The following is a 55,626-nucleotide window of genomic DNA, read 5'->3' as shown; positions in this document are numbered from 1 at the left end:
CTCCATGATCGGCCTGGCCGTGGGCATCGACTACGCCCTGTTCATCGTGTCGCGGTTCAGGAATGAACTCGTCGCCTTCGCCGGCGGCAACAACATGACACCGAAGGAACTGGCCCAGGCGATCAAGAAGACCACGCACCGGCAGCGGGCCCACCTCGCCGGGCTCGCCGTGGGCAAGGCAGGCTCCGCGGTGTGCTTCGCCGGCCTGACCGTGATCATCGCGCTGACCGCGCTGTCGATCATCAACATCCCGTTCCTCACCGCCATGGCCCTCGCCGCGGCCCTGACGGTGTTCATCGCCGTCATCGTGGCCGTCACCCTGCTGCCCGCGATCCTCGGTGCCTTCGGCACGAAGTCCTTCGCCGGACGCGCCCCGGTGGTCAAGGCCCCGGACCCCGAGGACGAGAAGCCCACCATGGGCCTGAAGTGGGTCCGCCAGATCCGCAAGCGCCCGCTGGTCTTCGCCCTCAGCTCCGTGCTGCTGCTCGTCGTCCTGGCGATCCCGGCCCTGGGACTGCAGCTGGCCATGCCCACCGACGACTCCGCCAAGCTGGGCAGCCCGCAGCGCACCGCGTCCGAGTGGGTCAACGAGGACTTCGGGCCGGGCCGCAACGCCCCCATGGTCGCCCTGGTGAAGACCGACGACCCGGCGCAGGGCCCCACCACCTTCGGCACCGCGGTCGAGGAGATCAGCCAGGTCGAGGGGGTCGCCAACGCCCAGGTCGCGCAGGTCTCCGAGGACGGCACCGCCGCACAGGTGCTGATCACCCCGACCACCGGCGCCACCGACGAAGCCACCAACGACACCCTCCAGTCGCTCCGCGACGCCAAGGACGCCTTCCACCAGCACACCGGCGGGGAGTACTCGGTCACCGGTGTCACCCCGATCTTCGAGGACATCTCCGACCGACTCTCCGACGTGCTCATCCCGTACGTGGCGATCGTCGTGGTCCTCGCCTTCGTCCTGCTGGTCGTGGTGTTCCGCTCCCTGTGGGTGCCGCTGATCGCCGCGCTGGGCTTCGCGCTCTCCGTCGCCGCCACCTTCGGCCTGACCGTGGGCATCTGGCAGTGGGGCTGGCTGGGCATCACCGATGACCCGCAGCCGATCATCTCCTTCCTGCCGATCATGCTCATCGGCATCGTCTTCGGCCTCGCCATGGACTACCAGGTGTTCCTGGTGACCCGCATGCGCGAGGGGTACGTGCACGGCAAGACCGCCGGCAACGCCGTCTCCAACGGCTTCAAGCACGGTGCGCGCGTGGTCACCGCCGCAGCGCTGATCATGATCTCGGTGTTCGCCGCCTTCGTGCTGATGGACGAGCCGTTCATCGCCGTGATGGGTTCTGCCCTGGCGATGGCCGTGCTGATCGACGCCTTCGTGGTGCGCATGACCATCGTCCCGGCGGTCCTGTTCCTGCTCGGCGACCGTGCGTGGAAGCTCCCGGCGTGGCTCGACAAGATCATCCCCACCGTCGACGTCGAGGGCGAGGGCCTCGTGGGTCTCGAGGCCCCCGAAGCTCCGGAGGTTCCGGAGGCTCCCGCCACCGCAGGCGCATCCACCGAGGGCACGACGACAGATGGCCGCTAACGACGCACTCTCCCTCCGGGAGCAGAAGAAGGAGGAGACCCGCCGGGCACTCGCACGTGCCTCCGCGGAGCTCCTGCTCAGCGAGGGCAGCGACGGGATGACCGTCGCGGCCGTCGCCGAACGGGCGGGAGTGTCCACCAGGACGTTCCACAACTACTTCCCCCGGCGCGAGGACGCACTGCTGTTCTTCATCGAGGAGACCATCGACGAACTGCGGCAGGAAGTCGAGGACGCCCCTGCGGACGAACACCCCCTGGACATCATGCAGCGGCTCGTCACCGACCGCGTCGACGACGACGGCACGGTCTCCGACGACCCCGGCACCCTGCTGAACCTGCGCTCGATCGCCGACCACCTGAGCTACATCACCGGTCCGGACGAGAAGGAGCGGGTGATGCACATCGCCGACGGCCTGATGGACGCCATCCACGAGCGCACCAAGGGGTCGATGAGCCGCCAGGCGAGCGCACTGATGACCGTGTCCTGCCTGACCGCCGGGGCCATCGCCGTGGAGTCACGTGCGAAGGAGAGGGGACGCGACTGCATGGTCATGTTCCCCAGCTGGGCATCGACCGAGCACTCGCCTGCCGAGGTCCTCGAGGAGGGGTTCACGCTGTTGCGTGACGGCTTCGGCGGCTGAGTCCACCACGGGAGTATTCGACGGGCACGGTGACCATCTGGCTGCGTCGGTTGTCCACCATCGCCACCGTGCTCGTCACCGTGCTGGTCCTGGTCCGCTACCGAGCACTTCCCGACACGATTCCCGTGCATTTCGACTTCAGCGGAGAAGCCGACGACTGGGGGCCGCGAACGACGGTCCTCTTTCTGTCGCTCCTGATGGTGGCATGTATCGGCGGTTCCCTGTGGGCGTCCCGGCATCCTGACTCTTCCTGGTTCAACTACCCGAAAGAAGTCACCGAAGAAAACGCCCAGCAGCTCTACCGGGCCGGTGAGCAGCTCATGGTCTGGTTGAGTGTCGCACTGGTGTGGATCTACGCCGGCATGTCGTTGACCCTGTTCACCGGGTTCAATGCCACGGCTACCGTCGGCCCGGGACTCATTGTGCTTCTGGTTTCCACAGTGGCAGGCATAGTGAAGACTGTCCGGGCCTGACGCCGGTCACCAGTCCTTCGTCAGTTCACGAGCCACCGGAACCAGGTCAACCTGCATTGTCCCGTCAATCGCGGAGACCGCGGCACCGCGGGCTGAGGCCGGGTCGAGAACGATCGCGGAGCTGAAACCGCCTGCGTACCCGTTGTGCCAGACCGTGGAGCCGGACTGACGCATCTCCGGGTCCTGCTCGATGAACCACCCGGCACCGATTCTGTTCCCGGGACCGACAGAACTCGTAGGATCGACGCCGATCAACGGGGTGAAGGCATCGTTCCATCCTGGCAGACTGCCGTTGACCATGAAGGTCAGAAGTACTGCGAGGTCGTCTGCGGAGGCCCGTATTCCTCCGGCCGGGGCGTAGCCTTCTCCCGTCCACGGCACCTGTCGTCGATTGAAGACGCTCAACCCCGGCGCGTCACCCGGGCTTTCGCCGCTCCCGGGTTCCGGGACGTGGATCGTCGGGCGACGCAGGGGTACGGCCAACCGCTCAGCCACCAGCTGCGGGTAGCTCAGTCCGGTCGCCGACGCCAGAGCGTGTCCCAACGCGGCACCTCCGAGATTCGAATAGCTGAAGGTCCCCGGAGTGGTCCGGCACCGACGTAGCTGGGCGAAGAGTTGCTCGATGCCCTCGGGTTGCGGATCACGGCCACGAAGGATTCGGACGTTCATCCGGAGAAGATCACGGCGTGTACCGCCAACGGCGGGGAGGCCGGAGGTGTGGGTGAGCAGCGACTCCAGGGTGGCCGCACCGGCGGCGGTGCCCTGAAGCGGAAGGAAACGGTCGAGGGTGTCATCCGGTCGGACGGTTCCTTCAGAGACAAGGCCGGAGTAGATGAGTCCGTTCAGTGCTTTTCCGACGGAGCCGAGCAGGAAAGTTCGGTCAGTCGGGAAGCCGACACCAGCTGCTGCGGCTCCACCGGGGAGATGGGGCCCGGCGGCTGCTACCGCAGCACCGAACAGAGCAGGCTTTTCCGGGATTCTGCGGAGGAACTCCTCAGCCAGGACGCGGTCGCCGAACAACGGAGATGACCGTGTGATCGGCTGACGGCTCATTACGCTCCCCTCCCCGGCGCTCTCCAGGTCATGGCCTGGCCGTTCTCCGGGAGCCCGCCCGCCGGCGCCCCGTCCGCGCCCTCGACCGTGATCCCGGAGAACGCGACAGGTACACCCTCCGCTATCCAGAAGGACCTGCGGTCCGACAGTTGGGCGTGGACATGTGGTTCGCTGCTGTTCCCGGAGTTCCCGCATCGTCCCACCTGCTGACCGGCGTGGACCTCCTCCCCCACCGTCACTGCCGCGGATCCTCGTTGCAGATGTGCCACGGTGGCGAACACTCCGTCGGTGGTTCGGACCGTGACGTGGTTCCCGACGACGAACCGTGGTCCGCCGAGACTTCGGACTGCCCCCTCAAGGATCAAGTAGACCATCCCCGGCATGTTCGACCGTGACGCGTGGTCCCGCTGCGAATCGGCGACGCTGACCACCGTGCCGGCGACCATGGCGAGCACGGGTTTCCCGAAAGCCGGATACTCCTCCACAGCGCGGAACGCCCGGCCGCCGAAGGTCGGCCGCGACTCCGGTCCGTCCGGCTCATGGACTACGTCGATGGCGTAAGCCTGCCCGTACGCACGGGTTCCGTGGCTGGGGACCGCGGAGGCGGGGCTGTTCAGTCCTACCCAGCGCCCCTCGACCGGAGGCTGAACCGTCCGGACCGGGACGTCGGGCAGCATCCTGGCACCGGCGACGGAAAGCATGCCGACAGCCACGAGGACGATGGCCGCGGACGCCGAGATGCTCAGGCGGACACTCACCGGGACGTCGACTCCGCGCAGCAGCGTCAGGTCGACGACGATCCAGATGAGCATCGCCGCGACAGCCACCGCGAGCAGCAGCGTGCGGCCGCGGTAGGCGGCGATGACCCAGGCCCTCATGAGCCGGATCCGGCCATACAGGCCAGCAGGGGCACGACGCGCGCGACTGGAACCTCGTACGCCCCACGCCCGCTCTGCCGCACCCACCCCGCTGCGACGAGCTGGCGCAGGTGGTGGTGGAGTTGTCCGGTGGTGCCGAGGTGCTCCAGCGCCGCCAGGTCCGCGGTCCTGTGGGTGCCGTTGAGGATGTGCCGGAGGATCTCCAGTCTCGCGGAATGCCCCAATGCGGCGAACGACGCGGCGAGGTCAGACCAGTCGGAGTCCAGGAGCGCGTCGGTGTCGCGGCTTTCCTGCCACTCCACCGGGCCCTCGGGAAGCTGGAGGGCTCCGACGATCATCACCTCTCCTGTGCCCGTCGTCCTGTCCTTCACGCCGTCGAGCGCCCAGAACGCCCCGCCGGCATCGGACGGTTCCGACGGACAGCCGCCGTCACCCGGCCCATTTCGCTCCAGCGCCTCGACCCGGAGGGTGAGCCGTTCGACCGCAGCCGTGAGTGATGTCAGGTCTTCTGCCATATCGACAAGAGTACGCACATACGTAGTTACGTACAAGAAGCACCAACGACGACACCGTCAGCGCTCACGGTTCAGAACAGCGCCTGCGCCGCCATGGCCAGGAGCATCAGGGCGGTGGCCGCAAGCACCAGCAGCAAGACCGCCGCGCCGACCCTCCCACCCCGGGTGGCGACATTGAACGTGAAGTTCGTGCCCGAACCCGTCGCCACCATCACGCTGTCGTTGCCCGGGATCTCCACGAAGATGAGCCACCGTCGACGGCGCCCGTCAGCGAAGGGGAACTTCCGGGCGACGGCGTCGCCGTACCGTCCCATCACCACCAGCAGCCAGACCGTGCTGGCCACGAAACCGAACAAGGCCAGCGCCTCGAGCCACCCCGCCATCCCCCGGACCCACTCCCACGGCCCGTTGAGGCCGAGCGTCAGCACCGTCATCGAGGTCGACAGCATCACGCAGTACCAGCCCAGCAGGGGCTGCATCACCTTGAACTCATGCCAGCTGCGCTGCGCGTCCAGCGGCGAGTCCGCGCCCCCGCGCTCGAACAGCGACGCCGAGTGCAACCGGATGAAAAGTCCGGCGAACACCATGGTCAGCACACAGATCACCGGACCGAGCAGCACGCCGAACAGCAGCGTCCCCATCGACTTCGGTTCCCAGGCGTCCGGCTCCCCGGAGAACCCCCAGTGGGTCGGCATCGGGTCCGGCAGCGCGTCGTAGGACGCGACCAGTGCCAACGTCACCGCGACCGGTGGCAGCAGCGCCAGCAGGTACAGGTAGCCGGGCATCGTCACCGGCGGGTGATCCTCTTTCCGGGGTTCCGCATGTGCCTCTTCCGTCATGCCCTCAGAGAATAACAGTCCCGGCGAGTCAATCGGCCGCATCGCCCCGGGCAGCCGGTGTACCCTGTCCACCTGTACGCATTCTCAGGGCGGGGTGGAAGTCCCCACCGGCGGTCAAAGCCCGCGAGCGCCACCTCCACCAGGTGGGTCAAGCAGATCCGGTGTGATTCCGGAGCCGACGGTCACAGTCCGGACGGGAGAGAAAGGCTGGACACCTCATGTCCGGAATTCTGGCGTCGGTCGGCGACGCCCTCACGACGTTCCTCAACGCGCAGTGGTCGATCGGCGACTCGGCGATCCTCTGGCGGGAGGTCATCGGCAACGGTTTCGGCATCGCCTCGGCCATCGGCGGCATGCGTCGCGTGGTCTGGGCCTGGCCCGTGGGCATCGCCGGCAACATCCTGCTGTTCACCGTGTTCCTCGGCGGTGTATTCCACACCCCGCAGGACCTGGACCTCTACGGCCAGGCGGCACGCCAGGTCATGTTCTTCGTCGTCAGCCTCTACGGCTGGTGGCAGTGGCACCGGGCGACCACGGCCGGGTTGCGGGAGCCCGGCGACACCGACCCGTCGCGGTCCATCCTCTCCGAACCCGCGGAGACCTACGAGGCGGTGCAGCCCCGCTGGGCCACCCCGCGCGAACGGCTGTTCATGCTGGCGGTCGCGGTGATCGGGACCTGCGGTTTCGCGTGGGTCTTCAGTGCCCTGGGCTCATGGGGGCCGTGGGCGGACGCCTGGATCTTCACCGGGTCCCTGCTCGCCACCTTCGGCATGGCCAGGGGGTGGACGGAGTTCTGGCTGATCTGGATCGCCGTGGACATTGTGGGGGTCCCGTTGCTCTTCAGCGCCGGCTACTACCCCAGCGCCGTGCTGTACCTCGTCTACGGTGTCTTCGTCACCTGGGGTTTCCTGGTGTGGCTCCGGGTCCAGCGACGGTCCGCCTGATCTCCTCGCGCTGCTCCGCGGTCACCTCTGCCACCGTCGCCGGGGAGAAGCGCGCCTGCCGGTCCTTGTCCACCAGCACCGCGCGGACCCCCTCAGGGAAGTTCGGCTGCCGGCGCAGAAGACGCCCCAGTGCAAACTCGGCGTCCAGGGCCTGACGCAGCGAGGAGTGCGCGGAGTAGTTCAGCAGTTCCGTCGCCGCCACCAGGGACAACGGGTTGGCCGGGGCGAGCATCGTCCGGACGTCGTCGGCGAAGGCACCGTCCGCCTCGTCGACCCGCCGCTGGATCGCCGACCAGTCGTCGCCGTCGAAGGTCCGGGTGATCCAGTCCAGGTTCCGCGCCAGGGTCGACTCCCCGGCGGTGTCCCGCCCGGCGGTGCGTTCCAGCGCCGCGTCCAGCCCGTCGGTGACGAAGGCCTCGCGGAAGGCCGCGGCGTCTCCGTCCCGCAGGATGTGCGTCGCCAACCCGCTCCACAGCAGGTCGTCTGCGGTGAGCCGGTAGGCCGTCGTCGCCAGGAACACGCCGAGCGCCACACGCGACTCCTCAGGGACGTGCGGAAGATGGGTGAAGGCGTGGGAGATGCCGACGTCGGTGACGAAGCCGATCGCCATCTCGGGCATGGACTGCCACGTCCGCTCCGTGATCACCCGGACACCCGCGTGGGCGGAGACCCCGAGACCACCGCCCATGGCGATGCCGTCGACCAGGGCGACCGTCGGCTTCGGGAAGGTGGCCAGGGCGTGGTTCATGTCGTACTCGTCGCGGAAGAGCTCGTCGCCTGCGGTGTAGTCCCCGGCGAGGTCGGAGTCGCGCACCGACCGCACGTCACCGCCGGCGCAGTAGGCCTTCTCCCCCGAGGAGCACAACAGCACCCTGTCGACGTCGTCGTCACCACGGAAGGTGTCGAGCGCTGCGGCGACGGTGGTGATCATCGGGTGGTTCAGGGCGTTGAGCGCCGACGGGCGGTCGAGGGTGATCACTCCGGCACCGCGGAGGGTCTCGACACGGACACCGGCTGTCTGGGAGGTGGGTGTGGTGGTCATGTCAGCCATGGTGGCACGAAATCGCGGCGGGCCGCACGGGGGTGGCTCAGGTACGGAGGTGAACATCGTAAAACTGTGAGCTGGAACACGGTTGCTTTGCTATTGTGACAGAAAGAACGGTCGCCACGGCGATCCACATTCCCGTCCGGATGGAGAAGACATGACAACCGCGTCCACAGGCAGCTCGTCCACCACCGTGCCGATCGATCCCGCGATCCAGTCCGTGGGCCACATGCTCCGTAGACGCATCGCGGAGACCCCGGACCGGCGCGCCTACAGCTTCCCGGTGTCCGACGGCGCGGGCGGCGAAACCTGGACGGCCGTGACCTGGGCGGAGCTGGGCACACAGGCCTCGGAGGTCGCCGGCGGGCTGATGTCCCTGGGGATCGCCCCCGAGGAGCGCGTCGCCATCGCCAGCGCCACCCGCTACGAGTGGGCGCTGGCGAACTACGGCATCATGTACGCCTCCGCCGCCACGGTGACCGTGTACCCCACCACCGTCCCCGATGACGTCTCCTTCATCCTCGACGACTCGGGCTCCCGCCTCGTCTTCGCCGAGGACCGGGAGCAGGTGGACAAGCTCCTGGGTCTCCGCGAGGAGATCCCCGGTGTGCAGACCGTGGTCCTCATCGACGGCACGGTCCCCGACGGCGCCGGGGACTGGGTGATCACCCTGGACGAGCTTCGCGAGCGCGGACGCGTCTACCTGTCGGAGAACCCCTCCGCCGTCGACGACCGGATCGACGCCACCCGTCTCGAGCACCTCTCGACGCTGATCTACACCTCCGGGACCACCGGCCGGCCCAAGGGCGTCCGGCTCCCCCACCGGGTGTGGGTCTTCGAGGCCCACGCCTCCGAGGTCACCTCGAACTCCGGGCCGGAGAATCTCCTCACCATCGACGACAAGCAGTTCCTCTGGTTGCCGTTGGCCCACGTGATGGGCAAGCTGCTCCTCGTCCTCCCCCTCCACATCGGGTACGAGACCGCGATCGACGGGCGCATCGACAAGATCATCGACAACCTCGCGATCGTCAGGCCCACCTTCATGGGCTCCGCCCCACGGATCTTCGAGAAGGCCTACAACGGCATCGCCACGATGATGGCCACCGAGGGCGGCGCGAAGGAGAAGCTCTTCCACTGGGCCAGCCGCGTGTGTGTCCAGGTCTTCGACGCCGACCACGGCGTCGGTTCCGCCAGCGCCTGGGTCCGCCTGCAGGCGAAGATCGGCGACCGGCTGGTGATGTCGAAGATCCGCGAACGCTTCGGCGGCAACGTCAACTACTTCATCTCCGGTTCCGCGGCGCTGAACACCGAGATCGCCCGCTGGTTCGGCGCCGCCGGCATGCCCATCCTGGAGGGCTACGGGCTCACCGAGACCAGTGCGGCGACCTGCCTCACCCGGCCCCACATCTACCGCGCCGGCTACGTCGGCCCACCGCTGGAAGGCATTGAGGCCCGCATCGCCGAGGATGGCGAGGTGCTGATCAAGGGGCCCGGCGTGATGGACGGCTACCACAACAACCCCGAGGCCACCGCCGAGGTCCTGGACGCCGACGGCTGGTTCCACACCGGGGACATCGGCGAGATGGACAGCGAGGGCCGGGTGAGGATCACCGACCGGAAGAAGGAGCTGTTCAAGACCTCCAACGGCAAGTACGTCGCACCCGCGCAGATCGAGGCCAAGTTCAAGGGCCTGTGCCCGGTCGCCAGCCAGCTGGTGGTCATCGGCAGCGACCGGCCGTTCGTCTCAGCCCTGGTCACCCTGGACGAGGACGCCGTCACCGCCTGGGCGGCGAAAAACGGCGTCTCCGGCAACTACCGGGAGATCCTCCGGGCCCCCGAGACCAGGGAGATGGTGCAGGGCTACGTCGACGAGCTCAACAGCCACCTGAACCGGTGGGAGCAGGTCAAGAAGTTCACCATCCTGCACCGTGACCTCGACGTGGACTACCAGGAGGTCACCCCGTCACTGAAGCTGCGCCGCAAGGTGATCCACGAGCACTTCGACAAGGAGATCGCCGCCCACTACGAGTGACCGGGCTACTTCTTCCCGTCCTTCTTTTTCTTCCGCCGCTTCCCCTTCTCCAGCTCAGAGGCCAGGTCGGGGACGTAGCGGAACTCCGTGCGGGGAGGCCGCTCGTAGTCCGAGGCGACCTCCGGACGCTCCGGGATCCGCGGGGGCGTGTGCTCGACCTTCTCCCACGGCACCGAAGCCAGGATGTGGTTGATCACGTTGATCCTGGAGCGCTTCTTGTCCTCGCTCTCCACCGTGTACCACGGGGCCGCGGGCGTGTCGGTGTGGGCGAACATCTCGTCCTTCGCCCGGGAGTAGTCCTCCCACCGGGTGATCGACTGCAGGTCCATCGGCGAGAGCTTCCACTGGCGCAGCGGATCGTCGCGGCGCGAGGTGAACCGGGCGACCTGCTCCTCGTCGGAGACGGAGAACCAGTACTTGCGCAGCATGATCCCGTCCTCGACGAGGAGACGTTCGAAGATCGGCGCCTGGTGCAGGAACCGGCGGTACTCGGAGGCCGAGCAGAACCCCATCACCCTCTCCACGCCGGCGCGGTTGTACCAGGAACGGTCGAAGATCACGATCTCCCCGGCGGTGGGGAGCTTCTCGACGTACCGCTGGAAGTACCACTGCCCCTGTTCGCGTGAGGTCGGCGCGGGAAGTGCCTCCACCCGGCAGAACCGCGGGTTGAGGTACTGGGTGATCCGCTTGATCGCCGACCCCTTGCCCGCGGCGTCCCGCCCCTCCATGATGATCACCACGCGGGCCCCGGTTTCCCGGACCCACTGCTGCATGTCCACCAGGTCGGCCTGGAGCTTCTTCAGCTCCTTCTCGTAGGCCTTCTTGTCCAGTTTCGGAGGACGGGTCCCTGTCGGGTTCTCCGCGGGGGCTTTCGGTCCCGGAGCGTGCTGTGACGTCATGGGGACCGAGTTTACCTTCTACTCCACGGAGAATTCCGCCATGCGGTCCCACTCGCTTTTACCCGGGATGGAGGTGTTAATGATCTGCGGGGTCTCGGCGAGGACCGTGGGGAAGAGCTCGCAGGCGGCGGCGAAGTGGTCGCTGTTGACGTGGGGACCGTCAGCGCCGTCGGCGAAGGCCTCGACGAGGAAGTACTCGGAGGGGTCGTCGGTGCCGCGGAACCAGTCGAACCACAGGTTGCCCTCCTCGGCGCGGGTGGCCTCGGTGAAGTCCGCGACGACCTCACGGAAGTTCTCGACGTACTCGGGCAGCGGACGGAATCGGACGTTGATCAAAATCATGCCGACCAGGGTACGCGACATGCTGATTCCATGTTGATGCAGGTCAGGGGACCAAATGCAAGAAACCCCCGCACCGAGGTGCGGGGGTCTACATCGCCAGCGCGAACTAGTCGACGATGGAGCCGGTGATGAGGTCCAGGGCGTCGCCCAGGAAGGTGGAGATGGCGGTGACGATCTCAGAGATGATGGGCAGCATGATTGCCTTTCGGTAGAAAAAAAACTTGGATGGGTGGATGCTCGGGGGTTGCCCTCGCTGTTCCACGACCACTACCGACGGAAAGTCTAAGGCCGTTACGTAGGCGAATCTACCTACCCCCATAATGGGGGCTTGCCTGGCATGAACTCCACTTATGACCAGGGAAGATCGCGCAGGCCGGAGAACAGAGAAGCGCGCACCCCGGAGACCGTAAAACCCGGAGTGCGCGCAACCGCCGAAAGGGCAATGCATGCTGGTGCATTCTGCGCGAAAGCCATCACACTTCGCACACCGAGACCTTACCGCGCCAGCAGGTGAACGTCGATACCCACATTCAGCCTGGGGCATAACTTAGGGGCGATCCGATCAGGGCAACACACAGCGGCAACGATGACCGCCGAACGTACAAAGCCCCCGCACCGAAGTGCGGGGGCTCAGGTCGCTGGTGCGACTTACTCACCAACGATGGAGCCGGTGACCAGAGCGAGGCCCTTGGACAGGAACTCGGAGACGGCGGAGACGATGGAGGAGATGATGTCGATCATGATAGATCCCTTTCATTGGAATGTTTAAAGTATGAGCGGTGAAGAAGTTCCTTCGCGGCACTAATGACAATAGCGGCAGGGGCCATAAAATCGTTACATGCCCGTGGGTACCCCACCCCCGGGGGTATGACACACCGTGAAATGTCGACAAATATGCAGGTCAGAGGAAAGTAACGCAGCGCCGGCCCCGGCTCCGCCCACGCGCCCCGTCCGCCGCCGGCACTGATACGCCAGAGACATCAGCCACCCCACTGACAAGCCGCTCCCCCTCAGGCACATCCTCAGGAAGCTCCGCCCCACGCCACCCCCGGAACGCAATAAGCCCCCGCACCGAAGTGCGGGGGCCGTGTCGCAGGTGCGACTTACTCGCCCTGGATGGAGCCGACGACCAGGTTGAGGGCCTCCTCCAGGAACTCGGAGACGGCGGTGACGATGTCAGAAACGATGTCCAGCATGATTATGCCTTTCGATAGAAAACTTGAATGTCCAGCGGCGTGGCTTCCCTCGCCGCCCCACATACAGTACACCTGAGAAGACTGAAGGTGTTATGTCGGGGAGACTACCCACCCCTATCATGGGGCCCCTACAGATCACAGGAAAGCAAAAGGCGAGGTCACCCCGGATACAGAAAGAACGCGCGCCCCGGGGACCGTATATCCCGGAGCGCGCGTCATAACCTCAAGGCAATGCATGCTGGTGCATCCTGCGCGAAAGACATCACCCTTCGCACACGTCCACCTTACCCTACCCACGGTTTGACGTCGAGCCCCGGATACTGTCCGGGGCTACCTGTCGGAGTCACCCGTTGTCGACCCCGACCTCCTTCTCAGGCCCCTGGTTCTCCATCGCCACCTCCAGCTGCCCACGCAGCCGCTCCACGTCGTCCACGGTGAAGCGGTCCTCCCCCGCCACCGCGACCAGGCCGTCCAGCACCGACGTGCCGTAGTTGTGGCCGTGCCCGTCGGGCACATTGCCCGCACGGGGAAGATCGAGGGTCACCTGCCAGAACGTCACGACCGGCATCCACCGCATCGTCGGCGAACGGTCGAACCCGGGCGCCTCCTTCAACCAGTCCGGCTCACGGAAGAGCAGGTTCGGTGACCACCACACCACCGGGTCCGACGGGTGCTGGACGTACAGCACCCGGCTGCCGCCCCAGGAGGTCCCGCCCTCCTCCGGGTCGTCGATCCACCGCTGGATCTCCTCGGAGTTCCCGGCGAAACGCACCATCATGCCGCCGGAATACTCCGGGTCGACCTCACGGGTTCCCGGGTCCCGGCGGGACACGAGGTCGCGCCACAACTGGTTGCTGTTCGGCGGCCCGAGCCACAGCACACCGTCCACCGTGGAGGCGATGTCACGGACCCCGGAGAACCCGCCCTCGCCGGCGGTCGTCCCCAACGACTCCCCGTACACGTAGAGCTTCGGACGGTTGTCCGCCGGAAGCCGGTTCCACCAGTCTGCCACCGCGTCGATCAGCTCCTTGCCCGCCTCACGCACACGGTTGCGGTCGGTGATGAACTGGATGGCGCTGGGCAGGTAGGAGTACTGGTCGGCGGCGATGGCCGTGTCGCCGTTGAACATCAGCTCGAAGGCCTGGGCGGCGGTCGGGTTCACCCACCCGGTGCCCGTCGTCGGCGCGATCATCAGCGCCTCCCGCTCCTGCGCGTTGGTGCGCTCCAGCTCGGCGACCACGTTGAGGGCACGCTGCCGGTCGGTGTCGCCGCTCTTCAGGCCCGCGTAGACCCGGATCGGCTCCTCGGCGGGACGCCCGGTGAGGTCCTCGAGCTGGTCCCTGTACAGACCCAGCGCGGTGAACCGGGTGCCGTAGGCCCCCAGGTCCTCCCACTCGTTCAACGACCCAGGACCGCCACTGCGTTCGCTGACGTGAGGGCGGACGAGGTCCTCACGGATCTCCTGGTCACGGACCGAGAAGATCCGTTCACTGACCCGCAGCAGGGTGCCGGGGATCACCTGGTCCGCCACGAAGACGGTCACCAGCCCCACCACACTCCACGACAGCAGCAGCTTCAGGCCGTAGCGGGTGTGCTGCCCCGGCACAGCACGGGCCAGCAGCACCGTCCCCCGCAGCACCGCCTTGCCGACCACGTAGATGCCGGTCCACAACACCAGGCCGACGGGCAGCACCTTGAGGAACTCGCCGGCGGAGTACGCCTCGTCGCCCATGAGGTCGGCGATCTCCTGCTGCCACCGCACGGCGAAGAGGATCCACACCAGCAGCGCGACGACGATGACGGCGATGAGCGCCATCTGCAACCGGGGCCGCCACCGCACCGGCACCGACCTCCCGCTGGTGATCAGCAGGACCAGGGGCGCCACCAGGTCACGGATCCACAGCGTCCACACCCACTGCATCAGCACGCCGATCAGGTGTCCGGTGGCGGCGGACAGTCCGGCCGCCACCCCCTGGAACAACCAGTCGCGGGTCAGCAGCGACGGAGTCAGGGACAGCGCGAACATCAGCGCACCCACCACCAACCCCCAGGGGCTGGGTTCCGTGAGACGGCGGAGGAACCCGTTGTGCGCCGGCCGCTCCTCGACCGTGTGCCTCGTACCGTGGTCCTGCCGGACGATCACGCCGGGGAAATCGTCCTGCACCGCTGTGTCTCCCGTCCCGTCCTCTGCGTCCACTTCCCGGGCGAGTCTAGCAGTGTCAGGCCCCGCCGGTCTCCCGCCGCTCGGCGACCTCCAGCCAGGTCATCTCGAGCTCGTCGTGCTCGTCCTTCGCCGCGGTCAGCCGGGAGTCGAGGTCCGCCAGCAGGGCTGTGTCGATGTTCCCGTCGGCCGGCGCAGCCGCCTCGGCGAGTTGCCGGTTCAGGTCGTCCACGGTGGCCTGCACCTTGCCCATCCGCCGTTCCAGGGCGTTGAGCTCCTTGGTCAGTGCACGGTCCTCCTGGGCCGACAGCCCCGTGGACGGCCCGGTGGCCGGTGCGGCCGGGGTCCCGCCGAGCGCCATGTTGCCGGTGTGCCGGCTCTCCCCGGCGGCCTGCTCCGCCCGCCGTTCGAGGTACTGGGCGATCCCGCCGGGAAGGTTGGTCAGAGCCCCGTCGCCGAACAGGGCCCAGGTGGAGTCGCAGATGCGTTCCACCAGGTAGCGGTCGTGCGAGATGACCACCAGGGTGCCGGCCCAGCCGTCGAGCAGGCTCTCCAGCTCCTGCAGGGTGTCGATGTCGAGGTCGTTGGTCGGCTCGTCGAGCAGAAGCACGTTCGGTTCCGCCATGAGCACGCGGGTGAGCTGGAGCCGGCGGCGCTCACCACCGGAGAGGTCACCGACCGGGGTGCGCTGACGCTTGGCCGAGAAACCGAGTCGCTCGGCCATCTGGGAGGCGGTAAGCTCCTTGTCGCCGATCTGCACGCGCGAGGCCACGTCCTCCACCGCGTCGAGGAGGCGCCGGGAGGGGTCGAGGTCGTCGAGTTCCTGTCGCAGCCATCCGATCTTCACGGTCCTGCCCTCGACCCGGCGCCCGGCGGCCAACGGGTACTCGCCGGCGAGTGTGCGCAGGAGCGTGGTCTTGCCCGAACCGTTGACCCCGACCAGGCCGATGCGTTCACCGGGGTTGAGACGCCAGGTGAGGTCCTCGACGAGCGGACGTCCGTCAGGGGTGGTGACGGTGGCGTCCTCGAGTTCGATGACCTTCTTGCCCAGCCGTCGGGTGGCGAAGCTCATCAGCTCCACGGAGTCGCGCGGGGCAGGGACGTCCTTGATCAACGCCTCAGCCGCCTCGATCCGGTAGCGCGGCTTCGACGTCCGTGCCGGGGCACCGCGACGCAGCCAGGCGAGCTCCTTGCGCGCCAGGTTCGCGCGGCGCTGTTCGGCCGCGTCGGCCTGGCGGGCACGTTCGGCACGGGCGAAGGTCCAGTCGTTGTAGCCGCCCTCGTACACGTCGACCACGCCGTCGTGCACCTCCCAGGTGTGGTTGGCGACGGTGTCGAGGAACCAGCGGTCGTGGGTGACCACGACCAGGGCGCAGCGCCGTGAGAGCAGGTGCGAGGCCAGCCACTGCACGCCCTCGACGTCGAGGTGGTTGGTCGGCTCGTCAAGGATGAGCAGGTCGAGGTCACGGACCAGCGCGGCGGCGAGCCCGACCCGGCGCCGTTCGCCGCCCGAGAGCCCGGAGACCGGGGTGTCCAGGCCCTGCTCACCGAGCTCCACCACCCCGAGGCCGTGGAGCACCTCCCGCACCCGCGGGTCGGAGGCCCACTCGAAGGTCTGCAGACCCAGCGGCTCCAGCACGGAGGCCCCCACCGTGTCGCCGACGAGCTGCACGTCCTGCGAGACCCGTGCCATGCGCAGGTCGTTGTTGTGCGAGACCCGTCCCGCGTCCACGGTGTCCGCGCCGGAGAGGATCCGCAGCAGTGTGGACTTGCCGCCGCCGTTCAACCCGACGACGCCGATACGGTCGCCGGAGTTCACTCCCAGGCTGACCTTGTCCAGCAGGGTCTTCAGCCCGTAGGACTTCTCGACGTTCTCCAGGTTGATCAGGTTCACCGGTGTGGCCATGGTGGTTCGGGGGGTTCCTCTCGGTTGGTGACGGTGGAAGTCTGTCAGGCGTGGGACACGATACGCGCACCGTGCCGGCAGGACGCGGCGGTGGTGGTGGGGACGGCCCGTCCGCCGACCCCCTCGGAGGACAGCGCCGTGGCGACGTCGACGGCGTGCCCACGGTCACGGCAGAGCATCGCCACGGTCGGGCCGGAGCCGGAGACCAGGCAGGCCAGCGCGCCGGCGTCCCGTCCCGCCGCCAGGGTACGTCGCAGGTCGGGGCTGAGGCTGATCGCCGGCGCCTGCAGGTCGTTGACGGTCGTGCCACCGAGGCAGGCGGCGAGAGCGTCGACGTCGCCGCCGAGGATCGCCCGCTGCACCTCCTCGGGGCCACCGGCGCGACGGTCGGGGCGTTCACCCCGCGCCGCCGCGGCCCGCTGCTCGTCGAGACGGGCGAAGACCTCCGCGGTGGACAGGCCGCGCGGGTCCATCGCCAACGCCCAGTGGTAGGTTCCGCGGGTCAGGACGGGGACCAGGACGTCCCCCCTGCCCCGGCCCAGTGCGGTGCCGCCGGCAAGGCAGAACGGGACGTCGGCCCCCAGGTCAGCCGCAAGGGACGCCAGGGTGTCGTCGCCGGGGCGCGGGGCACGGTCGAAGCCGTTCTCCACGGCACCCGGTCCGTGCAGGACCTCACGGGTGGCGACCATCGCCGCCGCGGCGTCCGCTGAGCCTCCCGCCATCCCGCCGGCCACTGGGACACCCTTGTCGACGAGGATGTCGAGGACCGGGAAGGACGCCGAAGGCACTCCGGCGAGGTCGTCCCGGTAGTGCTCCAGCACCGACAGCACACCCCGCACGGCGAGGTTGTCGGCCAGGTCCTCCCCGGTGGGGACCTTGCCTGCGTCGCGTCCGGTGACCGTGACCGTGCCGACGAGGTCCGTCATCGACGCGGGGACACCCTCGTGGACGTCCCGGACGGTGAGGGTCACGGTCTCGGTGAGGTCGAGCGCCTGGAAGAGCGTCGTCAGGTCGTGGTAGCCGTCGTCGCGCACGTCACCCACCGACAGGTGCAGGTTCACCTTGCCCTGCGCGGTGGCGGTCACCGAGGTCATGACCCCTGCCCCCGGTCCGGTGCCGCCGGTGTGTCCAGGGACTCCCGCGCCTTCAGGGACGCCACGGCGAGATCCACGAAGGCGGCGGTGTCCAGCTTCTCCCCGCGTTCCCGGGGGTCGACGCCGGCGGCGGTGAGCACCTCCTCCGCGGCAGGCCCTGACCCGAAGTAGCCGGACAGTGCGGCGCGCAGGGTCTTGCGCCGCTGCAGGAAGGCGGCGTCGGTGATCGCGAAGACCTCCCGACGCAGGACGTCCTCCCCCAGCTCCTCCACCGTGGCCTGCCACGGACGGTCGTCGTCGGTCCACCGGTCGACACGGACCAGGCCCGAGTCGATCTTCGGGGCCGGCCAGAACACGTTCTTGCCGATGGTGCCCGCCCGGCGGACGCGGCCGTGGAAACCGGCCTTCACACTGGGCACGCCGTACACCCGGCTGCCGGGGTCCGCGGCCAGTCGGTCCGCGACCTCCAGCTGCACCATCACCAGCACCCGCCGGATACTCGGGAACACCTCCAGCAGGTGCAGCAGCACCGGCACGGAGACGTTGTACGGGAGGTTCGCGACCAGCGCGGTCGGCTGTGCGCCGATGTCCCCGGCCTGCAGAGCCAGGGCGTCCGCGGTGACCACGGTGAGATCGTCCGCCCGCTGCGGGGCGAACTCGGTGACGGTGCGCTCCAGCCGCCCCGCCAGACGCGGGTCGACCTCCACGGCGGTGACCCCGCCGACGGACTCCAGCAGCGCCAGGGTCAGCGAACCGAGCCCGGGGCCCACCTCGATGACGTGGTCACCGGGGCCGACGTCCGCCGCGGCGACGATCCTGCGGACGGTGTTGGGGTCGATGACGAAGTTCTGGCCGAGCCGCTTCGTCGGGGTGACGTCAAGCTCCGCCGCCAACTCCCGGATCTCGCCGGGGCCGAGCAGACGGACGCCGGTGCTGTTCTCTGGTTCCACGGTTCACCAGCCTAGCCGCCCGCGGCCGGTCCCCCGAACCCGACGTGCCTCCCCGGTCGGGTCAGCGCAGACCCATCTTGGAGGTGCAGGCGGGCCAGGCGCCCCAGCCCTGTGCCGCCTGGACCTTCTCGGCCACGGCGATCTGCTCCTCGCGGCTGGCCATGTGCGCCTCGGGCGCGTACTCGGTGCCGCCGTACGCAGCCCAGGTGGACGGGGTGAACTGCAGGCCGCCGGAGAAGCCGTTGCCGGTGTTGGCCGACCAGTCGCCGGTGGCCTCGCACTGCACCAGCTCGTCCCACACCGATCCACCGGCCACGGCGGCGGCGCTGGAGCCCTTCTTGGTGCCGCGCACCACGATCCGCTCCTTGGCGGGCTCCAGCTCGGTGCGCTTGAGCACCTCGCGGTCGGTCTCCTCGCCGTTGGTCCTGGTGATCCTGACGGTGACCTTCTCGCGGCCGGCGGAGCCCTCCTCGAGGACCTCCTCCTCGCCCTCGGGCTTCTCCGGGTCCTCCTTGACGGTGACCGGCGGGTCGAAGGGACGCTCCTCGGTGACCTCGTCGGTGCTGACGCGGTGGACCTCGATGTGGGTGCCCGGGTTCAGCGGGGTGTCCGCGGGCGGGGTGACGACGTCGTCCTTGCCCAGCGGGGTGCCGCGCATCTCCAGTGCCTCGCCCACCGTGGCCGCGGCCAGGGACAGGCGGGCCGGCTCCTCACCCGGGTTGCCGTCGTTGAGGGTGAAGTCCCGCGGGGTGGTGATGTTGAGTTCCATGCCGTCGACGGGGATCTGCGTGCCCGCGCCGGCGGAGAGCGCGGCGGCGTTACCCTCGTAGCCGAGCTCGGAGAGCAGGTCGGAGACGGTGAGCGAGGTGGTGTCGACCTGCTTGGGCTGGCCGTCCACGGTGAGCGCGACCTGGCGTGCGGAGCGGACCGTGACCGTCCCGTTGTCCTCCACCTTCTCGTCGAGGCCCGGGGTGATCATGTCGCGGTCGTCGACGGAGACGTCGTTGTCCTCGAGCAGGCTGCGGATGTCGCCCGACATCGCGCTGGCCTGCATGATCTCACCGTTGACGTCGAGGGTGACGTCCTTGTGGTTGGTGGCCACGACAGTGCCGCCGACGACCAGCACCGCCAGCATGCCGCCGGTCGCCGCGCGCAGCGGGACCGAGCTGGTGCTGTTGATACGGTGCAGGGTGGACTTCTTCTTGGGGGACACGCGCTCTTCTACCTCCGGTGGCGTCGTACCTGCGGTTCAGGGACGACGGTTCGGGACAACCGACATAACGTTGATCACGATACGGTAACGATTGGGTCACGATCAAGAAAATCGCCGTTCCGCCCCCTTTTGTGTCGCGATGATCACACCACGACGCCACACCAGTCACACTGGCGCTCAGCGGACCCAGACGGGTACGGCGGGCAGGCCTGGTCAGCCGATGCCGTAGAGCCTCCGCGCGTTCGCCGACACCGTGGCGCCGAACTCCTCCGGGCCCTCCCCACGGACCTCGGCGAGCAGCCGGGCTGTGTAGCCGACGAACGCCGGCTCGTTCCGCGCGCCACGGAACGGCTCCGGGGTCATGTACGGCGCGTCGGTCTCCACCAGGATCCGGTCCCCGGGAACGCGGGCCGCCGCCAGCCGCAGCTCCTCGTTGCGTCTGAAGGTGACGTTGCCGCAGAAGCTCAGGTAGTAGCCCCGCTCCACAGCCTCGAGTGCGACGTCCGGCGGCGAGGAGAAGCAGTGCAGCATCACGGTGAGACCGTCCGGCGCGTCCGCCAGCACCCGCATCAGGTCACCGTCCGCCTCACGGTTGTGGATCATCAACGGCTTGCCGACCTCGGCGGCGAGATCCATGTGCCAGCGCAGTGCCTCCTCCTGGACGTCCAGGGGTGCGGTGCCCTCGGGATCGTGGGCGATCCAGTAGGTGTCCAGCCCCGTCTCCCCCACCGCCACACACCGGGGATCCTCCACCAGGGCCCGCAGACGCGCGCGGACCTCGTCGGTGAGCTCCCGCGCCTTCGTCGGGTGCACGGCACAGGCGGCGACGACCCGGTCATCCGCGTGCGCCGCGGCCAGAGCCTGCTCAGCCTCCTCGATGCCGTCGCCGACGGTGCACACGCCGGTGACACCGACCTGCGCCGCGCGGTCCATCAGCGCCTGCACGGAGTCACCGCAGGACGCCAGGTGCGTGTGGGCGTCGAACAGCTCCGTCAGCGGCTCGGGAGGGACAGGGGTGGGGCGTGGCTTCTTCCGGGACATGCCACCCAGGCTAACGTGTGCCCGGACCGCTCTCGGGGAGAATCTCCGTGAAGAACGCCAGCTCCAGCTCGACGGTGCGCCGGAAGTACTCGCGCGCCATCTCCCCGTCCCCGGGCGAGCAGGTCGCCGCCCGGTCGACCTCGTCGCGCAGGAAGGCGACGAGGTCGTGGAAGGCCGGGTAGTCGTGCAGCCGGACCCATTCGGCGTGGACGTGGCGCGACGGGTAGCCGCCGTTCCCCTCCGGGGCCACGGCACGGTTCGATCCCCGCGTGGCCCAGTCGAGGTACAGCCATTCGCAGACGACCAGCACCGACACGATCGCGGCGTAGTTGCCGGTACCGGCCGCCTCGGCGAAGATCCGCCGGAACCCCGCGGTGGACGCCGTGTCGGGGACCGCCTCCAAGTTTCCTGCACCGTCTCCGCCACCGGCACCGAGCTCCTCCAGGGCCTCCACGAAGTAGGTGTTCTCGTCCCCGGCGACCTCACCGATGAACTCGGCGAGGCGTCGACGGGAGGCGTAGTTGTCCGCCGTGGCGACCGCGGCGCCGAGCAACGCCATGAAACCGTCGACGAAACGGTAGTCCTGCACCAGGTAGGACAGCATCACGTCGTCAGGCAGGGTGCCGGCGAAGAGCTCCCGGATGAACCGGTGGGTCACCGCGGCGTCCCAGGTGTCCCGGTTCTCCTCGAGCAGCCGGTCGGTGAACCGTCCGTCAGCCACGGCCGCTACTCCACCGAGGCCCAGGAGGGGCCTGTCTCCGCCAGTTCCGGGTCCAGCTTCGTGAACAGCGGGGACGGCTTGGACAGCGGGGTCCCCGGCGTCAGCGGGGTGCGTCCCCAGTGCGCCTGCTGGTCGTCGTAGTCACCCATGATCACCGGGTAGCTGCGGCCCTCGGCCGGCAGCCCCACGCCCACCGGCGTCCGCGGCGACTCGTCGGTGACCTCCACCACCTTCGGCTGGGCCGCCCACACCCCGGTGCCGCCGAGGGTCTCGAAGACCTGCTGCGCGGAGAAGGGGAGGTACGGGGTGAGCAGTGTGTTGGCGTCCGAGACCACCTGCAGTGCGGTGTGCAGGACGGTGGCCAGCCGCCCGCGCTGCGCCTCGTCCTTGGCCAGCTTCCACGGCTCCTGGGCGGCGATGTACTGGTTCGCACGGTCCACGATGCGCATCGCCTCGGCGATACCCGCCTTGAACCGCGAGTGCTCCAGACACTCGGCGACGGTGTCGAAGGCTGCTGCGGCGTCGTCCAGCAGGTCGGTGTCCTCGGCGGTGAACTCGCCGGCGGCCGGGATCTCCCCGAAGTTCTTGTGCGCCATCGAGACGGTGCGGTTGACCAGGTTGCCCCAGCCGTTGGCGAGCTCGGTGTTGATCCGGCGCACGAACTCGTCCCAGGTGAAGTCCGTGTCCATGTTCTCCGGGCCGGCGACGGCGATGAAGTACCGCAGGGCGTCCGGACCGAACTCCTGCAGGAAGTCACGCACGTAGATCACCACGCCCTTGGACGAGGAGAACTTCGAACCGGACATCGTGAGGAACTCGGAGGAGACGACCTCGGTCGGCAGGTTCAGCTCGCCGAACTCGCCTGCCTCGCCGCCGTGGGCACCCTTACCGGCGTACCCGAGCAGCTCACCCGGCCAGATCTGCGAGTGGAAGGTGATGTTGTCCTTGCCCATGAAGTAGTAGGACAGGGCCTCGGGGTCCGACCACCAGTCGCGCCAGGCCTCCGGGCTACCCGAACGCCACGCCCACTCGATCGAGGCGGACAGGTAGCCCACCACCGCGTCGAACCAGACGTAGAGCTTCTTGGCGTTGTTGTCCTGCCACCCCTCGATCGGGACAGGCACACCCCAGTCGATGTCGCGGCTCATCGCCCGCGGTCGCATGTCCTTGAGCAGGTTGAGCGAGAACTTCAGCACATTGGGCCGCCAACCCTCACGGCTGGTCAACCAGGTCTCCAGGGCCTCCGCCACCGCCGGGAGGTCAAGCATGAAGTGCTCGGTCTCCACGAAGTCCGGTGTCTCGCCGTTGATCTTCGAGCGGGGGTCGATGAGGTCGGCAGGGTCGAGCTGGTTGCCGCAGTTGTCGCACTGGTCGCCGCGGGCGTCCGTGGCACCGCACAACGGACAGGTGCCCTCGATGAACCGGTCCGGCAGGGTGCGGCCGGTCGACGGGCTGATCGCACCGGTGGTCGTCTGACGGACCATGTAACCGTTGTCGTTGAGACCGCGGAAGAGCTCCTGCACCACCGCGTAGTGGTTGCGGGTCGTGGTCCGGGTGAACAGGTCGTAGGACAGTCCCAGACCGGCGAGGTCCTCGACGATGACCCGGTTGTAACGGTCGGCGAGCTCCTGGACGCCCACGCCCTCCTTCTCCGCCTGCACCAGCAGCGGGGTGCCGTGCTCGTCGGTCCCGGAGACCATCAGCACCTTGTTCCCCGACATTCGCTGGAACCGGGCGAAGACGTCCGAGGGGACGCCGAATCCGGCGACATGTCCGATGTGGCGGGGTCCGTTTGCATAGGGCCAGGCAACGGCGGTGAGCACGTGTTTCGACATGCGACCAGCCTAAGGCATGACACAGACGAAGCGCGCACCAGGGGCGGAGTTCCGCTGGTGCGCGCTGTCGGTGGTCCGGCTTCCGCCGGCGGGTCGCCCCTCTAGCGTGAGCCCGCCGTGCCGGCGGTGCTCCCGGAGTCGCCGGTACGGTTCCCGCGGCGACGTTCCCGCGCCGCACGGGCCTCCGCGGTCTCCTGGTGCCGACGTTCACGGGCGAGACGCAGGGAGAACGCCCGCTTCTGCTTCTCGTCCAGGAACAACGGGTCCTGGGACAGGCCACGGTAGATGGCCAGGCACAGGAAGAGGATAAGGATCACGAAGGGGCTCGCCGCGATGATCGTCACCGTCTGCAGGCTGTTCAGGGCGTCGTCGCCACCGGACAGCAGCAGAACCACGGCAATCAGCGCGGTGAGCAGACCCCACAGCACGGTGATCTTACGGTCCGCGACGAGCTTGCCGTTCTGGCTCATGGTGCCCATCACCGTGGAAGCGGAGTCCGCCGAGGTGATGAAGAAGGTCGCCAGCAGAACCATGGCCACCAGCGAGGAGACGGTGCCCATCGGCAGATCGTGCAGCAGGTTGAACAGCATGTTCTCCGAGGTGCCGTCACCGTAGATCTCGGAGCCCTCGGACTCCTGGTGGATGGCGCTGCCACCGAAGATCGCGAACCAGACCACCGACACGGCGGTGGGGACCAGCATCACCACGAGGATGAACTCACGGACCGTGCGGCCGCGGGAGATCCGGGCGATGAAGGTACCGACGAAGGGCGACCAGGAGATCCACCACGCCCAGTAGAACAGGGTGTTCCCGGCGAGCCACTCGTCCATCCCCGGTGCGGAGTCCGCGGTGCGGGCCGCCATGCCGAAGAACTCCTGGAGGTAGTTGCCGAAGGCGGTGGGCACCGTGTTGGCGATGACGACGGTGGGGCCGACGACCAGCACGAAGAACGCGAGGACCGCGGCGAGCACCATGTTGAAGTTCGACAGGTACTGGATTCCCTTGCTCACGCCGGAGAAGGCGGAGATCAGGTAACAGACGCCCAGCACACCGATGATCAGCAGGAGCCAGCCGGTACCCGGGTCGTGGACGATGTCGGTGGCGTTGAGTCCCGAGGCGATCTGCAGGGAACCCAGACCCAGCGACGCCGCGGTACCGAAGACCGTGGCGAAGATCGACAGGACGTCGATGAGCTTGCCCAGCCAGCCCTCGGCCCGGCGCACCCCGATCAGCGGAATGAACGCGGAGCTCAGCAGCTGCTTACGCCCCAGCCGGAAGGTGCCGTACGCGATGGCGAGGCCGACGATGGCGTAGATCGCCCACGGGTGCAGCGTCCAGTGGAACAGTGTGGTGGAGAACGACACCGGAATGCTCTCGGAGGCCTCACCGGGCACACCGTTGCGGTAGAAGTTCATCGGCTCGGCCACACCGTAGAACATCAGACCGATGCCCATTCCGGCGGCGAACATCATGGCGATCCAGCTGGCGGCGTTGAACTCAGGCCGCTCGTTGTCCTGCCCGAGGCGGACGTTGCCGAACTTGCTCAGGGCCACCCAGAGGACGAAGAAGACGAAGACCGAACCGGCGATGATGTACACCCAGCCGAAGTCGGTGACGACGAAGTCGAGGGCGTTGTCCGCGAAGGTGGAGAAGTTGTCTGGGGCGATCAGGCCCCAGGCCACGACAGCCAGCACGATCAGTGCCGCGAAGAACACCACGGCCTTGTCGACCTTCGCGTTCTCGTCCTCCGCCGGAGGCGGCAGCATGTCCTCGGTGGCGACCGGGGAGATCTTCTCGCGGCTCAGGCCGGCATCCGAAAAGGAGCCACCGTCGGAACCGGTGCCCGGGGGGCCGAGATCGTCGGATTGCGGATTCTCTTCTGAAACGGACATGCAGTCCACTCTGCCATACGGGCACGTCACCGCAACCGGCCGCCCTGACCGGCCCCGTTTCATCAGGCGGCCGTCAGTGGCCCGTCAGGCGTCGCGCGCTGCGAGAACAGCCTCGTAGAGTTCGCGTCGGGACACCCCGTGTGCAGCGGACACCTCGCGGGTGGCGTCCTTGAGTCTCGACCCTTCCCCGATCTTCGCCTCGACCGCACCGACGAGGTCCTCCGGCGTCAGTTCAGGCCCCCCGGTCGACGCCGAGATCACCACGGTGATCTCCCCGCGGACCCCCTCGGCGGCCCACCGGGCCAACTCCCCCAGCGGGCCACGCACGACCTCCTCGTAGGTCTTGGTCAGTTCCCTGCACACCGCAGCCTCACGGTCCTCCCCGCACACCTCCGCCGCCGTGGCCAACGTGGCCGCCAGCCGGTGCGGGGACTCGAAGAAACTCACCGCCCGGCCGGAGTCGCGCACCGACTCCAGCCACTGGCGTCGGGCGCCGTCCTTACGCGGTGCGAACCCGTCGAACGCGAAGTGCCCCACCCCCACCCCGGACAGGGCCAGGGCCGTGGGCACGGCCGACGGCCCCGGCAGGCACGTCACCGGCACCCCTGCGTCCTGCGCCGCCTGGACCAACGGGAACCCGGGGTCAGAGACCGCGGGCATACCGGCGTCGGTGACCACCAGCACCCGGGCCCCGGCCGCGGCCTGCTCCACCAGGCCCGCCGCCCGGTCGGCCTCGTTGTGGTCGAAGTTGGAGACGACCTTCCCTGCGATCTCCACCCCCAGAGCATCGGCGAGGGCCCGGGTTCGCCGGGTGTCCTCCGCCGCCACGACGTCGGCGCTGGCGAGCGCGTCGATGAGCCGGACCGAGGCGTCCAGGGGGTTGCCCAGCGGCGTCGCGGCCAGGATCACCCCACCCCCGGGGAGCGGACGGTTCGACCGGGCCCGCTCGACCGCGTTCGCCACGGCCAGCTCCACCTGCGGGTCCACTTTCCGGTCCGCCTTCCCGTCCTGTGCTCCGGTTCCCGGGGCCGGAGGGGTGGCTGGCGCGCTGTCTTCGGGGGAATTGTCCTGCATGGTCACCAGACCTTACCCGCCAGAGGCCTCAGCGCCCCCGCGGCGCCACGGGCGCGGGTATAGGATGAGCCACTGTGACGGAGACTCCAGCCACGGCAGACACAGCGCCCCACCCGGTGGACCGGCGCGACCGGAGGGACCGGCGAACCCGGCCCGACCGGTGGCTGGTCATCCTCGCGGCACTGGGTGTGCTGGGTCTGCTCAGCCGGCTCCTCTGGCTCTGGCACCCCACCGACGACGGGACCCCCGTCTTCGACGAGAAGCACTACGTTCCCCAGTCCTGGCAGGTGCTGCGCGGCACCGAGGGCGGGGGCGGACTGCTCGTCGGCGGCATCGAGGACAACCCCGCCTACGGGCTGGTCGTCCACCCTCCCCTGGCCAAACACCTCGAGGCCCTCGGCATGGCCGTGTTCGGCAACAACCCGTGGGGCTGGCGCGTCGTCGTCGCCCTCCTCGCGGTGGGGGTCATCCTGCTCATCGCCGCGACGGCGCGCCGGCTCAGCGGCTCCGACTGGGTGGGGCTGACCGCCGGGATCCTGGCACTGTGTGACGGCATCCTCTTCGTCACCGGGCGCTCGGCGATGCTGGACCACTACCAGGCCTTCTTCGTCGTCCTGGCGGTCTACCTGCTGCTGCGGGACCACGCGCAGATGGAACAGCTGTTCCGGCGGGTCGCCGTGGAGGGGCGGATCACCGACTCCGCCCTGGGGCCCCGGGTGGGCTTCCGCTGGTGGCGTTTCGCCGCCGGTGCGGCCCTGGGGTGCGCACTCGCGGTGAAGTGGTCCGGGCTGTACTACATGGCGTTCTTCGGTGTGGCCGTCGTCGCCGTCGACTGGTGGCGCCGGCGCCGCCACGGTGTCGCCCGCCCCTTCACCGGGACCCTGGTACGCGACTGCGTGCCGGCCTTCGCCTCGGTGGTGCTGGTGCCCGTGGCCGTGTACCTGCTGTCGTGGCGGTCGTGGTTCGCCTCGGAGACCGGGGTGTTCCGTCACGAGGCAGCGGCAGGCAGCGACCGGATCAGCTCGTGGGGGCTGGACTTCCTGCCCGACACCTGGCTCAGCTTCATCTACTACCACGTCTCCGTGCTGGGCTTCCACGCCGAACTGACCAACTCCAACGGCCACCACCACCCCTGGGAGTCCAAGCCGTGGGACTGGCTGGCCTCCACCCGCGCCCTGCTGTACCACTCCGTCAGCGACGACAGCGGCCACCGCCAGGTCGTGCTGCTCATCGGTACCCCGGCGATCTGGTGGCTGAGCGTGCCGGTGCTGCTGTGGGGGCTGTGGCGCGTCATCGGCCGCCGCGACATGCGGTGGCTCGTGCCCCTCGTCGGTTACGCCGCGGGCTTCCTCCCCTGGCTGCTCAACGTCGACCGGCAGATGTACCTCTTCTACGCCACCAACCTCGCCCCCTTCCTCATCCTCGGGCTGGCGCTAGTCCTGGGACAGGTGTCAGGCTGGGCGGTCCGCCCCGGGGGAGCCTCCGCACCGTCACGCCCCCTGCACCCCGCCGTCGCAGAGGCCCGGCATCTATTCCTGACGAAGACCGGGATGCTGCTCACCGTCGCCTACCTGGTGCTGGTGGTGTGGATGTTCCTCTTCTTCCTGCCGGTGTTCACCGGGATGCCCCTCACCGACGGCCAGTGGCAGCTGCGGATGTGGCTGCCGGGCTGGACCTGAGTTTCAGCGGCCGTCACCCGGACGCCAGGTGGAGTTGGTCTCCACGTCTTCCGGGCTGTAGCTCACCGGGCGCGCCGAGAGTCCCCGGAGCGACTGCCGCAACGGCGCCACCGCGTGGTTCCTCGACAACCACACCCCCACCAGCGCGGCGCAGGCGGCCAGGTGCAGCAGCAGGCCTGCAATCAACGTGAGGTCCGTCGCCCCGCCCAGCACCCCCAGCACGATGTCGCGGGTGGCGAAACCCGCCCCGAATCCCCACAGTGCCAGGAACACCGGGAACAGTCCCGGTGCGGAACGGGGCCGGGCCGCACCCCACAGAAGACCCGCGGCCAGCGCCAGGCGCACCGCTGCGGCGTCGACCGCCAGGGACGCGACGTCCGGGTCGCCGGCGTTGGCCACCGCCCCGCCGGGCCCCGCACCGTCCACGGCCTCGGCGCCGCCCCCGGTCGCACCGGTGAGCAGCAGCAGTGACCAGATGACGTAGCACACCGCCACAGCCACCAGGGCGGCGCGGCTGAGCACCAGCGGCAGCGACCGGTTGCGCAGCCGGTGCGACAGGCGGGGCGTCTCGTCCGCCAACCGCACCATCGACTCCGCCAACGCGCGGGCGTCGCCGCCCGCCCCCTCCTCCGGCGCCACGGACATCCGCAGCCGACGGTTCAGGTCGCTCGCCGCGGCGAACCACTCACGGCAGTCGTCGCAGGCGGACAGGTGGGTGTCGATCATGTCGTCGTCGACGTCCGACGGTGCGTTCTCGCCGTCGAGCCGCGCCGACAGTGCGGCGCGGACCGCCGCGTGCATGTCGGTGTGCGGGCCGTCCTCCACCGGACTCACCCGAACCGGGACAGTGCTTTGTCGAGGCTCGCGCGCCCGGCGCCGAACACCACCAGCACGACGCAGGCGGCGAACAGGACGACGACCAGCTCACTGCCGCCCTCGGCGACGAACAGGCCGCTTCCCAGGTGCACGAAGTAGAACGCGGCGACCATGTCGAGTGCCAGCACCCCCGCCGCGGCCGGGGTCAGGAAACCCAGCACCAGCAACGCGCCGCCGAGCATCTCCACCACGGAGACCACCCACACCGACAGGGTCGGCTGGGGGATGTGCATCGAGGCCCACTGCCGGGCCGTCTCCTCCGCCCCGACGTGGAACACCTTGTCCCACCCGTGGGCGATGAAGACGACCCCGAGGGCGACACGCAGGATCAGCAGAGCGGCATCGCGGAAGGCAGGATTGTTCATGATGAGGTCATCTTATCCCCGGCCCCCACGGTCCGCGGCACTACACCGCCCGGATGTGGGTGCCGGTGTAGTCCGGGTGCTCGCCGTAGTCGCTGTAGCCACCGTGGTCCGCGTAGCCGGGGTAGTCGCTGTAGTCGTTGTAGTCGGCGTACTCCAGGTCGGCGAACTCCGGGTCCGCGTCGTCGCTCTCGAGGACGACGGCGCCGGGACGCAGCAGACGGTCCGGGACGCCGAGCTCACGGTCGTCGGTGTTGCGGACACCGAGACGGGCCCGCCGCATCCGGGCGATACGTCGACGACGCAGCTTCGCCTCCTCGACCACCTGGCGTCGCAGGTAGTACAGGTAGACACCGGACAGCGCGACCGTCACGACCACCGCTGACCAGACCGCACCGCCCAGGATCACCGCGGCGACGACAGAGACCACACACAGTGCCGCCAGCACGGAGAGGACGCGCTTGCGACGCAGCTGACGCTGCTCCACCAGGCGCTGCGACGTCTCCGGGTCGTAGAACCCACGGCCACGACGGGCCGCGGCGTAGTCGAGCTCCTCCTCGGTCAGTTCCCCGTCGCCGTACTCGTCATCGAAGAGGTCCGTCACCGGGGCGTCCCCGGACAGGGCGTCGGCCCCGTCGGTGTCGTCCCACTGCTCGTCCGTGCCCACGCTCACGTCGATGTCGCCGCCACGCAGGTACGCCACCGGGATGTCGGTGAATCGCCGGTTGTCCTCGCGCACCACCTCGACCTGCGGGGCCCCGTGCGCCTCATCCACCTCACGTGCCCCGGCGTCGTCGGCGTCCCCCGTGTCATGAACGTCGTCAGCGCTGTCAGCAATGTCTGCGTCATCAGCGCCGTCAGTGTCCACCGCGTCCACCCCGTCGACGTCGAACGCCGGGTCGTCGGCCGCGGTGACGTTGTCCACCGTGTCAATGACGTCAATGACGTCGGGGCCCCCGGAGCCCCCGGAAGCCCCGGCGACGTCGTCCGCCATGGTCGGGTCCACCGGTGCGAACTCGCCGGTGTCCTCCTCGTCGAGCGGCCGGTAGCCCACGACCTCACCGTCGATGATGCCCGGTACGTCACGTCCGGTGTCGTCGATGATCACCTGCTCGGGCTCCGCCTCGACCAGCTCGATGTCCTCGTCGACGTCCGCGTGGTACAGCGAATCCGCGGGCAGCGGGCGTTTGCGCGGACGGGAGATCTCCGCGCCCCCCTCGTGCAGCACGCGGGTCTCGGACAACGCCTTCGACGTCCGCCGGACCGGCGACTGGTTACGGAGGAACAACGGCGCGAGGAGAAGAAGCCAGACAACCGCGATCAGGATCAGAGAGCTGAGGGAGCCGGACACTAGCGGCCTTTCCTTTCACCGACGACAATCAGGACGCATCACGTTGGAACAGTGCCCCCGACCATACGTGCCGCCCCCGCGACGGCGCCGCAGGCGCGCCGCACCGTCAGGTGATTGCCAGCGGCGGCTCCTGCGCCGGCACCGCTACCCCGGCCGACGCTCCTCCACGGTCAGACCGACCAGGATGTGGTCCCTCCACTGGCCGTTGATGTGCAGGTTGCGCTGCAGCAGCCCCTCCTCCCGGAAGCCGACGTGCTCCAGCACACGACGGGAGGCCACGTTGGACTCCAGAACCGTGGCCTCCACCCGGTGCATGCCCACCCGGGTCATGGCGTGGTCCACGCCGAGCTCCACCGCCGTGCGCCCCACTCCCCTGCCACTGAACCCGGAGTACACCCAGTACCCGATCCAGCAGCTGCAGACCACACCGTGCTGGACGTTGCCCAGGGTCAGCTGTCCGGCGAATTCGCCGTCCACCTCGATGACGAACGGCAGCAGCGTGCCTTGCGAGGCCATGGACTGCAGGCCGGCGTAGTTGCGCCGCCACATCGCCCTGGTGTGAGCCTCCCACCACTGGCCCGGGACCGTCGGCTCGACCGGGCGCAGCAGATGCTCGTCGGCGTTGCGGTACTGGGCCCAGCGCCGGCCGTCCCGTCGGGACAGCGGCCGCAGGCGAACCCGCCCCGCGCCGGTGTCCACCGAGGGGGTTCTGGCCGGCCACCCGGGGTGGCGGTTCGTCAGCGGCACCGGAGGGTCACACCCGGTTGGTCAGGAACATCACGTCGACGACCTCACCGGGCTCGACACGGGTCCGGTCACCGGGCACCACCACCAGGCCGTTCGCCTGACCGTGACTGCCGAGCAGGTGGGTCGGCTCCCCACCGGCGGAGGCACCGAGCGGGTCGACCAGGAACTCGCCGGTCTCCCGGTCACGCATGAGCTGCGCACGGATGAACCCGCGGCGGTGCGGGGCCGACTCCAGGCCGGCGATCGTCCGGGCCTTGACCATCCGGCGCATCGACTGGCGCTGACCCCGCAGAATCTGCACCAGGGGTCGCACCATGACCTCGAAGGCGACGAGTGCGGCGCTCGGGTTGGCGGGCAGCAGGAAGGTCGGAACCCGGTCGGCGCCGAGGATCCCGAACCCTTGCACGGAGCCGGGGTGCATCGCCACGCGGGACACGTCCAGGTCGCCGAGCTCCTCCAGGATCTCCCGCAGCCGGTCGCTCGACGCGCCACCCACCCCACCGGCGATCACCAGGATCTCCGAACGGATGAGCTGGCCCTCGATGATGTCCCGGAGACGGCGGTCCTCGCCGCCGACGATACCGAGCCGGTTCACGTCCGCGCCCGCCTCTCGCCCGGCGGCGGCGAGGGAGTAGGAGTTCACGTCATGGACCTGCCCCAGGCCCGGGTCGCGGTCGATGTCGACGAGCTCGGGGCCGAAGGACATCACGGCCATCCTCGGCCGCGGGTAGACCAGCACCTTCGACCGGCCGACCGCGGCGAGCAGCCCCACCTGGGCCGCCCCGATCACCGACCCCTGCTCGACGACGACGTCCCCGGGCTGCACGTCGGACCCCGTACGGTGGATGAACTGGCCTGCCGCCACCGGCCGCAGCGCCTCGGTGCGGCGTCCGTCGTCCTCGGCCCAGTCCAGGGGCACGACGGCGTCCGCGAGAGTGGGGATCGGCGCGCCCGCCTGCACCCGCACCGCCTGCCGCGGCTGCAGCCGCACCGGCCGGTGCGACCCGGCGCCGACGTCACCGACGACGGGGAGCCTCGCCGACGGCACGTCCGGGTCGACGCTGCCGGCGTGACGGACGTCGACGGAGCGCACGGCGTACCCGTCCACGGCGGCCTGGTCGAACCCCGGGACCGAGGCGTCCGCCTCCACCTGCTCGGCGCACCGCAGACCCAGTGCCTCTGAAATCGCGGTGCGCACCGGTTCCGGTGTTACTGCCGCGGCGCTGACCGTGGCCAGCTGCTCCTCAACAGTTCTCACGTGGCCGTCCTCACAGGTTCTCGGGGTGTCTCAGGGGTGACGTGCAGGTTGTGACAGAGCAGACTCTACCGTCTCGGCGGGCCGGAACCGCCGAAGGTGGCGCCCATGTCGGGCACCACCTCCGGACTCCGGTCAGCGGGTCACTTCTCCAGCCGACGTGCCAGCCACCGTTCCAGTGACGGACCGTAGGACGGGTCGTCGAGGGCGAAGTCCACGCAGGCGCGGATGAAGCCGCCCGGGTTTCCCAGGTCGTGACGGTTTCCGCGGTGCACGTACACGTGCACCGGGTGGCCGTCGTCGATGAGCTTCGCGATGGCGTCGGTGACCTGGATCTCGCCACCCTTGCCCGGTGCCGTCTCGCGCAGGGCGTCGAAGATGGAACGGTCCAGGAGGTAACGGCCGGTGGCGACGATGTTCGACGGCGCGTCGGCGACGTCCGGCTTCTCGACCATGCCGGTCACCCGGCGGACCTGGCCGTCGGCGTCATCTGCACCGTCGGCACCCTCGACGTCCGCGATCTCGAAGACGCCGTAGTTCGAGACCTCGTCCTCCGGCACCTCGAAACCGCAAAGGACGGTGCCGCCGTACCGCTGACGGACCTTGATCATCTCGTTCATCACGCCGAAGGGCAGCACGAGGTCGTCCGGGAGCAGGACGGCGAAGGCGTCCTCGTCGTCGTCGAGGGCACCCTCGGCGCAGCCGATGGCGTGCCCCAGACCCAACGGACGGTCCTGGTTGACCGACACGGCGGTGATCATCTCGTTGACCGCGCGGACCTTGTTGAGCTGCTCGGTCTTCCCTCGCGCCTCGAGGGTGTCCTCCAGGAGTTCATCACGGTCGAAGAACGCCATGATTCCCTGCTTGCGGGGCGAGGTGACCACCGCCAGCCTGGATGCGCCGGCCTCGGAGGCCTCCTTCGCGATGAGTTCGATTCCGGGGGTGTCGACGACGGGAAGTAGCTCTTTGGGAACTGTCTTGGTGGCCGGCAGGAAACGGGTGCCCAGACCGGCGGCAGGAACCACGACAGTTCGGATCCCACCGGTGGAAACGCCGTCGGTGACGCCGTCTGGAGAGCCGGAGGGAACAGGTGAGTTGGTAGTTGCCATGTCCTGGATCCTACAGGGACCACCCCCAGTTGGCCGGACGGGACCACACCGACACAGGGAAAACGGACAAAAACAGGAGAAACCGGACAGCAGGGCGGGCAGGCCGTGGCGGCAGGTACCCCCGCCCCGCCCTATCATCGGCCGGTATGGAACAGGGAGACCACACCGACGTGCCGGCGGCGAAGCAGGCGCTCCGCCGACATATCCGCGACGCCCGCCGCGCCGTCCCCGCCGACGAGCGCACGCGACGCGACGCCTCCATCACCGCCCACCTGCTCCGTCTCCTGGCCCGGGACGACCAGGGGGACGGTGGCGGGACAGGTCCGGTCGCCGCCTTCGCCGGCCTCCCCGGGGAACCCGGCGGGCCCGGTCTGCCCGAGGCGCTCCACCGTGCAGGGCACGAGGTGTGGCTCCCCGTCGTCCCCGGCCCCTCACGCCCGCTGACCTGGCTGCCCTACCGGGGGGCGGCGGCGATGCGGCGGGGCGCGTTCGGCATCGCCGAGCCCACGACTGAGACAGGGACCACAGGAACCACGGAAACATCCGGGCACCGCTCGCCGATATCCAGCGTGGACCTGTCCGGGCGTGTCACCACCCTGGTCATCCCCGCTCTCGCCGTCGACCGGGACGGTACCCGCCTCGGCCAAGGTGGCGGCTACTACGACCGGACGCTCGACATTCTGACCGACCGCGGCGGACCTGGCAGACTGGTGGCGCTCGTCGACCACGCCGAGTTCGGGGTCGACGTCCCCAGGACGCCTCTCGACGCCCGAGTCCAGACCGTAGTGACCGACTCAGGCGTCTTCCCGACATCCGCCGACCACCGGGGACACCGGTAGCCGGACCTTTCCTCTCCACCCCCATCACAAGGAGTGCACCATGTTCAAGGGCTTCAAAGACTTCATCACACGCGGAAACGTGATGGAACTGGCCATCGCCGTCATCATCGGCTCCGCATTCACCGCCATCGTCACCGCCATCTCGGACTCGCTGATCCAGCCCCTGATCAACAGCTTCGGCGGTGCAGAGGTCGACGGACTGAAGTTCCAGCTGCGCGACGGCATGGAGAGCACCCAGATCGACCTGGGCGCGATCATCACCGCCGTGATCAACTTCCTCATCATCGCCGGCGTCGTCTACTTCCTGCTCGTCGCGCCGATGAACAAGCTCAACGAGCTCAACGCACGACGGAAGGGCATCGACCCCGAGGAGACCATCGCCTCCGAGGTCGACCTGCTCGTCGAGATCCGTGACCTGATCGCCACCCAGAGCGGCGTCAGCTCGGCCAACAACGGGCTCGCCGGTGAGATCGACGACTCCACCGACACCGGTGGACGCCACTCCGCCCGCTGACACCTCCCCCACTCACCAGTGGGGCGGGCGCTGCCCCTCCCAGAAGTCCTCACCGAACCCGGTGCCCCCGTCAGCCCCCTGTGCCCCTTCGGCGGCCCTGTCGTTCCTGACGTCGCCGGCACCCTCCCCGGTGTGCCGGGGGAGCTCCAGGTCGCGGTCCGGGGCGTGCGCCTGCCCCACCACACCGGTCTTGCGACGGTGTCTCATGCCCTGCTGATGTCCGCGATCACGTGTCGCACCAGCGGGCACAGCGTGGCCATCCCGTCGCGGATCGCCGCACGGGAGGACGCCAGGTTCACCACCACGGTCGAGCCGGACACGCCCGCGACACCGCGGGACAGTCCGCCGTCCACGGCGTTGCAGGCCAGTGCGGACGACCGCAACGCCTGAGAGAGCCCCTGGATGCGCTTGTCGAGCACCGCCTTGGTGGCCTCCGGGGTCTTGTCACGCGGGCTCACCCCGGTCCCGCCGACGGTGATGACCAGGTCCGCCCCGCCGACGACGGCGGTCTCCAGGGCCTGGCGCACCGCGGACTTCCGGGAGTCCACGGTCAACACCGCGTCCACCATGTAGTCCTCCTCCGCCAGCAGCTCCGCGACGAGCTCGCCGGACTGGTCGGCGTCGTCGGGGTGGTCGGTGACGATCACGACCAGGGCGTGCAGCAGTGAATGCCGGGGGTTGCCGCCCTCACGCTCGTTCTCCTGGATGTCCAGGGAGCGGAAGACGTCGTCACCGGGTTCGGTGATCTCGGCGTCCAGCCGCTCGATGGACTCCTTCTCGACACGGGCGAAGTCGTCGATCCCGGGCACGGTGATCACACCCGCCGGGTCCTGAATGCCGTCGATACGGTCGATACCGTCGATACCGTCGACATCGCTGGCCCGGTCGGTGTCGGCGTAGGGGTCGTGGGACATGGTGGTGAACTCCTCGGGAACTTCGGTGCCCGTCGCGGTGTGCGGGAAAAGGTGTGCGTGGTCACGTCAACGGTAACCGGCGGGCACGTCCGCTGTACAGGTCAGGGTGGAATAAGCCGTCGACGGGGTGCTAGTCGCCCTCGGACTCGGACAGCGTCACGGTGACCTCACGCTCGTTGCCGCCCTTGCCGTCGGTGACGGTCAACGTGACCTCGTCGCCGACATTGTGCGAACGGATCGCGGCGATGAGGCTGACCCCGCTGTCGACGATCCGGTCGTCGACCTTCGTCACCACGTCGCCGTCGCGCACACCGGCGTCCGCCGCCGGTCCTCCGCCGACCACGCTGACGATCTCCGCGCCACGGACCCGCGACTCCTCCCCGGTGTTCACACGCGCCCCGATGACCGGGTGGGTCGCCCGGCCGTTGTCGATGAGCTGCTGGGCGGTGTTCTCCGCCTGGTTCGACGGGATGGCGAAGCCGAGTCCGATGGACCCGGACTCCCCACCCATCTGACCGCCCAGGGTGGCGATGACCGAGGGGATGCCGACGAGCTCGCCCTGGAGGTTGACCAGGGCGCCGCCGGAGTTCCCGGGGTTGATCGCCGCGTCGGTCTGGATCGCGTCGATGAGCGACGCCTCGCCTCCGTCCTCGCCACCGGCCTGCACGGGCCGGTTCATCGCGGAGACGATGCCGGTGGTGACCGTGGACGACAGTCCCAACGGGGAACCGACGGCGACGACGGTCTCGCCCACCTGCAGGCCGTCGGAGTCGCCGATGGCGATGGGCTGCAGATCGTCGGCGCCCGAGGCCTTGACCACGGCAAGGTCGGTCTGGGGGTCCGTCGCCACGACCTCGGCCTCGAGCTGGCGCCCGTCATTGGTGGTCACGCTCATCTGTGCCCCGCCGCCTTCGGCGCCGGCGACGACGTGGTTGTTGGTGAGGATCAGACCGTCCTCGCTGATGACCGAACCGGAGCCTTCCGCCCCGCCCTCCCGCGTGGTCACCTGAATGGAGACCACACTGGGCAGGACGTTCTGGGCCACGGCCTCCACCGTCCCCGGGTCGGGTTCGGAGACGCTGGTGTTCTGCCGGTCGCCGGTGTTCCGCTGGTTCAGTGAGGTCGCCGGGGAGGAGTTGTCGCCGGTCTGGCTGATGACACCGGCGGTCACCGCCGAGGCCGCCACACCGACGGCGAGCACCAGGGCGGCGACTGCCGGTGTGGAGAACCGGCGCTGCGGCTCCTTCGTGGCGGCGCCGTTGAGGTGCGGCGGCAGTTCAGGGCCGGCCATAGGAGGCTGCACGGACCCGTCGTTGCTGGGGTACTGGCTGGAGAGCGCCTCCCAGTGCCGTTGCTGTGCGGCGGGGTCGGAGAACCCGGACGTCTGCCCGTCGTCCCTCCCCTGGTGCCGTCCCCACCCGTCTCCCCCGGTGGCCCCGGAGCCGTCCCCGGACGTCTCCCTGGGGGCGTCCTGAGAGGCGCGGAACCTTTCGTCGTCACTGCCGTTACGGTCTTCCCCGGACATCTGACTCTCCTTCGCCGGTACGTTCACCGGCTCACTCAAACTCACTCAACTGTCTCCGACACACACCATTGTGGTCGACCAGGGTTGGTGGTCCGTCCGCGCCACCTGACAGTGTCCTCCGAATCGCGGAGTACCGTTATCGGCGTCCATGGAGTCCGCACTCAGCGTTTCTCCAGGAAACAGGTGGCAGCGCGAAAGTGGGCGACGGACCTCCCCTACGCCCCCCTCTAGGGCGCGTCGTCGCGCAGGACGTAGCCCACCCCGCGCACCGTGTGGATCAGCCGGGACTCCCCGCCTTCCTCCGTCTTACGGCGGAGGTAGCCGATGTAGACCTCGAGAGCGTTGCCCGAGGTCGGGAAGTCGTACCCCCACACCTCCTCGAGGATCTTGGTGCGGCTGAGCACCTTGCGCTGGTTCTTCATCAGCAGCTGCAGCAGGGCGAACTCCGTGCGTGTCAGGCTGATCCTGCGGTCACCGCGGCTGACCTCCCGGGTCTCCGGGTTCAGGGACAGGTCCTCGAACGCCAGCGGCTTGACCTCGACGTTCTGCGCCACCGCGGTGCGCACCGACCGGCGGTGCAGCGAGCGCACGCGTGCGAGAACCTCTTCGAGGGCGTAGGGCTTGGACATGAAGTCGTCCGCCCCCGCGTCCAGTCCGGCGACGCGGTCCGCGACATCGTCACTGTCCGACAGCATGAGGATGAGGACGTCATTTCCGGCACTCCGGAGGTCGCGGCAGACGGTGAGGCCGTCGACCCCGGGCAGTTCGACATCGAGGATCACCAGGTCCGGCGCCTCCTGACGAACCAGGCGGAGGGCGTCATCGCCGTCTCCCGCTGCGGCCACGTCGTAACCGTTGAACGTGAGAGAGCGTCGGAGAGAGTCCCTTACCGTCTGATCATCGTCGACAACAAGAATCTTCATCCCGCCATTCTGCACCAGCGCAGAGCCGTTGCGACACCCCAAAACGCATCCCACAGTCAACTGACAGGGAATCTACACCGGACCTGAACTAGACGGAAACCTGCCGGTAAAGCCGGACCCGCCCCAGTGTACCTGCAGAAGTGCCTTTCCGCGCGCGGAAAGGCAAGGGAAAACCCCCGTCGACAGGGTCGACGGGGGTCACCTCACAGGTGCGGGGACTAGTCGAGGTCGACCAGGCCCAGCTTCGCTGCCTTGACCAGACGACGGGGGATCTGGACCTCACGGCCGTCGACCTTGACGCTCTGGAGTGCGACGTTGTCGGACTTCCAGTTCGAACGACGGTGGTGGGTGTTGGCGCGGGAAAGACGGCGCTTCGGAACAGCCATTGCTCTTAGCCCTCCTCGTTCTTCTTGGTACGGCGAACACGGTTGCCGTAACGACGCTGGAACTTCTCGACGCGGCCGGCGGTGTCCATGACACGCTGTGCACCGGTCCAGAAGGGGTGGGACTCGCTGGTGACGTCAACGACGATCAACGGGTACTCGTTGCCGTCCTCCCACTCCACGGAGCGGTCGGAGGTTGCGGTGGAACGCGTCAGGAACTGGTGGCCAGTGCTGGCGTCCTTGAAGACCACCGGGTGGTAGTCGGGGTGAATATCGTTCTTCATTCTCAATCCCTCAGGGTTGTGCGCCAGGTCGGTCCCCCTCATCCTGTCCACCGTTGCCGGCGACCGGGACGGCGAGTCGTGCCTGGGTCGGGTTTGGAGTGCGGGCGCTTCCGGCCGCCCCGTGGGATCACGGGCGGTCAGGTCGCAACACGATCGACCAGTCTATCCTCTCGCGCCCGCACGGGGAAATCCGACGGGCGGACGGCCCGGGGACCGCAGGACGAATACAGAAGGACCACAGAAGGACCACGGCAGGACCCTGGCAGGACGCCACCGGATTAGGACCGGAGGCCGGAATGGGGTAGTGTCGTGCAACGCTGTTGTCTTAGTAAACGTCATCGCACGCGCGATCGGCCCCAGACAGTGCCCCGGCCCCACATCCCGTCTAGATGTGGGTTTCTGCAGTGGTGTCTCCCACTGCCTGCGCGGCACAAGGGACCGGCTACGCGGGCGGAAGGAGAAAGATACCCATGTCGGCACATTGCCAGGTCACGGGTCGGAAGCCGAGCTTCGGCAAAACCGTCTCGCACTCGCACCGCCGCACGAACCGTCGCTGGAACCCGAACATCCAGCGTCGTTCGTTCTACCTGCCCTCTGAGGGTCGTTCCGTCACTCTGAACGTCTCCACCAAGGGCCTGAAGACCATCGACCGAGACGGCATCGAGTCCGTCGTCGCCAAGATCCGCGCACGTGGGGAGAAGATCTAGTGGCACGTAACGATATCCGCCCCATCATCAAGCTGAAGTCCACCGCGGGCACCGGTTACACCTACGTGACCCGCAAGAACAAGCGGAACAACCCGGACCGGATCACCCTGAAGAAGTTTGATCCGATCGTCCGGAAGCACGTCGAGTTCCGCGAGGAGCGTTAATCTATGGCCAAGAAGTCCAAGATCGCGAAGAACGAGCAGCGTAAGGAAATCGTCGCCCGTTTCGCTGAGCGCCGTGCCGAGCTCAAGGCGATCATCAAGAACCCGAACTCCACCGACGACGAGCGTGCCGAGGCACAGTTCGAGCTGAACCGTCAGCCGCGCGACGCTGCCCCGGTCCGCGTCCGTAACCGCGACGCCGCAGACGGCCGCCCCCGCGGCTACCTCCGCAAGTTCGGCCTGTCCCGTGTCCGCGTCCGCGAGATGGCTCACCGCGGTGAGCTGCCCGGCGTTCGCAAGTCCAGCTGGTAAAAGGGAGCACACGCATGAAGCGCACCAACCACAAGAAGGCGCGGCTCGAGCAGTCCCGCCGCCCGAAGAAGAACCCGCTCAAGGCCGAGGGCATCGAGACCGTCGACTACAAGGACTACGCCCTGCTGCGTAAGTTCATCTCCGACCGCGGCAAGATCCGTGGCCGTCGCGTCACCGGTCTGACCCCGCGTCAGCAGCGTGAGGTCGCCACCGCGATCAAGAACGCACGTGAAATGGCTCTCCTGCCGTTCCACAGCCGCTGATCCTGCACGAACTCCACGTTGCAGCAGCGCGCGTTTAACTAAGACCTTCTGAACCCCGTCACCGGTCCGCCGGCGGCGGGGTTCAGTCGTACCTGCGACACCGGATGCTAGCCTGAGACATCCCCACCGGCACCGGAGAAGCACCGGAGACAGGCCGGAGAACGCCCGAAGAATCCCCCGTGAAAGGCACCCGTGACCAACCCCTTCGACCCGAACAACCCCTCCCAGGGGCGCCCCGAGAACACCGGCGGCGCCGACAGCACCGGAGGGCTCCCGTCCTACGGTGACTACGTCAGCGGTGGCGCCGGCGGAGCCGGGTACGACCCGAACTTCGGGTACGGCCAGACCCAGGACCCCGGCTACCCGGTGCCCGGTGACTCCTACCCCGGGGCGGGCCGTCGGCTCGGGGCGTACCTCATCGACGCCGTGCTCTTCTTCTTCGTGATGGCCGTCATCATGGGGTTCTTCCTCGTGCCCGATTTCCTCGACTGGGTGGACAACTACTACGCCTGGCTCGACGCCGGTCAGGTCGGTGCCGAGCCGGAGCTCGCCATGGGCAAGATCTATCTCCTCGGCGTACTCTCGGTCGTCCTGTGGTTCATCTACCGGGTCCTCATGGAGACGAGCAAGGGACGGACCGTGGGCAAGATGGCGCTCGGCATGAAGGTCGTCGACGCGGACGGCCGCACGATCTCCGCGAAAGACTCCTTCATCCGCAACAGCTGGTACCTGGCGATCACAGTCGCCGGCATGATCCCGTTCGTCGGCACCTTCGCCACCATCGGCATCTACGCCGCGTTGGGTGTCCTGATCGCCCGCGACCCGCACCGCCAGCACCTCTGCGACTCCTGGGCGAAGGCGTACGTCGTCTACGGGCGCTGAAGCCCCGCCCCTCCCCCACATCGGTGAGGTGGCCACCGGCCTGATCTAATAGAGCACATGCTTAACGTTCTCAGCGGGTTCATGGTGGTCGTCATCATCATCGCGCTGGGCTACGCGGTGGGACGCCGTGGGCTCCTGGGCCCCCGCGCCGTCTACCCGCTGAACATGTTCGTGTTCTACCTGGCCACACCGGCGCTGCTCATCAACTTCCTGCGCGAGGCCGACCTGGCCACCCTCTTCGGGGAGAACCTCGCGGTCGTCGTAGTCAGCACCCTCGCCGCCGGAGCGCTCGGCTTCCTCGGCTACCGCTTCCTCGCCCGCCGCCCGGTGTCCGACAGCCTGGTCACGATGCTGGCCTGCTCCTACTGCAACGGGTCGAACCTCGGGATCCCGATCACCACCCACGTGCTGGACGACCCCACCGCCTCCCTGCCGGTGATCATCTTCCAGGTCGCCGTCTACGGGCCGGTGACGGTGCTCCTGCTCGACGTCACCTCGCGACGTTCCCGCACCGGTACCGCCGACCACCTCGGCCCCCTGGTCCGCGAGCTTGTCCTCGGCATCGTCCGCAACCCGCTCATCCTTGCCGCGGTGGCCGGGGTCACCCTGTCCCTGGTGCACACCGGGACCGGCAGGGAGCTGCCGGACATCCTCGCCGAACCGGTCTCCCTGCTCGCCGCCGGAGCCGTACCCGCCGCCCTGGTGGCCTTCGGGCTCTCCATGGCCGAGGTGACCGTACTGGACCGGGAGACCAGCCCACGGCGCAGCGTGTGGATCGCCTCGCTGATGAAGACGGTCGGCCACCCGCTGCTCGCCTACGCCGCCGCCCGGCTGCTCTTCGACGCCTCAGGCCCCGCCCTGCTCGCCTTCGTGGTCGTGGCGGCCCTGCCGACCGCACAGAACGTGTTCACCTATTCCCAGCGCTTCGGCGTGAACACCGTGCTTGCCCGCGACTCCGCGGTCGTCAGCACCATGCTCTCGATCCCCTCCATCGCGGTGATCACCGTCCTGCTGGGATAGCCGGTGGCTCCCCCTCGTGAAGCACGGTCCGCCGCATTCAGCTGCTGGCGGGCGGTGCGGCGTGCGACCATCCGGGGTACACCATCCCGAAACCGGAGGTTCCATGACCCACCGCCCGTCACCGACGCCCGCCACGAACACCACACCTGACCCCACCCCGGATGCCACCCCGGATGCCACCACAGCCACTCTGGACGCCCTCGCCGTCGAAGGTGACACACTCGACGGCCTCGTCCGTGACCTCGACGGGGAGGGCTGGGCATCCCCCACCCCGGCGACCGGGTGGACCGTGGCTCACCAGATCGCCCACCTCGCCTGGACCGACGAGGCCGCGTCCGCCTCCCTGGCCACACCCCCGGACACCGCGGACGGCCCCTTCGCCGGCTACCGGCGCCGGTTCGACGCCGACCCGTCCGGGGCCGTGGACGCGACCGCTGCCGAGGGGGCGGCGGCACCACCCGGCACGCTGCTGGACCGGTGGCGCGCCTCCCGTGCCCGGCTCGACCGCGACATGCGGGATGCCGCAGCGGGTACACCCGGGAAGTTCCTCTGGTTCGGACCTTCCATGAGCCTTCGGTCGATGGCCACCGCCAGACTCATGGAGACCTGGGCCCACGGTCAGGATGTGGCGGACGCGCTCGGCGTCCGGCGTCCGACGTCCCCCGGGCTGAAGGACATCAGTCACCTGGGGGTGATCACCAGGGACTTCGCCTACGTGAACAACGGGCTCACCCCGCCGACCGGGCAGTTCCGGGTGGAACTGCACGCGCCTGACGGGGAGCGGTGGACCTGGGGCCCTGACGAAGCAGCCGGGACCGTGCGGGGCCCGGCACTCGACTTCTGCCTCCTGGTCACCCAGCGGCGGGAGGTGGAGGACCTCGACCTGGAGATCCTCGGCGACGAGGCCCACCGGTGGGCGGGGATCGCCCAGGCTTTCGCCGGACCACCGAAGGCCGTCATGCGTAACCGGTGATCACAGGCCGCGGACCGGTGCGGCAGTCGCCTCCCGTACCTCCTGCGCCGTCACACCGGGGGCGAGTTCCACCAGGACGAGCCCGTCCTCGTCGCGGTCGAGAATGCACAGGTCGGTGATGATCCGGTCGACCACACCGACACCGGTGAGCGGCAGACTGATGTCCCGCACGATCTTCGGGGCACCGCTGCGGCTTCGGTGCTCCATGAGGACCTCCACCCGGCGCGCGCCGACCACCAGGTCCATCGCCCCGCCCATCCCCTTGACCATCGAGCCGGGGACCATCCAGTTGGCCAGGTCACCGCGGTCGTTGACCTCCATACCGCCGAGGATCGCCAGGTCGATCTTCCCGCCCCGGATCATCCCGAAACTCGTCGCCGAGTCGAAGGTGGCTGATCCGGGCAGGGCCGTGACCGTCTCCTTGCCGGCGTTGATCAGGTCGGGGTCCAGTTCCTCCCTCGTCGGCGACGGGCCGATGCCGAGCAGCCCGTTCTCGCTCTGCAGAACCACGTGCACGTCCGGGGGAACGTGGTCGGGGATGAGGGTGGGCAGCCCGATCCCCAGGTTCACGTACTGTCCGTCCTTCAGGTCCCTGGCCGCCCGGGCCGCCATCTCCTGTCTGCTCCAGCTCATCGCAGCCTCTCCTTCTCCACGGGTTTGTCCGCCGCCTGTGCGGCGGTGAGTTCCACGATCCGGTGGACGTAGATCCCCGGCAGGTGGATGTCGTCCGGGGCCAGCTCGCCCTTCTCCACCACCTTCTCCGCCTCGACGATGCAGGTCCTGCCCGCCATGGCGGCCAACGGGTTGAGGTTGCGGGCGGTGAGGTTGAACCTCAGGTTGCCGGCGGTGTCGGCGACGGCGGCGCGCACGATGGAGAAGTCCGCGGTGATGGCGGTCTCCAGGACGCACTCCCGTCCGTTGACGACCCGGGTCTCCTTCGGCGGTGACACTGTCACCACCTCGCCGTCAGGCCCGTACTTCCACGGCATCCCGCCGTCGGCGACCACCGTGCCCACCCCGGTCCTGGTGTAGAAGCCCTCGATGCCGGAGCCCCCGGCGCGCATGCGCTCGGCGAGTGTGCCCTGCGGGGTGAGTTCGAGTTCGAGCTCACCGTCGAGGTACTGGCGGGCGAACTCCTTGTTCTCCCCGACGTAGCTGGCGATCATGCGCCGGATCTGGCCCGAGTTCAGCAGCAGGCCGAGGCCGACGCCGTCGAGGCCGGCGTTGTTGGACACCACCTCGAAGTTCCCCACGTCGCGGCGGGAGAGTTCGGTGAGGACGACCTGGGGGACGCCGCAGAGTCCGAAGCCGCCGACGGTCAGTGTCGCCCCGTCGGGAATGTCGGAGACGGCCTGCGCCGCGCTCATCAGGGTGGTCATGACCTGCCTCCGTCCGCATCCTCACTGTTGCAGCTTTTGCTGCTGTCGCCGCTGTAGAGCCCGAGGATGCCGATTGCCTTCTCCCGCATCTCCACCTTGCGCACCTTGCCCGACAGCGTCATCGGGAAGGAGTCGGTGACGTGGACGTACCTCGGCACCTTGAACCGGGCGAGACGGCCCTCGCAGAACGCGGCGATGTCCTCGGTGTTGAGCGGGTCCGACCCGTCGTGCATGATGACCCACGCCATGAGTTCCTCGCCGTAGCGGTCGTCCGGCACGCCGATCACCTGGACGTCGGCGATGTCGGGGTGTTCGTAGAGGAACTCCTCGATCTCCCGCGGGTAGATGTTCTCCCCTCCCCTGATGACCATGTCCTTGATGCGGCCGGTCACGCGCACGTAGCCGTCGGCGTCCATGACCCCCAGGTCACCGGAGTGCATCCAACCGTCGGCGTCCACGGCCTCGGCGGTCTTGTCCGGCATGTCCCAGTAGCCCTGCATCACCGCGTAGCCGCGGACCAGCAGTTCGCCCTGGACCTCCCTGGGTACGGTGTTGCCCTCGAGGTCCACGATCCTGACCTCGAGGTGCGGGCCCACCCGTCCCACGGTCTCGACCCGCTTGACCACCGGGTCGTCCGGGAGCGTCTGGTGGTTCACCGGGGAGGTCTCGGTCATGCCGTAGGCGATGCCGATCTCGGTGACGCCGAGGACGTCGATGACCTCGCGCATGGTCTTGGTGGGGCACGACGTGCCCGCCATGATCCCGGTGCGCAGCCGGGACAGGTCGAGGTTCTTTCCCTGCTCCTGCCACTGTTCGAGCAGCTGGAGCTCGGCCATGAACATCGTCGGCACGCCGAGCAGGCTCGTCGCCTGTCCGTGGTGGACGGCCTCCAGGGTGCTCTCCGGGGAGAACACCGGCCCCGGGATGATCATCGCGGCCCCGCGGGTCACCGCGCCGAGAACACCGATCACCATGCCGAAGCAGTGGAAGAAGGGCACCGGTATGACCACCCTGTCGGAGCTGCTGTACTTCAGCCTCTCGCCCAGCAGGTAGCCGTTGTTGAGGATGTTGTGGTGGGTAAGCGTCGCCCCTTTCGCCATGCCGGTGGTCCCCGAGGTGTACTGGATGTTGATCGGGTCGTGGGGGTCCAGGGTCTCCCGCACCGGGTCCAGGTCGGCGATCGGGTGGGAGGCCAACTCCTCCCACCTCTCCGACCCGAAGAAGACGGTCTCCCGGTAGGGGCGGTCGAAGGTGTGCTCCACGGTGCCGATCATGGCCCGGTAGTTGGAGTCCTTGAACCGCCCGGCGGAGAACAACGCCTTGACCCCGGCCTGGTTGACCGCGTAGGTCAGTTCGCGGGTGCGGTAGGTGGGGTTGATGCAGACGAGGATGGCGCCGATCTCGGCGGTGGCGAACTGCAGGACGGTCCATTCCCACCGGTTGGGCGACCAGACCCCGATCCTGTCGCCGCGGCGGTAGCCGGCGTTGTGCAGGCCGGACGCCAGGCGCAGCACCTTACGGTGGAACTCCTGGTAGCTGAGGTGGATGTCACCGTAGAAGTCGATGAGGGCGTCGTTGTCGGGGAAGGAGGCGACAGTCCTGGCCAGGCTCTGGCCGATGGTCTCCTCCAGCAACGGGGTGTCGGTGGGGCCGACGAGGTGCGACAGTGCGGGGTCGAGGGCGGCGGGGTCGGACAGGGTGACCCCGCGGTCGGTGGTGTGCGTGCGGTGGACGGGCGCGGTCATGGTGTGTCAGCTCCTGGATGTGCGGCGGAGGATGGATTCGGCCTGGTGACGCAGTGGGGCGTCGATCATGCGGCCGTCGAGTGCGAAGGCGCCGGAGTTGGCCGCCGCCCCTTCGGCGACGCGGCGGGCCCACTCCTGCTGTTCCGGGCTGGGCAGGTAGGCCTCCCGGATGGCCGGTACGAGTGCCGGGTGGATGGCCAGGGTGGCGGCGAATCCGCTGGCGGCGGCGTCGACCGCCTCAGCGGAGGCTCCGGCGGTGTCGGTGGTGTCGGCGTGGATCGAGTCGACGGCGATGACCCCGGCGGCTGCGGCGTGCAGCAGGACCGACGAGCGGACGAACCGCGGGACCTCGCGGTACCCTCCGGCGTGGCCGGATGGCCCGCCACCGGTCGTGTGGTGTTCGTCCGCCCCGTAGCGCGAGGAGGTCCCGCCCAGTGCCGCGGTAAGGTCCTCGGCACCCCAGCACAGCGCGTCGACCTGCGGATGCCCGGCGATCTTCGGGAGGGACAGAACGCCACGGGGGGTCTCCACCAGGGCGAGGACCCGCCAGGTCGCCGCCTCCGGGTCGACCGCGGCCAGGGCGTCCACCGCCTCCGGCCCCTCGACCTTCGGCACCATCACAGTGGTGAAGGGACTGTCGGCGACCGTGCGCACGTCCTCCGCGAAGTCCGGGGTGCCCGGCGCGTTCACCCGCACGACGGTCCGGGCGAGGTCGGGGGTTCCGTCGCGCCCGGCGGCGAGGATGTTCTGCCTGGCCTGCGGGCGGTTCTCGGCGCGGCAGCCGTCCTCCAGGTCGAGGATGACGACGTCCGAGCGCCGGGCGGCGGTGGCGAACCGCTCCGGCCGGTCCGCCGGGGCGAAGAGCAGGGCGGGCCCCGCCGGTTCCCACGGTGCGGGCCCCCTCATGATGCGCCTCCGTCCGCCGGACGGCAGGCCACCAGCGTGGAGCGCACCGCGGTGCACACCACCTCCCCGTGCTGGTTGCGGCCGGTGTGCCGCAGTTCCACGATGCCCTGGTTCGGGCGCGACGCCGAACGACGGGTCGACAGGCAAGTCGTCTCGGCGTAGAGGGTGTCGCCGTGGAACATCGGTGCCGGGAAGGTCACCTCCGAGAACCCGAGGTTGGCCACGATGGTGCCGAGGGTCAGCTGGCTGACCGACAGGCCCACCACCGTGGACAGGGTGAACATGGAGTTGACCAGCCGTTCACCGCGGAAACCCTCCTGGGTGGCAGCCCACGCGGCGTCGAGGTGCAGTGGCTGGGTGTTCATCGTCTGCGTGGTGAACAGGGTGTTGTCTGCCTCCGTCACGGTGCGGCCGGGACGGTGCAGGTAGGTCGTCCCCTCGGTGAACTCCTCGAGATACAGGCCCCGTTGCTCCACGGTCTGGCCCGGATTCTGGGCCGGATTCTGGGCAGCCATCAGCGGTCCTCCAGTCCGAGCGACCGGGCGATGAGCATCAGCTGCACCTCGGTGGTGCCCTCCCCGATCTCCAGGATCTTGGAGTCGCGGTAGTGCCGTGCCACGCGGGTCTCGTTCATGAACCCGGCGCCACCGAATACCTGGGTGGCGTCGCGGGCGTTGTCCATCGCCGCCTCCGAGGCGACCATCTTGGCGATCGACGCCTCCCGGCTGAAGTCGGCGCCGGAAAGCATCTTCGCCGCGGCCGCACGCCACGCCTGACGTGCCGACCAGGCCCGCGCCTCCATCCGCGCGATCTTGAAGGAGACCCCCTGGTACGCGGCGATCGGGTTGCCGAAGGAGGTGCGTTGCCGGGCGTACGCCACCGCCTCGTCCACGCACCCCTGGGCCACGCCGGTGGACAGTGCGGCGAGTGCCACCCGCCCCTCGGCGAGGATGGACAGGAACTGGGCGAAACCTCGGCCTCTCGTGCCCAGCAGGTTCTCCTCGGGCACGCGGACGTCGTCGTAGCTCAGCGGGTGGGTGTCCGAACTGTTCCAACCGACCTTGTCGTAGGCGGGCTCGGCGGTGAACCCCGGGGTGTCGGTCGGAACGATGATCGCCGAGATCTCCTTGCGGCCGTCCTGCCGGGTGCCGGTGACCGCAGTGGTGGTGACCACCGAGGTGATGTCGGTGCCGGAGTTGGTGATGAACTGCTTGGACCCGTTGATCACCCAGGTGCCGTCGTCCAGTGCGGCGGTCGTCTTCGTCCCCCCGGCGTCCGACCCCGCCTCCGGTTCGGTCAGCCCGAAGCCGGCGATCCTGCGTCCGGCGAGCAGGTCCGGCAGCCACCGTTGTTTCTGCTCCTCGGAACCGAACCGGTAGATCGGCATAGCGCCGAGGGAACAGCCGCCCTCCAGGGTGATGGCGACCGACTGGTCCACGCGGGCGAGTTCCTCGAGTGCCACGCCCAGGGCGAGATAGTCCCCGCCCATGCCGCCGTACTCCTCAGAGAACGGGAGCCCGAACAGTCCGAGCTCCCCCATGCCGGCGACGATGTCGTAGTCGAAGGTGTGGTTGCGGTAGTTCTCCGCCGCCTTCGGGTCGACGACCTCGTTGGCGAACTCCTCGACGGTGCGGCGCAGCTCGGCGAGTTCGGGCGTCAGGCCGTCATCGGCCAGGGAACGGGTGGTGCGTGTGGTCATGGTGGTTCCTCTCAACAGTTGTTCATCAGTGGGGTGTTCAGCCGGTGACGGTGGCCAGCACGGTGCCTGCCGCGACCTTGTCGCCGACGGCGCACCGTATCTCCACCGTCCCGTCGTGGGCGGCGGTCAGGGAGTGCTCCATCTTCATCGCCTCCACCGCGATCAGAGGCTGACCGGCGGTGACGGTGTCCCCGTCGCCGACACGCACGTCGACGACGGTGCCCGGCATCGGGCTGAGGACGTCGTCCTCCCCCGCCGCGGCGTCCACCGCGTCCCTGGCCAGGGTCAGGCGGCGGAGCACCCACGTGCCAGGCCCACCGGAGACGGCGACGCCGGGCCCGTCAGGGGTGGACACCGGTCTGGTCACCCAGCGTCGGGACGCCGAGGCGCGCCCGGCGGGTGCAAGCAACCGGGTGGTGTCAGTGCCACCGGTGCCGCCGGTGCCGCCGATCACGGTGAACGGTCCGTCCTGCCCGGCCAGTTCTCCAGTGTCGACGGCCGTCCGGGTGACGCTGACGCCGTCGGCCCGTTCATACAGCAGAACGTCCGTCGGCCCCGCGCCGGGCACGGACAGCCGGACGCGGAAGGGCGCGGTCTCCCCGCCCAGCCGCCACCCGTCCGCGGCCGCCCACACATCGTGGTGGCCGATGCCCCGCGCCTGTGCCCGGGCCTCGTCGCGGAATGCCAGGGCCGCGGCCAGGACGGCCTCCCCCGGGGCCTCAGGGGGTGAGAAGTCGTCGGCGATCCGGTCGAGCAGTCCGGTGTCCAGGTCACCGGCGCGGACCCGGGTGTCACGAAGAAGGAAACGGTTGAAGTCGGTGTTCGTGCCGGGGCCGACGATGAGCACGTCCGCCAACGCGGCGTCCAGCCGGCCGACCGCCCGGTCCCGGTCGGCACCGTGCGCGATGACCTTGGCCAGCATCGGGTCGTAGTCGGAGGTGACCTCCTGGCCCTCGACCACGCCGGCGTCGACCCGGACCCCCGGCCCGTCCGGCCAGCGCAGCGCGGTGATCCTCCCCCCGGTGGGAAGGAAGCCGTTCGCCGGGTCCTCGGCGTACACCCTGGCCTCCACGGCGTGGCCGGTCAGTGTCACCTGGTCCTGGGTGACGGGCAACGGTTCGCCCTGCGCCACGCGTATCTGCAGCTCCACCAGGTCCAGCCCGGTGACCATCTCGGTGACAGGGTGCTCGACCTGCAGTCGGGTGTTCATCTCCATGAAGTAGAAGGTGTCGGGCCGGGCGGCCGGGACGATGAACTCGACGGTCCCCGCACCGCGGTAGCCGCAGGCGCGGGCGGCGTCACAGGCCGCCTCACCGATCCGTGCCCGGGTCTCGACGTCCAACAGCACCGACGGCGCCTCCTCGATGACCTTCTGATGACGGCGCTGCAGGGAACACTCCCGTTCCCCGAGATGGATGACATTGCCGTGGGCGTCAGCCATGACCTGCACCTCGACATGACGGGGAGTGTCCACGAAATGCTCGATGAACAGGGTGTCGTCGCCGAACGTGGAGGCTGCCTCGCGCCGTGCGGCGGCGAGCACCCCCGGCAGGTCCGCGGGGTCCGCGACGACGTGCATCCCCTTGCCACCGCCTCCGGCGGATGGCTTGACCAGCACCGGGAACTCCACCCCTGCGCCGCCGTCGGAGCCGGTCACCCCGGCGACGAGCTCCTCGTCGGTGAGACCGGGCCGGGACAGACCGGGCACGGTGGGCACACCGCGTTCCTCGACGGTGGCACGCGCGGTGATCTTGTCACCCATCCCGGCGATGGCCTCGGCCGGTGGGCCGATGAACACGATGCCAGCGTCGTGACAGGCGCGGGCGAAGGCGGCGTTCTCCGAGAGAAAGCCGTAGCCGGGGTGGACGGCACCGGCGCCGGTCGCCACGGCCGCGGCGATCACCCGGACGATGTCCAGGTAGGACTCGGTCGCGGGGGCCGGTCCCAGCCGCACGGCGGTGTCCGCGGCGGCCACGTGCGGCGCCCCGGCGTCGGCGTCGGAGTACACGGCGACGGCGCGGAGGCCGGCACGGTGCACCGACCGGATGACGCGGCAGGCGATCTCGCCACGGTTGGCGACCAGGACGGTGTCGAACGCTGTGTCGGGGGCTGTGTCGGGGACGGTCATGTGGTTTCCTCTCTCACATCCGGAAGACGCCGAAGCCGTCACCGGCACGGTCGTCGCGGGGCACCCGGGCGCAGACGCCCAGTGCCATGGCCAGGGTCCGGCGGGTGTCGGCAGGGTCGATGACCCCGTCGTCCCACAGCCGGGCGGTGCCGTACCAGCAGCTGGACTTCTCCTCGAAGAGCTCCCGGATCGGCGCCTCGAACTCCTCACGCTGTTCGTCGCTCCAGGTACCGCCGTCGCGGTGGACCCTGGCCTCGCGCACCGTGGACAGTGTCATCGCCGCCTGCGGTCCACCCATCACCGCGACCCGGGCGTTCGGCCAGGCCCACAGGAACCGTGGCGAATAGGCCCGGCCGCACATCGCGTAATTCCCGGCACCGAAACCTCCGCCGGTGATCACGGTCAGTTTCGGCACACTCGCCGTGGCCACGGCGGTGACCATCTTGGCGCCGTTCTTGGCGATGCCGCCCTGCTCGTACTCCCGGCCCACCATGAACCCGGTGGTGTTCTGGAGGAACAGCAGCGGGGTACCGCGTTGTTCGCACAGCTCGATGAAGTGCGCGGCCTTCACCGCACCCTCGCCGAAGATCACGCCGTTGTTGGCGATCACTCCCACCCTGTGACCCTCGATACGGGCGAAGGAGGTGACCACCGAGTTGTCGTACTCCGCCTTGAACTCGTGGACCGACCCGATGTCGGCGAGGATGTCGATGACCTCACGGGCGTCGTAGGGGGTCCGGACGTCGGTGGGCACCACGTCATAGAGGTCGGTCTGCGGGCGCGCCGGGAACCGAGGCCCTGCCCCTGAGCCCCCTGAACTGCCGAGGCTGTCCGGCGGCAGTGTGGCGACGATGTCGCGGATGCGTTGGAGCGCGTCGGCGTCGTCGGCGGCGAGGTGGTCGGTCACCCCCGACACCCGGGAGTGCATGGCGCCGCCACCGAGCTCGTCGGCGGTGACGTCCTCCCCCGTGGCCGCCTTCACCAGCGGAGGTCCGGCAAGGAAGATCGTGCCCTGTCCCTCCACGATGACGGTCTCGTCGGAGATCGCCGGGACGTAGGCACCGCCGGCGGTGCAGGACCCCATCACCGCGGACAGTTGGGGAATGCCGCTGGCCGACATCCGTGCCTGGTTGTAGAAGATTCGGCCGAAGTGGTCCCTGTCCGGGAATACCCGGTCCTGTTCCAGCAGCATCGCGCCACCGGAATCCACCAGGTAGATGCAGGGCAGCCGGTTCTGCTCCGCGATCTCCTGGGCACGCAGGTGCTTCTTCACGCTCACCGGGTAGTAGGTGCCGCCCGACACGGTGGCGTCGTTGGCGGCGATGAGGCACAGGCGCCCCTCGACCAGCCCCACCCCGGCGACGATACCGGCACCCGGGACCCTCCCGTCGTACATATCCTCGGCCGCCAACGGTGCGATCTCGAGGAACGGGCTGCCGGGGTCGAGCAGGGCGTCCACCCGGTCCCGGGGGAGCATCTTCCCGCGGGCGACGTGGCGTGCCCGGGCCGTGTCCCCTCCACCACGCCGGGCACGGCGGAGCCGGTCGTCGAGATCGGAGACAAGTTCCCGGAAACCGGGCGCCCCCGTCGGCCCCGCGGTCCCCTCGGTCTCTGCGGCCTCCGCCGTGCTCTGCGCGCCTGCCGTCCCTGCCGTCCCTGCCGCCATCGCCTGGTCCTTTCCGGTCGGTCCGCAAGTGGTTCACTTTTGCAGAACTCATGATCCTCGGTTGCCAGGGAGCCTATATGACGCAGATCACTCCGTAAAGAGATCACTGAAGATTTTTTCTCTGCGACGGTCAAGAAACGCGTCTACCTGCCTATTCTCAGATAACAGGCATCTCTCGACACGATTGAACTGGACCTCGCGGTCACAATGAGTCACTATTGATGCAACTGACCGCTCTCCCCACATATCCCCGGAGCATCCATGCCCCCCATTCCACAGCAGGACCGCAGCCGCGAGACCCGCAGGAAACTGCTCGATGCCGCGATCGCCACCCTGTCGGAACACGGTGCCGCCGCCACCACCGTCAGTGCCGTCGCCACCCGGGCAGGGGTCTCCCGCGGCGCCGCCCAACGCCACTTCCTCACCCGGGACGTCCTCATCGAGGAGACGGTCACCGAGTTCTACACACGTCTGACCCGCGACCTACGGCAGGCCGTCGCCGACCTGGGCCCCGCCCCCACAGAACCCTCCGGGCACCCGTCGACGACGAAAGTGATCGAACTCGTCGTCGACTCATTCAGCAGCGACTCCTTCCGCGCAGCCCTGCACGTCTGGTCGGCGGCCGCCGGGGCCGAGAGCGACCTGCGCGACCTCATCGTCTCCGCCGACGCCCGCTACGCCCGGGAAGTGCTGCAGCTCATGGCGCTCGCCCTGGACGCCGACATGCTCGACGGCCCCACCCGGGAACTTCTGCGCATGACCGTGGACCTCGCCCGCGGTCTCGGCCTGGGCGCAGTGCTCATCGACAACGCCGATCACCGCCGCAGGACCGTGGCCCGCTGGTCGGCGATGCTGGAGCAGGGCCTGCGCCGCAACAGCTGACGACTCAGCGCCAGAGCAGCAACGCGTCACCCTGACCGCCGCCACCGCACAGCGACACCGCCGCCCGGCCCCCACCGCGACGGTTCAGCTCATGGGCTGCGGTGACCACCAGACGGGCGCCGGAGGCACCGATCGGGTGCCCCAGGGAGATCCCTCCACCGTGGATGTTCGTCTTCTCCAGCGGGTAACCCAGGTCCTTGACCGACTGCACGACCACCGAGGCGAAGGCCTCGTTGACCTCGAGGAAATCCAGGTCCTCGGCAGACCAGCCCTGCCGAGCCAGCGCCGCCGACACCGCCTGGGACGGCTGGGAGTGCAGCGAAGTGTTCGGACCGGCGGTCTCACCGGCCGCACCGAGTGCGGCGAGCACGGGCAGCCCGTTCTTCTCCGCGTAGGCACGCGACGTCAGCACCACCGCAGCGGCACCGTCGGAGATCTGCGACGCCGAGGCCGCGGTGATCGTCCCGTCCTTCGCGAACGCCGGACGCAGCGCCGCCAGCCCCTCCCGGGTCGTCTCCGGACGCACACCCTCGTCGGTGTCCACCACCACGGTCTCGCGACGCTTCCTCACCTCCACCGGCACGATCTCCTCGGCGAAGGTGCCGTCGTTGATCGCGGCCTCGGCGCGCTGGTTCGACAGGGCGGCGACCTCGTCCTGCTCCTCACGGGTGATCCCGCGGGTGGTGTTGCCCTCCTCGGTCTCCACCCCCATCGCCGTGCCGTGCACCGGGTCCGTCAGGCCGTCACGCTCCAGGGAGTCCTGCAGCGCCAGGGAACCGAACTTCGCCCCGGCACGCACCCCGGCAGCCAGGTGCGGGGCGTTGGTCATCGATTCCTGACCACCGGCGACGACGACCTCGGCGTCCCCGACCCGGATCATGCGGGCACCGTTGATCACCGCGTCCAGGCCTGACAGGCAGACCTTGTTCACCGTGACCGCCGGCGTCGACATCGGCAGACCCGCGGTGACCGCCGCCTGCTTGGCCGGGTTCTGTCCCGCGGCGGCCTGCACGACCTGCCCCATGTAGACGTAGTCGACGGCCTCCGCCGACACACCCGCCTTCTCCAGGGCGCCGGTCAGCGCCGCGGCGCCGAGCTCCACCGCGGACTTCGAGGCGAGTGCACCGAGCATCTTGCCCTGCGCGGTACGGGCGGCACCGACGATCACGATGTCCTCGGGGGACGGGGACAGGGACTGGCCGGACTGGCCGGGCTGGCTGGACATGATAGTTCTAAGCACCTTTCACGGGGGACGTGTCTTCAACCCACCATTATGGGCCAGTCGGGCCGACAGGGTGCCGTTCCCGTGGTTTTCACCGGAATTCAGGGGTCCCGGCAGCCCCTCACGACCCCCGGGATCGACCCGGCGGCTAGGCTCGGTGCCATGTCCGGATCCGGTGCCACCGCCGTCGTCGTCGGCTCGGGCCCGAACGGGCTCGCCGCCGCGCTCGTCCTCGCCCGCGCCGGCCTGGACGTCACCGTCCTCGAGGCCGCGGACACCCCCGGCGGCGGCGTACGCAGCGCCGACGTGACCGGCACCGGACTGATCCACGACCTGTGCTCCGCCGTCCACCCCCTCGCCCAGGTCAGTCCGCTGCTGCGAGACCCCGCCACCGGCCCCGCACTCACCGCACACGGACTGCACTTCGCCCACGCACCGGTCGACATGGTCCACATCCTCTCCCCCGGCACCGACGCCACCCTGCACACCTCCACCACCAGAACCGGCGCCGGACTCCCCGGACACGACGGCACAGTCTGGCGGGCCAGCTTCGGCCCCCTGGCCAGCCGCGCCCACACCGTGGCCGACG

At 68.9% G+C, this 55,626-nt stretch carries 55 protein-coding genes and 1 riboswitch (1 of these 56 only partly in view); of the genes, 17 read left to right on the top strand and 38 right to left on the bottom strand.

All coding sequences use genetic code 11. The features are described from left to right. The 3 genes from Q0A34_RS06445 to Q0A34_RS06435 form a co-directional block, all read left to right on the top strand. Positions 1 to 1,588: the 3' portion of an MMPL family transporter gene (locus Q0A34_RS06445; RefSeq protein WP_291479183.1), read on the top strand. Its footprint begins 809 nt before the window's first position; 1,588 of the gene's 2,397 nt are visible here — the last part of the coding sequence; its start codon lies off the left edge, out of view; its stop codon occupies positions 1,586 to 1,588. After that, entirely contained in the window at positions 1,578 to 2,228 is a 651-nt protein-coding gene (locus Q0A34_RS06440; protein WP_291479182.1) for a TetR/AcrR family transcriptional regulator, read from the top strand. The genes Q0A34_RS06445 and Q0A34_RS06440 overlap by 11 nt, the downstream gene beginning before the upstream one ends. Before the next feature lie 68 nt (positions 2,229 to 2,296). Continuing rightward, positions 2,297 to 2,701, top strand: coding sequence for a DUF1648 domain-containing protein (locus tag Q0A34_RS06435; protein ID WP_291479181.1), 405 nt, complete (start codon positions 2,297 to 2,299; stop codon positions 2,699 to 2,701). Positions 2,702 to 2,707: 6 nt separating this feature from the next. On the opposite strand, the gene Q0A34_RS06430 is transcribed toward Q0A34_RS06435, so the two are convergent. From Q0A34_RS06430 to Q0A34_RS06415, 4 genes are all read right to left on the bottom strand, one after another. After that, positions 2,708 to 3,754 carry a serine hydrolase domain-containing protein gene (locus tag Q0A34_RS06430; RefSeq protein WP_291479180.1) on the bottom strand — a complete coding sequence of 349 codons (1,047 nt, stop codon included), beginning with the start codon at positions 3,752 to 3,754 and terminating at the stop codon, positions 2,708 to 2,710. Beyond that, the gene (locus Q0A34_RS06425; RefSeq protein ID WP_291479179.1) at positions 3,754 to 4,632 is read right to left on the bottom strand and encodes a M23 family metallopeptidase; all 879 of its coding nucleotides are present in this window, start codon (positions 4,630 to 4,632) and stop codon (positions 3,754 to 3,756) included. The genes Q0A34_RS06430 and Q0A34_RS06425 overlap by 1 nt, the downstream gene beginning before the upstream one ends. After that, positions 4,629 to 5,147, bottom strand: a complete 519-nt coding sequence (locus Q0A34_RS06420) for a winged helix-turn-helix domain-containing protein (protein ID WP_291479178.1) — start codon at positions 5,145 to 5,147, stop codon at positions 4,629 to 4,631. The genes Q0A34_RS06425 and Q0A34_RS06420 overlap by 4 nt, the downstream gene beginning before the upstream one ends. Positions 5,148 to 5,218: 71 nt before the next feature. Further along, positions 5,219 to 5,986 carry a DUF1648 domain-containing protein gene (locus Q0A34_RS06415; protein ID WP_291479177.1) on the bottom strand — a complete coding sequence of 256 codons (768 nt, stop codon included), beginning with the start codon at positions 5,984 to 5,986 and terminating at the stop codon, positions 5,219 to 5,221. Positions 5,987 to 6,062: 76 nt separating this feature from the next. Beyond that, positions 6,063 to 6,195: riboswitch (FMN riboswitch) on the top strand. 9 nt (positions 6,196 to 6,204) lie between these two features. Between Q0A34_RS06415 and Q0A34_RS06410 the strand changes: the two genes are divergently transcribed. After that, on the top strand, positions 6,205 to 6,930 hold the full coding sequence (locus Q0A34_RS06410; RefSeq protein WP_291479176.1) for a nicotinamide mononucleotide transporter family protein: 726 nt from the start codon (positions 6,205 to 6,207) through the stop codon (positions 6,928 to 6,930). On the opposite strand, the gene Q0A34_RS06405 is transcribed toward Q0A34_RS06410, so the two are convergent. After that, entirely contained in the window at positions 6,881 to 7,972 is a 1,092-nt protein-coding gene (locus Q0A34_RS06405) for a 3-hydroxyisobutyryl-CoA hydrolase (RefSeq protein ID WP_291479175.1), read from the bottom strand. The genes Q0A34_RS06410 and Q0A34_RS06405 overlap by 50 nt on opposite strands. Before the next feature lie 160 nt (positions 7,973 to 8,132). Between Q0A34_RS06405 and Q0A34_RS06400 the strand changes: the two genes are divergently transcribed. Beyond that, positions 8,133 to 10,007, top strand: coding sequence for a long-chain fatty acid--CoA ligase (locus Q0A34_RS06400; protein WP_291479174.1), 1,875 nt, complete (start codon positions 8,133 to 8,135; stop codon positions 10,005 to 10,007). Between the two features lie 5 nt (positions 10,008 to 10,012). Here Q0A34_RS06400 and ppk2 read toward each other — a convergent pair whose 3' ends face one another. The 12 genes from ppk2 to rsmI form a co-directional block, all read right to left on the bottom strand. Continuing rightward, positions 10,013 to 10,906 carry a polyphosphate kinase 2 gene (gene ppk2, locus Q0A34_RS06395; protein ID WP_291479173.1) on the bottom strand — a complete coding sequence of 298 codons (894 nt, stop codon included), beginning with the start codon at positions 10,904 to 10,906 and terminating at the stop codon, positions 10,013 to 10,015. A gap of 18 nt (positions 10,907 to 10,924) precedes the next feature. Beyond that, the gene (locus Q0A34_RS06390) at positions 10,925 to 11,248 is read right to left on the bottom strand and encodes a putative quinol monooxygenase (protein ID WP_291479172.1); all 324 of its coding nucleotides are present in this window, start codon (positions 11,246 to 11,248) and stop codon (positions 10,925 to 10,927) included. A 1,539-nt stretch (positions 11,249 to 12,787) separates the two neighbouring features. Then, complete coding sequence (locus Q0A34_RS06385) at positions 12,788 to 14,641, bottom strand: alpha/beta hydrolase (RefSeq protein ID WP_291479171.1); 1,854 nt, start codon at positions 14,639 to 14,641, stop codon at positions 12,788 to 12,790. 22 nt (positions 14,642 to 14,663) lie between these two features. After that, a complete protein-coding gene (locus Q0A34_RS06380) occupies positions 14,664 to 16,511 on the bottom strand; it encodes an ABC-F family ATP-binding cassette domain-containing protein (RefSeq protein WP_291479170.1) in 1,848 nt (615 codons plus the stop codon). Positions 16,512 to 16,555: 44 nt separating this feature from the next. Beyond that, on the bottom strand, positions 16,556 to 17,605 hold the full coding sequence (locus Q0A34_RS06375) for a 4-(cytidine 5'-diphospho)-2-C-methyl-D-erythritol kinase (protein ID WP_291479169.1): 1,050 nt from the start codon (positions 17,603 to 17,605) through the stop codon (positions 16,556 to 16,558). Next, entirely contained in the window at positions 17,602 to 18,555 is a 954-nt protein-coding gene (gene rsmA / locus Q0A34_RS06370) for a 16S rRNA (adenine(1518)-N(6)/adenine(1519)-N(6))-dimethyltransferase RsmA (protein ID WP_291479168.1), read from the bottom strand. The genes Q0A34_RS06375 and rsmA overlap by 4 nt, the downstream gene beginning before the upstream one ends. A gap of 61 nt (positions 18,556 to 18,616) precedes the next feature. Next, the gene (locus Q0A34_RS06365) at positions 18,617 to 19,768 is read right to left on the bottom strand and encodes a resuscitation-promoting factor (protein ID WP_291479167.1); all 1,152 of its coding nucleotides are present in this window, start codon (positions 19,766 to 19,768) and stop codon (positions 18,617 to 18,619) included. Positions 19,769 to 19,981: 213 nt separating this feature from the next. After that, a complete protein-coding gene (locus Q0A34_RS06360; protein ID WP_291479166.1) occupies positions 19,982 to 20,809 on the bottom strand; it encodes a TatD family hydrolase in 828 nt (275 codons plus the stop codon). A 10-nt stretch (positions 20,810 to 20,819) separates the two neighbouring features. Next, positions 20,820 to 21,530: a TenA family protein gene (locus Q0A34_RS06355; protein WP_291479165.1), complete on the bottom strand. Its 711-nt coding sequence runs from the start codon at positions 21,528 to 21,530 to the stop codon at positions 20,820 to 20,822. A gap of 5 nt (positions 21,531 to 21,535) precedes the next feature. Continuing rightward, on the bottom strand, positions 21,536 to 23,365 hold the full coding sequence (gene metG / locus Q0A34_RS06350) for a methionine--tRNA ligase (protein WP_291479164.1): 1,830 nt from the start codon (positions 23,363 to 23,365) through the stop codon (positions 21,536 to 21,538). A gap of 101 nt (positions 23,366 to 23,466) precedes the next feature. Then, complete coding sequence (locus tag Q0A34_RS06345) at positions 23,467 to 25,131, bottom strand: BCCT family transporter (protein WP_291479200.1); 1,665 nt, start codon at positions 25,129 to 25,131, stop codon at positions 23,467 to 23,469. A 210-nt stretch (positions 25,132 to 25,341) separates the two neighbouring features. Next, positions 25,342 to 26,331: a 16S rRNA (cytidine(1402)-2'-O)-methyltransferase gene (gene rsmI, locus Q0A34_RS06340; protein ID WP_291479163.1), complete on the bottom strand. Its 990-nt coding sequence runs from the start codon at positions 26,329 to 26,331 to the stop codon at positions 25,342 to 25,344. A gap of 188 nt (positions 26,332 to 26,519) precedes the next feature. Here rsmI and Q0A34_RS06335 point away from each other — a divergent pair, with 188 nt between their 5' ends. Next, positions 26,520 to 28,010, top strand: coding sequence for a phospholipid carrier-dependent glycosyltransferase (locus Q0A34_RS06335; RefSeq protein ID WP_291479199.1), 1,491 nt, complete (start codon positions 26,520 to 26,522; stop codon positions 28,008 to 28,010). A gap of 3 nt (positions 28,011 to 28,013) precedes the next feature. Here the strand turns inward: Q0A34_RS06335 and Q0A34_RS06330 are convergent, their stop codons facing one another. The 6 genes from Q0A34_RS06330 to Q0A34_RS06305 form a co-directional block, all read right to left on the bottom strand. Then, complete coding sequence (locus Q0A34_RS06330) at positions 28,014 to 28,844, bottom strand: zf-HC2 domain-containing protein (RefSeq protein ID WP_291479162.1); 831 nt, start codon at positions 28,842 to 28,844, stop codon at positions 28,014 to 28,016. After that, on the bottom strand, positions 28,841 to 29,251 hold the full coding sequence (locus tag Q0A34_RS06325; RefSeq protein ID WP_291479161.1) for a DoxX family protein: 411 nt from the start codon (positions 29,249 to 29,251) through the stop codon (positions 28,841 to 28,843). The genes Q0A34_RS06330 and Q0A34_RS06325 overlap by 4 nt, the downstream gene beginning before the upstream one ends. A gap of 40 nt (positions 29,252 to 29,291) precedes the next feature. After that, positions 29,292 to 30,599, bottom strand: a complete 1,308-nt coding sequence (glpR, locus tag Q0A34_RS06320; protein ID WP_291479160.1) for a gephyrin-like molybdotransferase receptor GlpR — start codon at positions 30,597 to 30,599, stop codon at positions 29,292 to 29,294. 144 nt (positions 30,600 to 30,743) lie between these two features. Next, on the bottom strand, positions 30,744 to 31,298 hold the full coding sequence (locus tag Q0A34_RS06315; RefSeq protein WP_291479159.1) for a GNAT family protein: 555 nt from the start codon (positions 31,296 to 31,298) through the stop codon (positions 30,744 to 30,746). Between the two features lie 55 nt (positions 31,299 to 31,353). Continuing rightward, positions 31,354 to 32,604 (bottom strand): gephyrin-like molybdotransferase Glp, encoded by a 1,251-nt coding sequence (gene glp / locus Q0A34_RS06310; protein WP_291479158.1) that lies wholly within the window; start codon positions 32,602 to 32,604, stop codon positions 31,354 to 31,356. 140 nt (positions 32,605 to 32,744) lie between these two features. Beyond that, positions 32,745 to 33,710 (bottom strand): UTP--glucose-1-phosphate uridylyltransferase, encoded by a 966-nt coding sequence (locus Q0A34_RS06305; protein ID WP_291479157.1) that lies wholly within the window; start codon positions 33,708 to 33,710, stop codon positions 32,745 to 32,747. A gap of 146 nt (positions 33,711 to 33,856) precedes the next feature. Between Q0A34_RS06305 and Q0A34_RS06300 the strand changes: the two genes are divergently transcribed. Both Q0A34_RS06300 and mscL read left to right on the top strand, forming a co-directional pair. Then, positions 33,857 to 34,549, top strand: coding sequence for a 5-formyltetrahydrofolate cyclo-ligase (locus Q0A34_RS06300; protein ID WP_291479156.1), 693 nt, complete (start codon positions 33,857 to 33,859; stop codon positions 34,547 to 34,549). 40 nt (positions 34,550 to 34,589) lie between these two features. Further along, positions 34,590 to 35,063: a large conductance mechanosensitive channel protein MscL gene (mscL, locus tag Q0A34_RS06295; RefSeq protein WP_291479155.1), complete on the top strand. Its 474-nt coding sequence runs from the start codon at positions 34,590 to 34,592 to the stop codon at positions 35,061 to 35,063. 12 nt (positions 35,064 to 35,075) lie between these two features. Here mscL and Q0A34_RS06290 read toward each other — a convergent pair whose 3' ends face one another. From Q0A34_RS06290 to Q0A34_RS06265, 6 genes are all read right to left on the bottom strand, one after another. Then, positions 35,076 to 35,270, bottom strand: coding sequence for a hypothetical protein (locus tag Q0A34_RS06290; protein ID WP_291479154.1), 195 nt, complete (start codon positions 35,268 to 35,270; stop codon positions 35,076 to 35,078). Continuing rightward, on the bottom strand, positions 35,267 to 35,977 hold the full coding sequence (locus tag Q0A34_RS06285) for a molybdopterin-binding protein (RefSeq protein WP_291479153.1): 711 nt from the start codon (positions 35,975 to 35,977) through the stop codon (positions 35,267 to 35,269). Before Q0A34_RS06285 ends, Q0A34_RS06290 begins: the two co-directional genes overlap by 4 nt. Positions 35,978 to 36,107: 130 nt before the next feature. Further along, the gene (locus Q0A34_RS06280; protein WP_291479152.1) at positions 36,108 to 37,502 is read right to left on the bottom strand and encodes a trypsin-like peptidase domain-containing protein; all 1,395 of its coding nucleotides are present in this window, start codon (positions 37,500 to 37,502) and stop codon (positions 36,108 to 36,110) included. 227 nt (positions 37,503 to 37,729) lie between these two features. Then, positions 37,730 to 38,425, bottom strand: coding sequence for a response regulator transcription factor (locus Q0A34_RS06275; RefSeq protein WP_291479151.1), 696 nt, complete (start codon positions 38,423 to 38,425; stop codon positions 37,730 to 37,732). A gap of 218 nt (positions 38,426 to 38,643) precedes the next feature. Continuing rightward, entirely contained in the window at positions 38,644 to 38,811 is a 168-nt protein-coding gene (gene rpmF / locus Q0A34_RS06270; protein WP_244803794.1) for a 50S ribosomal protein L32, read from the bottom strand. A gap of 5 nt (positions 38,812 to 38,816) precedes the next feature. After that, complete coding sequence (locus Q0A34_RS06265; protein ID WP_038546832.1) at positions 38,817 to 39,092, bottom strand: type B 50S ribosomal protein L31; 276 nt, start codon at positions 39,090 to 39,092, stop codon at positions 38,817 to 38,819. Between the two features lie 470 nt (positions 39,093 to 39,562). Between Q0A34_RS06265 and rpmB the strand changes: the two genes are divergently transcribed. From rpmB to Q0A34_RS06230, 7 genes are all read left to right on the top strand, one after another. Next, positions 39,563 to 39,799 (top strand): 50S ribosomal protein L28, encoded by a 237-nt coding sequence (rpmB, locus tag Q0A34_RS06260; protein WP_291479150.1) that lies wholly within the window; start codon positions 39,563 to 39,565, stop codon positions 39,797 to 39,799. Then, positions 39,799 to 39,963 (top strand): 50S ribosomal protein L33, encoded by a 165-nt coding sequence (gene rpmG, locus Q0A34_RS06255; protein ID WP_010187624.1) that lies wholly within the window; start codon positions 39,799 to 39,801, stop codon positions 39,961 to 39,963. The genes rpmB and rpmG overlap by 1 nt, the downstream gene beginning before the upstream one ends. A gap of 3 nt (positions 39,964 to 39,966) precedes the next feature. Next, positions 39,967 to 40,272 (top strand): 30S ribosomal protein S14, encoded by a 306-nt coding sequence (gene rpsN, locus Q0A34_RS06250; RefSeq protein WP_291479149.1) that lies wholly within the window; start codon positions 39,967 to 39,969, stop codon positions 40,270 to 40,272. A 14-nt stretch (positions 40,273 to 40,286) separates the two neighbouring features. Then, the gene (gene rpsR / locus Q0A34_RS06245) at positions 40,287 to 40,535 is read left to right on the top strand and encodes a 30S ribosomal protein S18 (RefSeq protein ID WP_038546820.1); all 249 of its coding nucleotides are present in this window, start codon (positions 40,287 to 40,289) and stop codon (positions 40,533 to 40,535) included. Positions 40,536 to 40,727: 192 nt separating this feature from the next. Then, positions 40,728 to 41,417, top strand: coding sequence for an RDD family protein (locus Q0A34_RS06240; protein WP_291479148.1), 690 nt, complete (start codon positions 40,728 to 40,730; stop codon positions 41,415 to 41,417). A gap of 57 nt (positions 41,418 to 41,474) precedes the next feature. After that, positions 41,475 to 42,437 carry an AEC family transporter gene (locus tag Q0A34_RS06235; RefSeq protein WP_291479147.1) on the top strand — a complete coding sequence of 321 codons (963 nt, stop codon included), beginning with the start codon at positions 41,475 to 41,477 and terminating at the stop codon, positions 42,435 to 42,437. 103 nt (positions 42,438 to 42,540) lie between these two features. Next, the gene (locus tag Q0A34_RS06230; protein WP_291479146.1) at positions 42,541 to 43,410 is read left to right on the top strand and encodes a TIGR03084 family metal-binding protein; all 870 of its coding nucleotides are present in this window, start codon (positions 42,541 to 42,543) and stop codon (positions 43,408 to 43,410) included. On the opposite strand, the gene Q0A34_RS06225 is transcribed toward Q0A34_RS06230, so the two are convergent. The 8 genes from Q0A34_RS06225 to Q0A34_RS06190 are packed head-to-tail and all read right to left on the bottom strand — an operon-like array spanning position 43,411 to position 52,933. Next, positions 43,411 to 44,043, bottom strand: coding sequence for a 3-oxoacid CoA-transferase subunit B (locus Q0A34_RS06225; RefSeq protein ID WP_291479145.1), 633 nt, complete (start codon positions 44,041 to 44,043; stop codon positions 43,411 to 43,413). Next, complete coding sequence (locus tag Q0A34_RS06220; protein WP_291479144.1) at positions 44,040 to 44,789, bottom strand: CoA transferase subunit A; 750 nt, start codon at positions 44,787 to 44,789, stop codon at positions 44,040 to 44,042. Before Q0A34_RS06220 ends, Q0A34_RS06225 begins: the two co-directional genes overlap by 4 nt. Then, positions 44,786 to 46,534, bottom strand: a complete 1,749-nt coding sequence (locus tag Q0A34_RS06215; protein ID WP_291479143.1) for an AMP-binding protein — start codon at positions 46,532 to 46,534, stop codon at positions 44,786 to 44,788. Before Q0A34_RS06215 ends, Q0A34_RS06220 begins: the two co-directional genes overlap by 4 nt. 6 nt (positions 46,535 to 46,540) lie before the next feature. Then, complete coding sequence (locus Q0A34_RS06210; RefSeq protein WP_291479142.1) at positions 46,541 to 47,440, bottom strand: CoA ester lyase; 900 nt, start codon at positions 47,438 to 47,440, stop codon at positions 46,541 to 46,543. After that, on the bottom strand, positions 47,437 to 47,955 hold the full coding sequence (locus Q0A34_RS06205; RefSeq protein ID WP_291479141.1) for a MaoC family dehydratase: 519 nt from the start codon (positions 47,953 to 47,955) through the stop codon (positions 47,437 to 47,439). Before Q0A34_RS06205 ends, Q0A34_RS06210 begins: the two co-directional genes overlap by 4 nt. Then, complete coding sequence (locus Q0A34_RS06200) at positions 47,955 to 49,139, bottom strand: acyl-CoA dehydrogenase family protein (RefSeq protein ID WP_291479140.1); 1,185 nt, start codon at positions 49,137 to 49,139, stop codon at positions 47,955 to 47,957. The genes Q0A34_RS06205 and Q0A34_RS06200 overlap by 1 nt, the downstream gene beginning before the upstream one ends. A 37-nt stretch (positions 49,140 to 49,176) precedes the next feature. Then, on the bottom strand, positions 49,177 to 51,267 hold the full coding sequence (locus Q0A34_RS06195; RefSeq protein ID WP_291479139.1) for a biotin carboxylase N-terminal domain-containing protein: 2,091 nt from the start codon (positions 51,265 to 51,267) through the stop codon (positions 49,177 to 49,179). 13 nt (positions 51,268 to 51,280) lie between these two features. Then, positions 51,281 to 52,933, bottom strand: coding sequence for a carboxyl transferase domain-containing protein (locus Q0A34_RS06190; protein ID WP_291479138.1), 1,653 nt, complete (start codon positions 52,931 to 52,933; stop codon positions 51,281 to 51,283). 261 nt (positions 52,934 to 53,194) lie between these two features. On the opposite strand from Q0A34_RS06190, the gene Q0A34_RS06185 reads away from it, so the two are divergent. Beyond that, on the top strand, positions 53,195 to 53,815 hold the full coding sequence (locus tag Q0A34_RS06185; protein ID WP_291479137.1) for a TetR/AcrR family transcriptional regulator: 621 nt from the start codon (positions 53,195 to 53,197) through the stop codon (positions 53,813 to 53,815). A gap of 4 nt (positions 53,816 to 53,819) precedes the next feature. Here Q0A34_RS06185 and Q0A34_RS06180 read toward each other — a convergent pair whose 3' ends face one another. After that, on the bottom strand, positions 53,820 to 55,040 hold the full coding sequence (locus Q0A34_RS06180; RefSeq protein WP_291479136.1) for an acetyl-CoA C-acetyltransferase: 1,221 nt from the start codon (positions 55,038 to 55,040) through the stop codon (positions 53,820 to 53,822). A 159-nt stretch (positions 55,041 to 55,199) separates the two neighbouring features. On the opposite strand from Q0A34_RS06180, the gene Q0A34_RS06175 reads away from it, so the two are divergent. Next, positions 55,200 to 55,626, top strand: a 427-nt coding sequence (locus Q0A34_RS06175; protein WP_291479135.1) for an FAD-dependent oxidoreductase, incomplete at its 3' end; no start/stop codon positions are given.

The organism is Corynebacterium sp. (assembly GCF_022712195.1).
In the GTDB taxonomy this organism is placed as follows: Bacteria; Actinomycetota; Actinomycetes; order Mycobacteriales; family Mycobacteriaceae; genus Corynebacterium.
This window is presented reverse-complemented; position numbering and strand designations above follow the sequence as displayed.

What these genes read in the sequence shown, in the direction of transcription:
- Q0A34_RS06440 (WP_291479182.1), top strand. Translation starts at nt 1,578, where the DNA reads ATGGCCGCTAACGACGCACTCTCCCTCCGGGAGCAGAAGAAGGAGGAG.
- Q0A34_RS06430 (WP_291479180.1), bottom strand. Translation starts at nt 3,754, where the DNA reads ATGAGCCGTCAGCCGATCACACGGTCATCTCCGTTGTTCGGCGACCGC.
- Q0A34_RS06425 (WP_291479179.1), bottom strand. Translation starts at nt 4,632, where the DNA reads ATGAGGGCCTGGGTCATCGCCGCCTACCGCGGCCGCACGCTGCTGCTC.
- Q0A34_RS06420 (WP_291479178.1), bottom strand. Translation starts at nt 5,147, where the DNA reads ATGGCAGAAGACCTGACATCACTCACGGCTGCGGTCGAACGGCTCACC.
- Q0A34_RS06415 (WP_291479177.1), bottom strand. Translation starts at nt 5,986, where the DNA reads ATGACGGAAGAGGCACATGCGGAACCCCGGAAAGAGGATCACCCGCCG.
- Q0A34_RS06410 (WP_291479176.1), top strand. Translation starts at nt 6,205, where the DNA reads ATGTCCGGAATTCTGGCGTCGGTCGGCGACGCCCTCACGACGTTCCTC.
- Q0A34_RS06405 (WP_291479175.1), bottom strand. Translation starts at nt 7,972, where the DNA reads ATGACCACCACACCCACCTCCCAGACAGCCGGTGTCCGTGTCGAGACC.
- Q0A34_RS06400 (WP_291479174.1), top strand. Translation starts at nt 8,133, where the DNA reads ATGACAACCGCGTCCACAGGCAGCTCGTCCACCACCGTGCCGATCGAT.
- ppk2 (WP_291479173.1), bottom strand. Translation starts at nt 10,906, where the DNA reads ATGACGTCACAGCACGCTCCGGGACCGAAAGCCCCCGCGGAGAACCCG.
- Q0A34_RS06390 (WP_291479172.1), bottom strand. Translation starts at nt 11,248, where the DNA reads ATGATTTTGATCAACGTCCGATTCCGTCCGCTGCCCGAGTACGTCGAG.
- Q0A34_RS06380 (WP_291479170.1), bottom strand. Translation starts at nt 16,511, where the DNA reads ATGGCCACACCGGTGAACCTGATCAACCTGGAGAACGTCGAGAAGTCC.
- Q0A34_RS06375 (WP_291479169.1), bottom strand. Translation starts at nt 17,605, where the DNA reads ATGACCTCGGTGACCGCCACCGCGCAGGGCAAGGTGAACCTGCACCTG.
- Q0A34_RS06360 (WP_291479166.1), bottom strand. Translation starts at nt 20,809, where the DNA reads ATGTCCCGGAAGAAGCCACGCCCCACCCCTGTCCCTCCCGAGCCGCTG.
- metG (WP_291479164.1), bottom strand. Translation starts at nt 23,365, where the DNA reads ATGTCGAAACACGTGCTCACCGCCGTTGCCTGGCCCTATGCAAACGGA.
- Q0A34_RS06345 (WP_291479200.1), bottom strand. Translation starts at nt 25,131, where the DNA reads ATGCTGCCGCCTCCGGCGGAGGACGAGAACGCGAAGGTCGACAAGGCC.
- rsmI (WP_291479163.1), bottom strand. Translation starts at nt 26,331, where the DNA reads ATGCAGGACAATTCCCCCGAAGACAGCGCGCCAGCCACCCCTCCGGCC.
- Q0A34_RS06325 (WP_291479161.1), bottom strand. Translation starts at nt 29,251, where the DNA reads ATGAACAATCCTGCCTTCCGCGATGCCGCTCTGCTGATCCTGCGTGTC.
- Q0A34_RS06305 (WP_291479157.1), bottom strand. Translation starts at nt 33,710, where the DNA reads ATGGCAACTACCAACTCACCTGTTCCCTCCGGCTCTCCAGACGGCGTC.
- Q0A34_RS06300 (WP_291479156.1), top strand. Translation starts at nt 33,857, where the DNA reads ATGGAACAGGGAGACCACACCGACGTGCCGGCGGCGAAGCAGGCGCTC.
- mscL (WP_291479155.1), top strand. Translation starts at nt 34,590, where the DNA reads ATGTTCAAGGGCTTCAAAGACTTCATCACACGCGGAAACGTGATGGAA.
- Q0A34_RS06290 (WP_291479154.1), bottom strand. Translation starts at nt 35,270, where the DNA reads ATGAGACACCGTCGCAAGACCGGTGTGGTGGGGCAGGCGCACGCCCCG.
- Q0A34_RS06285 (WP_291479153.1), bottom strand. Translation starts at nt 35,977, where the DNA reads ATGTCCCACGACCCCTACGCCGACACCGACCGGGCCAGCGATGTCGAC.
- Q0A34_RS06280 (WP_291479152.1), bottom strand. Translation starts at nt 37,502, where the DNA reads ATGTCCGGGGAAGACCGTAACGGCAGTGACGACGAAAGGTTCCGCGCC.
- Q0A34_RS06275 (WP_291479151.1), bottom strand. Translation starts at nt 38,425, where the DNA reads ATGAAGATTCTTGTTGTCGACGATGATCAGACGGTAAGGGACTCTCTC.
- rpmF (WP_244803794.1), bottom strand. Translation starts at nt 38,811, where the DNA reads ATGGCTGTTCCGAAGCGCCGTCTTTCCCGCGCCAACACCCACCACCGT.
- Q0A34_RS06265 (WP_038546832.1), bottom strand. Translation starts at nt 39,092, where the DNA reads ATGAAGAACGATATTCACCCCGACTACCACCCGGTGGTCTTCAAGGAC.
- rpmB (WP_291479150.1), top strand. Translation starts at nt 39,563, where the DNA reads ATGTCGGCACATTGCCAGGTCACGGGTCGGAAGCCGAGCTTCGGCAAA.
- rpsN (WP_291479149.1), top strand. Translation starts at nt 39,967, where the DNA reads ATGGCCAAGAAGTCCAAGATCGCGAAGAACGAGCAGCGTAAGGAAATC.
- rpsR (WP_038546820.1), top strand. Translation starts at nt 40,287, where the DNA reads ATGAAGCGCACCAACCACAAGAAGGCGCGGCTCGAGCAGTCCCGCCGC.
- Q0A34_RS06235 (WP_291479147.1), top strand. Translation starts at nt 41,475, where the DNA reads ATGCTTAACGTTCTCAGCGGGTTCATGGTGGTCGTCATCATCATCGCG.
- Q0A34_RS06230 (WP_291479146.1), top strand. Translation starts at nt 42,541, where the DNA reads ATGACCCACCGCCCGTCACCGACGCCCGCCACGAACACCACACCTGAC.
- Q0A34_RS06225 (WP_291479145.1), bottom strand. Translation starts at nt 44,043, where the DNA reads ATGAGCTGGAGCAGACAGGAGATGGCGGCCCGGGCGGCCAGGGACCTG.
- Q0A34_RS06220 (WP_291479144.1), bottom strand. Translation starts at nt 44,789, where the DNA reads ATGACCACCCTGATGAGCGCGGCGCAGGCCGTCTCCGACATTCCCGAC.
- Q0A34_RS06215 (WP_291479143.1), bottom strand. Translation starts at nt 46,534, where the DNA reads ATGACCGCGCCCGTCCACCGCACGCACACCACCGACCGCGGGGTCACC.
- Q0A34_RS06210 (WP_291479142.1), bottom strand. Translation starts at nt 47,440, where the DNA reads ATGAGGGGGCCCGCACCGTGGGAACCGGCGGGGCCCGCCCTGCTCTTC.
- Q0A34_RS06205 (WP_291479141.1), bottom strand. Translation starts at nt 47,955, where the DNA reads ATGGCTGCCCAGAATCCGGCCCAGAATCCGGGCCAGACCGTGGAGCAA.
- Q0A34_RS06200 (WP_291479140.1), bottom strand. Translation starts at nt 49,139, where the DNA reads ATGACCACACGCACCACCCGTTCCCTGGCCGATGACGGCCTGACGCCC.
- Q0A34_RS06195 (WP_291479139.1), bottom strand. Translation starts at nt 51,267, where the DNA reads ATGACCGTCCCCGACACAGCCCCCGACACAGCGTTCGACACCGTCCTG.
- Q0A34_RS06190 (WP_291479138.1), bottom strand. Translation starts at nt 52,933, where the DNA reads ATGGCGGCAGGGACGGCAGGGACGGCAGGCGCGCAGAGCACGGCGGAG.
- Q0A34_RS06185 (WP_291479137.1), top strand. Translation starts at nt 53,195, where the DNA reads ATGCCCCCCATTCCACAGCAGGACCGCAGCCGCGAGACCCGCAGGAAA.
- Q0A34_RS06180 (WP_291479136.1), bottom strand. Translation starts at nt 55,040, where the DNA reads ATGTCCAGCCAGCCCGGCCAGTCCGGCCAGTCCCTGTCCCCGTCCCCC.